The organism is Niastella populi, from assembly GCF_002078015.1.
Lineage (GTDB): Bacteria > Bacteroidota > Bacteroidia > Chitinophagales > Chitinophagaceae > Niastella > Niastella populi.
Genome location: NZ_LWBP01000214.1, coordinates 1 through 57,671 on the forward strand (window position 1 = coordinate 1; position 57,671 = coordinate 57,671).

Annotated in this window: 52 protein-coding genes; 18 read left to right on the forward strand and 34 right to left on the reverse strand. The window is 44.7% G+C overall.

Annotated features, from left to right (window positions below; genetic code table 11):
* Together A4R26_RS27470 and A4R26_RS35200 are read left to right on the forward strand one after the other, a co-directional pair.
* The coding region (locus tag A4R26_RS27470) for a hypothetical protein (protein WP_207625834.1) at positions 1–720 on the forward strand (720 nt) is incomplete at its 5' end.
* A gap of 109 nt (positions 721–829) precedes the next feature.
* Positions 830–1,006, forward strand: a complete 177-nt coding sequence (locus tag A4R26_RS35200) for a hypothetical protein (RefSeq protein ID WP_165760433.1) — start codon at positions 830–832, stop codon at positions 1,004–1,006.
* Between the two features lie 114 nt (positions 1,007–1,120).
* Here the strand turns inward: A4R26_RS35200 and A4R26_RS27475 are convergent, their stop codons facing one another.
* Together A4R26_RS27475 and A4R26_RS27480 are read right to left on the reverse strand one after the other, a co-directional pair.
* The gene (locus tag A4R26_RS27475) at positions 1,121–1,627 is read right to left on the reverse strand and encodes a cupin domain-containing protein (protein ID WP_081169743.1); all 507 of its coding nucleotides are present in this window, start codon (positions 1,625–1,627) and stop codon (positions 1,121–1,123) included.
* A gap of 133 nt (positions 1,628–1,760) precedes the next feature.
* Complete coding sequence (locus A4R26_RS27480) at positions 1,761–2,765, reverse strand: hypothetical protein (protein WP_081169744.1); 1,005 nt, start codon at positions 2,763–2,765, stop codon at positions 1,761–1,763.
* A gap of 115 nt (positions 2,766–2,880) precedes the next feature.
* Between A4R26_RS27480 and A4R26_RS27485 the strand changes: the two genes are divergently transcribed.
* The 3 genes from A4R26_RS27485 (at position 2,881) to A4R26_RS27495 (ending at position 5,351) form a co-directional block, all read left to right on the forward strand.
* Positions 2,881–3,219, forward strand: coding sequence for a hypothetical protein (locus A4R26_RS27485; protein WP_081169745.1), 339 nt, complete (start codon positions 2,881–2,883; stop codon positions 3,217–3,219).
* A gap of 146 nt (positions 3,220–3,365) precedes the next feature.
* The gene (locus tag A4R26_RS27490; RefSeq protein ID WP_081169746.1) at positions 3,366–3,854 is read left to right on the forward strand and encodes an FKBP-type peptidyl-prolyl cis-trans isomerase; all 489 of its coding nucleotides are present in this window, start codon (positions 3,366–3,368) and stop codon (positions 3,852–3,854) included.
* 69 nt (positions 3,855–3,923) lie between these two features.
* Entirely contained in the window at positions 3,924–5,351 is a 1,428-nt protein-coding gene (locus A4R26_RS27495) for an L-serine ammonia-lyase (protein ID WP_081169747.1), read from the forward strand.
* 177 nt (positions 5,352–5,528) lie between these two features.
* Here the strand turns inward: A4R26_RS27495 and mqnE are convergent, their stop codons facing one another.
* The 6 genes from mqnE to dnaE all read right to left on the reverse strand — a co-directional run bounded on the left by mqnE (position 5,529) and on the right by dnaE (position 15,232).
* The gene (mqnE, locus tag A4R26_RS27500; protein ID WP_081169748.1) at positions 5,529–6,698 is read right to left on the reverse strand and encodes an aminofutalosine synthase MqnE; all 1,170 of its coding nucleotides are present in this window, start codon (positions 6,696–6,698) and stop codon (positions 5,529–5,531) included.
* Positions 6,699–6,967: 269 nt separating this feature from the next.
* Entirely contained in the window at positions 6,968–8,263 is a 1,296-nt protein-coding gene (locus A4R26_RS27505; protein WP_081169749.1) for a NupC/NupG family nucleoside CNT transporter, read from the reverse strand.
* Between the two features lie 255 nt (positions 8,264–8,518).
* Positions 8,519–10,276, reverse strand: coding sequence for a carboxypeptidase-like regulatory domain-containing protein (locus A4R26_RS27510; protein ID WP_081169750.1), 1,758 nt, complete (start codon positions 10,274–10,276; stop codon positions 8,519–8,521).
* 154 nt (positions 10,277–10,430) lie between these two features.
* On the reverse strand, positions 10,431–10,847 hold the full coding sequence (gene trxA, locus A4R26_RS27515) for a thioredoxin (protein WP_081169751.1): 417 nt from the start codon (positions 10,845–10,847) through the stop codon (positions 10,431–10,433).
* Between the two features lie 159 nt (positions 10,848–11,006).
* A complete protein-coding gene (gene trxA / locus A4R26_RS27520; RefSeq protein WP_081169752.1) occupies positions 11,007–11,324 on the reverse strand; it encodes a thioredoxin in 318 nt (105 codons plus the stop codon).
* Positions 11,325–11,590: 266 nt separating this feature from the next.
* Positions 11,591–15,232: a DNA polymerase III subunit alpha gene (dnaE, locus tag A4R26_RS27525; RefSeq protein ID WP_081169753.1), complete on the reverse strand. Its 3,642-nt coding sequence runs from the start codon at positions 15,230–15,232 to the stop codon at positions 11,591–11,593.
* Between the two features lie 503 nt (positions 15,233–15,735).
* Here dnaE and A4R26_RS27530 point away from each other — a divergent pair.
* Positions 15,736–16,506, forward strand: coding sequence for a C40 family peptidase (locus tag A4R26_RS27530; RefSeq protein ID WP_165760434.1), 771 nt, complete (start codon positions 15,736–15,738; stop codon positions 16,504–16,506).
* 292 nt (positions 16,507–16,798) lie between these two features.
* Here the strand turns inward: A4R26_RS27530 and A4R26_RS27535 are convergent, their stop codons facing one another.
* From A4R26_RS27535 to A4R26_RS27545, 3 genes are all read right to left on the reverse strand, one after another.
* The gene (locus A4R26_RS27535) at positions 16,799–17,239 is read right to left on the reverse strand and encodes a sensor histidine kinase (RefSeq protein ID WP_081169755.1); all 441 of its coding nucleotides are present in this window, start codon (positions 17,237–17,239) and stop codon (positions 16,799–16,801) included.
* Positions 17,240–17,741: 502 nt separating this feature from the next.
* Positions 17,742–19,238, reverse strand: coding sequence for a lipopolysaccharide biosynthesis protein (locus tag A4R26_RS27540; RefSeq protein WP_081169756.1), 1,497 nt, complete (start codon positions 19,236–19,238; stop codon positions 17,742–17,744).
* A 181-nt stretch (positions 19,239–19,419) separates the two neighbouring features.
* Positions 19,420–21,123, reverse strand: coding sequence for a M1 family metallopeptidase (locus tag A4R26_RS27545; RefSeq protein ID WP_242675035.1), 1,704 nt, complete (start codon positions 21,121–21,123; stop codon positions 19,420–19,422).
* Between the two features lie 147 nt (positions 21,124–21,270).
* Here A4R26_RS27545 and A4R26_RS27550 point away from each other — a divergent pair, with 147 nt between their 5' ends.
* Positions 21,271–22,896, forward strand: a complete 1,626-nt coding sequence (locus A4R26_RS27550; protein ID WP_081169757.1) for an ABC transporter substrate-binding protein — start codon at positions 21,271–21,273, stop codon at positions 22,894–22,896.
* A 153-nt stretch (positions 22,897–23,049) separates the two neighbouring features.
* On the opposite strand, the gene msrA is transcribed toward A4R26_RS27550, so the two are convergent.
* Together msrA and A4R26_RS27560 are read right to left on the reverse strand one after the other, a co-directional pair.
* Positions 23,050–23,736, reverse strand: coding sequence for a peptide-methionine (S)-S-oxide reductase MsrA (msrA, locus tag A4R26_RS27555; RefSeq protein WP_242675036.1), 687 nt, complete (start codon positions 23,734–23,736; stop codon positions 23,050–23,052).
* A gap of 303 nt (positions 23,737–24,039) precedes the next feature.
* Positions 24,040–24,903: a hypothetical protein gene (locus A4R26_RS27560; protein WP_081169758.1), complete on the reverse strand. Its 864-nt coding sequence runs from the start codon at positions 24,901–24,903 to the stop codon at positions 24,040–24,042.
* A 247-nt stretch (positions 24,904–25,150) separates the two neighbouring features.
* Between A4R26_RS27560 and A4R26_RS27565 the strand changes: the two genes are divergently transcribed.
* The 3 genes from A4R26_RS27565 to A4R26_RS27575 all read left to right on the forward strand — a co-directional run bounded on the left by A4R26_RS27565 (position 25,151) and on the right by A4R26_RS27575 (position 28,248).
* Positions 25,151–25,597 (forward strand): hypothetical protein, encoded by a 447-nt coding sequence (locus A4R26_RS27565; RefSeq protein WP_133054799.1) that lies wholly within the window; start codon positions 25,151–25,153, stop codon positions 25,595–25,597.
* Between the two features lie 122 nt (positions 25,598–25,719).
* Positions 25,720–27,831, forward strand: a complete 2,112-nt coding sequence (locus A4R26_RS27570; RefSeq protein WP_081169760.1) for an endonuclease MutS2 — start codon at positions 25,720–25,722, stop codon at positions 27,829–27,831.
* Between the two features lie 63 nt (positions 27,832–27,894).
* Positions 27,895–28,248 (forward strand): hypothetical protein, encoded by a 354-nt coding sequence (locus A4R26_RS27575; RefSeq protein ID WP_081169761.1) that lies wholly within the window; start codon positions 27,895–27,897, stop codon positions 28,246–28,248.
* 247 nt (positions 28,249–28,495) lie between these two features.
* Here A4R26_RS27575 and A4R26_RS27580 read toward each other — a convergent pair whose 3' ends face one another.
* The 11 genes from A4R26_RS27580 to A4R26_RS27630 all read right to left on the reverse strand — a co-directional run bounded on the left by A4R26_RS27580 (position 28,496) and on the right by A4R26_RS27630 (position 40,766).
* Entirely contained in the window at positions 28,496–28,933 is a 438-nt protein-coding gene (locus A4R26_RS27580) for a CBS domain-containing protein (protein WP_081169762.1), read from the reverse strand.
* Positions 28,934–29,288: 355 nt separating this feature from the next.
* Complete coding sequence (locus tag A4R26_RS27585; RefSeq protein ID WP_081169763.1) at positions 29,289–30,734, reverse strand: serine hydrolase domain-containing protein; 1,446 nt, start codon at positions 30,732–30,734, stop codon at positions 29,289–29,291.
* Positions 30,731–31,651: a GlxA family transcriptional regulator gene (locus A4R26_RS27590; RefSeq protein WP_081169764.1), complete on the reverse strand. Its 921-nt coding sequence runs from the start codon at positions 31,649–31,651 to the stop codon at positions 30,731–30,733. Before A4R26_RS27590 ends, A4R26_RS27585 begins: the two co-directional genes overlap by 4 nt.
* Positions 31,652–31,862: 211 nt before the next feature.
* Positions 31,863–33,299 (reverse strand): TolC family protein, encoded by a 1,437-nt coding sequence (locus tag A4R26_RS27595; RefSeq protein ID WP_081169765.1) that lies wholly within the window; start codon positions 33,297–33,299, stop codon positions 31,863–31,865.
* Entirely contained in the window at positions 33,296–34,645 is a 1,350-nt protein-coding gene (locus A4R26_RS27600; RefSeq protein ID WP_081169766.1) for an HlyD family secretion protein, read from the reverse strand. Before A4R26_RS27600 ends, A4R26_RS27595 begins: the two co-directional genes overlap by 4 nt.
* Positions 34,646–34,684: 39 nt before the next feature.
* Positions 34,685–36,340 carry a peptidase domain-containing ABC transporter gene (locus tag A4R26_RS27605; RefSeq protein WP_081169767.1) on the reverse strand — a complete coding sequence of 552 codons (1,656 nt, stop codon included), beginning with the start codon at positions 36,338–36,340 and terminating at the stop codon, positions 34,685–34,687.
* A gap of 182 nt (positions 36,341–36,522) precedes the next feature.
* Positions 36,523–38,067, reverse strand: a complete 1,545-nt coding sequence (locus A4R26_RS27610; RefSeq protein ID WP_133054800.1) for a SulP family inorganic anion transporter — start codon at positions 38,065–38,067, stop codon at positions 36,523–36,525.
* A gap of 165 nt (positions 38,068–38,232) precedes the next feature.
* Positions 38,233–38,841 carry a methyltransferase domain-containing protein gene (locus A4R26_RS27615; RefSeq protein WP_081169769.1) on the reverse strand — a complete coding sequence of 203 codons (609 nt, stop codon included), beginning with the start codon at positions 38,839–38,841 and terminating at the stop codon, positions 38,233–38,235.
* A gap of 34 nt (positions 38,842–38,875) precedes the next feature.
* Complete coding sequence (locus tag A4R26_RS27620) at positions 38,876–39,274, reverse strand: glycine cleavage system protein H (RefSeq protein WP_081169770.1); 399 nt, start codon at positions 39,272–39,274, stop codon at positions 38,876–38,878.
* Positions 39,275–39,295: 21 nt separating this feature from the next.
* Positions 39,296–39,811: a methyltransferase domain-containing protein gene (locus tag A4R26_RS27625; RefSeq protein ID WP_242675037.1), complete on the reverse strand. Its 516-nt coding sequence runs from the start codon at positions 39,809–39,811 to the stop codon at positions 39,296–39,298.
* A gap of 247 nt (positions 39,812–40,058) precedes the next feature.
* A complete protein-coding gene (locus A4R26_RS27630; protein WP_081169772.1) occupies positions 40,059–40,766 on the reverse strand; it encodes a Crp/Fnr family transcriptional regulator in 708 nt (235 codons plus the stop codon).
* Between the two features lie 84 nt (positions 40,767–40,850).
* Between A4R26_RS27630 and A4R26_RS27635 the strand changes: the two genes are divergently transcribed.
* From A4R26_RS27635 to A4R26_RS27645, 3 genes are all read left to right on the forward strand, one after another.
* Positions 40,851–41,186, forward strand: coding sequence for a hypothetical protein (locus tag A4R26_RS27635; protein WP_081169773.1), 336 nt, complete (start codon positions 40,851–40,853; stop codon positions 41,184–41,186).
* Positions 41,187–41,515: 329 nt separating this feature from the next.
* Positions 41,516–41,992, forward strand: coding sequence for an RNA polymerase sigma factor (locus A4R26_RS27640; protein WP_081169774.1), 477 nt, complete (start codon positions 41,516–41,518; stop codon positions 41,990–41,992).
* Positions 41,989–42,534 carry a hypothetical protein gene (locus A4R26_RS27645; RefSeq protein WP_081169775.1) on the forward strand — a complete coding sequence of 182 codons (546 nt, stop codon included), beginning with the start codon at positions 41,989–41,991 and terminating at the stop codon, positions 42,532–42,534. The genes A4R26_RS27640 and A4R26_RS27645 overlap by 4 nt, the downstream gene beginning before the upstream one ends.
* 92 nt (positions 42,535–42,626) lie before the next feature.
* Here the strand turns inward: A4R26_RS27645 and A4R26_RS27650 are convergent, their stop codons facing one another.
* A complete protein-coding gene (locus A4R26_RS27650) occupies positions 42,627–44,744 on the reverse strand; it encodes an Ig-like domain-containing protein (protein WP_081169776.1) in 2,118 nt (705 codons plus the stop codon).
* A gap of 244 nt (positions 44,745–44,988) precedes the next feature.
* Between A4R26_RS27650 and A4R26_RS27655 the strand changes: the two genes are divergently transcribed.
* Both A4R26_RS27655 and A4R26_RS27660 read left to right on the forward strand, forming a co-directional pair.
* Positions 44,989–45,246, forward strand: a complete 258-nt coding sequence (locus A4R26_RS27655) for a hypothetical protein (RefSeq protein WP_081169777.1) — start codon at positions 44,989–44,991, stop codon at positions 45,244–45,246.
* A 242-nt stretch (positions 45,247–45,488) separates the two neighbouring features.
* A complete protein-coding gene (locus A4R26_RS27660; RefSeq protein WP_081169778.1) occupies positions 45,489–46,277 on the forward strand; it encodes an ion transporter in 789 nt (262 codons plus the stop codon).
* A 247-nt stretch (positions 46,278–46,524) separates the two neighbouring features.
* Here the strand turns inward: A4R26_RS27660 and A4R26_RS27665 are convergent, their stop codons facing one another.
* From A4R26_RS27665 to A4R26_RS27705, 8 genes are all read right to left on the reverse strand, one after another.
* Positions 46,525–47,127, reverse strand: coding sequence for an HD domain-containing protein (locus A4R26_RS27665; RefSeq protein WP_081169779.1), 603 nt, complete (start codon positions 47,125–47,127; stop codon positions 46,525–46,527).
* Positions 47,128–47,697: 570 nt separating this feature from the next.
* Entirely contained in the window at positions 47,698–47,877 is a 180-nt protein-coding gene (locus A4R26_RS27675) for a hypothetical protein (protein ID WP_133054801.1), read from the reverse strand.
* A gap of 26 nt (positions 47,878–47,903) precedes the next feature.
* Positions 47,904–48,494: a hypothetical protein gene (locus A4R26_RS27680; protein WP_081169782.1), complete on the reverse strand. Its 591-nt coding sequence runs from the start codon at positions 48,492–48,494 to the stop codon at positions 47,904–47,906.
* A gap of 133 nt (positions 48,495–48,627) precedes the next feature.
* Positions 48,628–49,806, reverse strand: coding sequence for an Acg family FMN-binding oxidoreductase (locus tag A4R26_RS27685; protein WP_207625835.1), 1,179 nt, complete (start codon positions 49,804–49,806; stop codon positions 48,628–48,630).
* A gap of 36 nt (positions 49,807–49,842) precedes the next feature.
* Positions 49,843–50,109 (reverse strand): hypothetical protein, encoded by a 267-nt coding sequence (locus A4R26_RS35205; protein ID WP_165760435.1) that lies wholly within the window; start codon positions 50,107–50,109, stop codon positions 49,843–49,845.
* Between the two features lie 392 nt (positions 50,110–50,501).
* Positions 50,502–50,702 carry a helix-turn-helix transcriptional regulator gene (locus A4R26_RS27695; protein WP_081169784.1) on the reverse strand — a complete coding sequence of 67 codons (201 nt, stop codon included), beginning with the start codon at positions 50,700–50,702 and terminating at the stop codon, positions 50,502–50,504.
* Positions 50,702–51,115, reverse strand: a complete 414-nt coding sequence (locus tag A4R26_RS27700; RefSeq protein ID WP_081169785.1) for a hypothetical protein — start codon at positions 51,113–51,115, stop codon at positions 50,702–50,704. Before A4R26_RS27700 ends, A4R26_RS27695 begins: the two co-directional genes overlap by 1 nt.
* A 459-nt stretch (positions 51,116–51,574) precedes the next feature.
* Positions 51,575–52,639: a S41 family peptidase gene (locus A4R26_RS27705; RefSeq protein ID WP_081169786.1), complete on the reverse strand. Its 1,065-nt coding sequence runs from the start codon at positions 52,637–52,639 to the stop codon at positions 51,575–51,577.
* Positions 52,640–53,128: 489 nt separating this feature from the next.
* On the opposite strand from A4R26_RS27705, the gene A4R26_RS27710 reads away from it, so the two are divergent.
* On the forward strand, positions 53,129–55,390 hold the full coding sequence (locus tag A4R26_RS27710) for a WD40/YVTN/BNR-like repeat-containing protein (protein WP_081169787.1): 2,262 nt from the start codon (positions 53,129–53,131) through the stop codon (positions 55,388–55,390).
* Positions 55,366–55,833, forward strand: coding sequence for a hypothetical protein (locus A4R26_RS27715; RefSeq protein ID WP_081169788.1), 468 nt, complete (start codon positions 55,366–55,368; stop codon positions 55,831–55,833). Before A4R26_RS27710 ends, A4R26_RS27715 begins: the two co-directional genes overlap by 25 nt.
* Positions 55,834–56,270: 437 nt before the next feature.
* Here the strand turns inward: A4R26_RS27715 and A4R26_RS27720 are convergent, their stop codons facing one another.
* On the reverse strand, positions 56,271–57,092 hold the full coding sequence (locus A4R26_RS27720) for an alpha/beta fold hydrolase (RefSeq protein WP_081169789.1): 822 nt from the start codon (positions 57,090–57,092) through the stop codon (positions 56,271–56,273).
* 234 nt (positions 57,093–57,326) lie between these two features.
* Between A4R26_RS27720 and A4R26_RS27725 the strand changes: the two genes are divergently transcribed.
* Positions 57,327–57,506, forward strand: coding sequence for a hypothetical protein (locus tag A4R26_RS27725; protein ID WP_081169790.1), 180 nt, complete (start codon positions 57,327–57,329; stop codon positions 57,504–57,506).
* Positions 57,507–57,671: the final 165 nt, after the last annotated feature.

The window sequence follows — 57,671 nt, forward strand, 5'->3', positions numbered from 1 at the left end:
AGCATTCCTCCCGCGGGAGGAATGCTTTATTTTACAACCCGGGGTATAGGGGAGGTATACATACATATTTTGGGTATTATTCCCCTTTACTTTATATTGACAAGCATGAAAATTTGGTATTGTTTATTAGTATATTTTTTTGCCTCTGGATGCGTTGGCATAAATACAACCCGAAGATTGACGACGGACATAAAGCAGAATTTCACGAACCGTCTTGAAGGGAGGAGCACAGGTTTATTCAATAAGATAGAGATCAATGGATGTTATCGTTTAGCATTTCCATTGGTTTCAGGTTTCATAAATCTTTGGGTGCCATTTGCTGATTATTTTAACACCAGGGTCAGCAATATTATCCTTGACGCCGACAACTGGAAAATTTTGAATGTTATGGCTGGCGGATTTTATCAAATCCCAATCAATAACAAGTTAAATATCAAATCGCAAATACTGGCAGGTATCAGTAGTTCGAAAAAACCTGCATATAAAGTCACCTTAAAAGACTCGCAAAATGACCTTACTTATTTTGGAAATGATCTAAAAACTGTCTTTTGCTATCGTTTAGGAACTGAATTTAACTATTCATTATATAGAAGCATTTACTTGCTTGCTGATATAAATTATTTCAGTACCAGCGCGGCAAAAGCTTCGAATAGTAATGACATAAGCGCTTATCGTTATTCCTCGCTTAATATGTCAGCAGGAGTTGGGTTTGGGTTTTAACTAATCAACTTCCATAATAACGCCCGTCGCTTAGTGAATCATGAATAGATATTTTATATATTTTATTTAGGTTGACACGGGGAATGGGGGTTACCCGGTAACACCCTGGTTGTTTATTGCATTTGCCACTTTTTACCTGGTAAGTACTATTGTTAATGATGTTGGCAATTATATCAACGGCCTGGTACCCGTCATCAATTCATTGTTGGGATTGGCCGTTACGGCATTGGGTATTCCGGTGTACTATTATTATAAAAGAAAGAAATTACTAGCGTCTAAGTTTTAAGTTCTCAGTTCCGCACTTTTCGTTGTATTTGCTTGCGGGGTTCGGTCACTTCTCCCATGCCCGCCCCCAGCCAAACAACCCCCGCCAAAAAGCTGGTGAGAAAACTTATCTGAATCAGATCGTCAATTCTTTTATTAACGGGGCATGCGCAGGGTAGGCCGCGGTCAATTCATCCTGCCTGGCCAGTTCAAAATCGACAAAATCGAAACCGGGGGAAACGGTGCAGCCCACCAGGGCATATTCGCCGCCAGGCGCTAACCGCGCAGCAAACCAGTTGCCTGCGGTTATTACACATTGAAAGGTTTCATCATTATCGGCATCGCAGCCGAGGCGGTGTTCTATCATGCGGCCCTGTTGATCTATTTCATACACGATCAATGCATCGCCATAATAGAAATGCCATACTTCATCGCTTTTGATCTTATGAAAAGCCGAGAACTGGTGCTGTTGCAGTAAAAAATAAATGCTGGTGCAGAAGTTACGGTCGCCCGTAAAGGCAGAAGGAAGTGCCGCCACAGGCGCCATAACCGGCGAGCGGTAGATCTCCCTGAAAGCACCCCCTTCTATATGGGTAGCCAGTTGTAATTTGTTTATCCAATATGCTGCTGTTCGTTTACTCATACTTAACGCTTAATGCTGAACGCGAAACGCGGAACGCTATATCCTGAATTTCAGGCTTTCCGAAATTATTCGGAATGAACCTAAATCGGAGGGCGGCGTTGGGCCTTAAGCGTTTAGCGTTTAGCGGTATTTTTTATTCTATCGTCACCTTCTTATCTCTCGCACCCCAGTACCAAAAACGTAATGAATCTTTTATGCGGGTAGTATCGGCCGGTGTTCCGGGTAAAGAAATAACAATTTTGAATAATACGGAGTCGGCGGTTTCAAGCTGCACTTTTGGTTTCAGCCTGTTCAGCATATTCACCGCGGTTGTTTGTGACCGGGTTGTTTGAAGTACATATTTGTACATTTTTGAAGGACCGGCAGCAGCGGAAGTCGTTGTTGTGGTAGCCTGCGCAAAATCATTCCCGGTATCGGCTTTGGCCGCTTCATGAAGCAGAATACTGTCTTTATTTATAACGTTCTCCAATTGTTTTTTGGGATCGTTGATGTTCGACAGGTAGGAAGAAGCCTGCGGTTGTGTGTCCTCAGCATTGGCGGTTGACGCGGTAACCGTTTTAGGGTCGGTCTTCACTTTATTCGAAAACAAACTGTAGCCACCCCACACAATGATACCAACGCCCACGATCACCCCAATTACAATGGCCACGCGGCGGATCTGTGCGTTGCGGGCCTCATTGGGATCGTCATCGAAAACAGATTTCTTTTTAGGTTTATTTGCTGAATCGAGATGTTCTGCGTTCGTCAATGGCGGCGGCGGTTCAAGGCGTTGCACAACAGGATGGCCGGGTGTAAATTCATAAACGCTTTCGCGGTTCTTTTGTAAAGTGCCGATGCCTTCTATATGAAATGGCTTGCCGATATTCAGCATCAGTTTGCCGTCGGCAACAAATGTTTCAAGGTCCGATTCTGCCAGCGGCCTGATCTTACCGGTATGTTTCCTGATAAAATCGATCAGTTCTTCATCGGGACGGGCAATGTTTTTTTGTGCAAAATGAATGTGGTCAAGAAGATCGTTTGAATTTTTATCTATATTCTGAACGTCAACGGCGACATCGAGATAAAATGTGCCTATACCAGGTAAGTTCAGTCTCTTATTCTGGTAAAAATACTGTGCTACTAGAACCGAAATTTTCAAGAGATTAAGGATTTTTGGCGTAAGTTAAGTATTATTTATCGCTGCCACAATACACGAATACGGAAGTTATTACTTTTGCGGGAAGTTTATTCGATTGTGGATTAATTTATTATGCATGCTTACGGAATCAGAAAAGCGGTTTTTGGCGTACTGGGAAGCTAACCGGTTACGCGAAAAAAAGATCAATAAACAGTTGTTATTGGGCCTGCCCATAGGGCTGCTGTTTGCAGTTCCCGTATTAATTTTATTATTTTCAGGCCGGTTATGGTACCAGCGTGCCAGTATGGAGGCAAATAGCCAAAGCAGTCCGGTCGTACTAATTATTGCTATCATATGTATTGCTGTTTTTGTGGCTTTATTTTATAAACGCCATCAGTGGGACCAGCGGGAGCAGCATTATCTGGAATTGAAGGCTAAAGAGCAGGAAGAATCAACAATAAGCAATAGACAATAAGCAAAGGGAGATTCGCGATTAATAGGGAACCCTGAAAAGCGGCAATTCTTGCCAATTGCAAATTGCCGATTGCCAATTGGTTAAAGCAGCAAACATCTCTATATCATTGTCTTTTACCTGGCTAATCATAAACAAATCAATTTCTAATGAGAAATCTTGTTTGGGGTTTTCTGTGCTTTGTCCTTTTTTATAGCTGTAAAAAAGAATCGGGTTGCGGTTACGGCGACCATAACATTGTGGCTCCGGCGAACGAACAACAGGATGTAGAAACATATCTTACTTCTAATAATATTTATTCGGTGGGTAAAGACGCAAGCGGTTTGTATTACCAGGTCTTCGATCATGGTGAAGGCAACAGTAATCCCGGTCTTTGTTCGCAGGTAGAATTGACGTATACCGGCAAACTCACCAACGGAACCGTCTTTGAACAGAAAAGTACCGCATTTACACTGGGTTCCTCCATTGAAGGATTTCGAAAAGGGATTCCGCTTATTAAAAAAGGCGGACATATGAAACTGTATATTCCACCCGCACTGGCTTATGGTTCAAAAGAAATAAAGGATGAAAGCGGGAAGGTCATCATTCCGGCCAATTCCATTCTTGTCTTCGATATCTCGCTCACTTCGTTCTATTAACGCTTTAACAGCATTACGGTTAAACTAACATTTGTTATTTTCACCTACATTTGCCCAAAATGCAGCCCTTTGCCACACGAAGCAATTTCCGTATTCGACATATTTAAGATCGGTGTAGGTCCATCCAGCTCCCATACGCTTGGCCCCTGGCGGGCCGCCCTTTTATTTTTACAATCCCTTGAACAGAAGCACCAGTTGTTACAGGTAACCTCATTACAGGTGCTGTTGTATGGCTCGCTTGCCAAAACAGGCAAAGGGCATGGTACCGATGTGGCCGTGCTGATGGGTTTAAGCGGCGAAGATCCTGTAACCTGCGAGGTAGCACTTATCGATGAGAAAGTACAGCGCATCCGCACTACCAAAAAACTGTTGCTGCAGGGCAAACATGAAATAGATTTCGACCCGGCAACGGGTGTTGAGTTCCTGTTCACTGAATCATTACCCTATCATCCCAATGCATTAACATTCATGATCACCCTCGTTAACGGCGAACAGCATGCCGCCACCTATTACTCGGTGGGCGGTGGTTTTGTACAGCAGGAAGGCGAGCAGGGGGCGGCAACCGCTTCGGTGCAGTTGCCTTTTCCTGTTAACAATGCCGGCGACCTGTTGCACTGGTGCCGTAAAACGGGGTTAAGCATTAGTGAAGTGGTAATGGAAAATGAGCATAGCTGGCGCAGTGAGGAAGAAACCCGCAAGGGCGTTTTGAAAATATGGCAGGTGATGAAAGAATGTATGTACCGCGGATGCCATAGCCACGGAATGCTGCCCGGTGGCCTGCAGGTAAAAAGAAGGGCCGCAGACCTTAATAAAAAGCTATTGCAGGGCAAAACGTATGAGGATTATGATTCATGGATAAAGGCAATTCGCGCCGGTGGCAGCGATTTTAAATACATTCTGGACTGGGTGAGCTGTTTTGCGCTGGCCATTAATGAAGAAAATGCCTCTTTTGGCCGCGTGGTAACGGCGCCTACCAACGGCGCGGCCGGTGTAATTCCGGCAGTATTGCATTACCTGGTGGTGTTCTGCGACGGGTATAATGATGAAAAGATCCTGCAGTTCATGTTCACCGCTTCTGAAATAGGCAGCATATTCAAAAAAGGCGCTACTATTTCGGCTGCCATGGGCGGGTGCCAGGCTGAAATTGGCGTATCCTCTGCCATGGCCGCTGCCGGGCTTACAGAAGTACTGGGTGGCAGCCAGCGCCAGACGATGATGGCGGCGGAAATTGCCATGGAACATCATTTGGGATTAACCTGCGATCCCATTGGCGGACTGGTTCAAATTCCCTGTATTGAAAGAAATACCATGGGCGCCATAAAAGCCATTACCGCGTCGCAACTGGCGCAGCAAAGCACGCCCGATTTTGCCAAAGTATCGCTCGATAACGTTATAAAAACCATGTGGGATACGGCCATTGACATGAGCCATAAGTATAAAGAAACTGCCGAGGGCGGGTTGGCGGTGAATATACCGTTGAGTTTACCGGAATGTTAAATACAGCTGTAAGCAAATACAGAATACAGCTGCAAGCTTCAAGCTATAAGCTGTAAGCGAATACAGATACAGCTACAAGCTGCAAGCGAATACAGCTGCACGCTACAGGCGAAGACTGCCTTAAGCTTAGCTTACAGCTTTTGTATTTGCTTATAGCTTACGGTTTAAAGCTTATAGCTAATTCAATCCCGGTTTCACATCGATCTGCGCAACATCCAGGTCACTGTAATCGTGTAATACGTTGTACAAGGTATCGCGTTCAACGGGTTTTCTTTTTGCCTGTTTTATCAGGGTTACCAGTTGGGCAGTGCTCATAGCCGGGTTTTGTTCTTCTGAACCAGCCATGGAGTATATTTTGGTAGAATCGTCGATGGTGCCGTCGATATCATTCACCCCGAACGATAAAGTAAGTTGTGCATTATGACGTCCCAGCATTGGCCAGTAGGCTTTCAGGTGCGGGAAGTTATCCATATACAGGCGGGCAATGGCGTACATACGCATATCCTCGATAACACCCGATTCGGCCACGTCGCTCATGTCGTTCTGCTTATTGCGGAATTTAAGCGGAATGAATGTATTGAAACCGCCCGTTTTATCCTGCAACTGGCGCAGGCGTTCCATATGGTCTATGCGGTGTTGGTATGCTTCTATATGACCATACAGCATGGTGGCATTGCTATGCATGCCGAGGCTGTGCGCCGCTTCATGAATTTCGAGCCAGCCGTTGGCATCTACCTTATCGGCGCAGATCTTTTCCCTGATCTCAGGTGCAAAGATCTCGGCGCCGCCGCCGGGTAAAGAATCCAGTCCGGCCTCGTGCAGGTATTTCATGCCTTCGGCTGCGGTTTTCTTTGCTTTGCGGAACATATAATCCAGCTCAACGGGGGTAAAACCCTTGATATGCAGTTCGGGCCGGTGCGCTTTTATTTTGCGCAACAGATCGGCAAAGAACTCAAGGTTCAGTTTGGGGTGAACGCCGCCTACGATATGCACCTCGGTAACCGGTTTGCCATCATAGCTTTTCACGATGTTCAGCATTTGATCGGTGGTAAGTTCCCAGCCTTCCTCACGGTGCGCATACAGGCGCGAATAGGAGCAAAAGGCACAGGCGAACACACACACGTTGGTGGGCTCTATATGAAAATTTCTGTTGAAATACGTTGTATCACCATGCAGGCGCTCGCGTACAAAATTGGCCAGGGCGCCTACAAAGGGCAAACCGCCTTTTTCGAACAATAACAACCCGTCTTCAGGGGAAATACGTTGTTTGTTTACTATTTTTTCGCCGATAACACGAAGGGCGGGGTCTTTTTCTGCTGCTATAACCTGCTGAATGTTAGTACTCATTTGATAGGGATTTGCTTCCGTATGTAACAATAAAACGGGCACAAAGTTACGGGAAAACAGCTACAAGCCCCAAGCTGATAGCTGCAAGCAAATACAGAATACAGGGGAAAGCGGAAGGCCTAAAGCCTAAGGCAAATACAGAAGACAGCCGAAAGCTGATACAAAATACAGTCTAAGCAGGCATAGCGGAATGCCAATCGCAGCAGGTTGATGCGTAATCACGAGCAATGTATTTCATTATCACATTATCTAATTATCACATTATCAAATTACATTAAAGCCCCTGCTATCGTTCCGCACATCAAACATGCAATAGTACCGCCGATAAGCGCCTTAACGCCCAGTTCGGTAAGGTTGCGGCGCTGGTTGGGCGCCAGCTGGCTGATGCCGCCGATCTGAATGCCGATGGAAGCGAAATTGGCAAAACCACACAACGCATAGGTGGCTATCAGGATCGATTTGGGATCGGTTATTTGTCCGGATGATTTCATGCTGCCGAAAGAAATATAGGCAACAAATTCATTGAGGATGGTCTTCTCGCCCAGTAGCTGCCCTACCTGTACCATCTCCTGGCTTTTGACGCCAATAAGCCAGGCAACGGGGGAGAACACATAGCCGAGGATCATTTGCAGGGATAATGAATCGTAGCGGCCGTTGGTTACGCGGGCAATATCGTCATTGATACTGAACCAGTAACCAACCGATCCCAGGATCCAGTTGCACAAATACATTAAGGCGGTAAATACGATAAGCATAGCGCCTACGTTCACGGCCAGTTTAAGGCCGTCGGTTGTGCCCAGGGAAATAGCGTCGAGAAAGTTATCACCTATTTTTTCTTTAGGCACCTTCAGCTCCCTGATGAAGGTTTCGTTCTGGGGAAATAATATTTTAGAAACAACGATGGCGGCGGGGGCGCTCATGATGCTCTGGCTCAGCATATGCAATGCGAAATACTTTTGCTGCACGATATCGTTACCGCCGAGGAAACCAACATAGGCAGCCAGAACGCTGCCGGCGGTATTGGCCATGCCACCCACCATGATGCAAAGCATTTCGCTGCGGTTCATTTTATCGAGGAAGGGCCTGATCATCAGCGGCGCTTCCGTTTGACCGAGAAAAATATTGGCAGCCGTAGAAACGCTTTCAGGACCGGAGATACCCAATTTCTTCAGCATCCAGGCGAACACATACACTATTTTTTGCAGAATGCCGAGGTAGTATAACATGGCCGAAAGGGCGGCAAAGAAAATGATATTGGGCAACACCTGCACGGCAAACACATATGCCCAGCTGCCCGTAGGATCGGCCAGTTTACCAAAAATGAATTCTATACCCTTATGACCTATATTGATAAGCTCAACGAATTTATCGCTCACCCAGCCAAAAACGATCTTGATAAAGTTGACTTTCAAAACACCCAGCGCAAAACACAACTGGGCCACCACGCCAATGCCCACCAGTTTCCAGTTGATCGCCCGCCGGTTATTGCTCAGCAAAAAACACACGAAGATGAGGAAGAACATACCTAATGCACCGCGCGAAATGTTTTCAAGTACCGGGGTCATAATGATGTTTTGGTGTAGTTGAAATTTTTAAGGTATATAAATTTACAATGGTTCGTGTGTATTCCGCTACTGCAGAATATACGCGAACCATGGCCAGCTGTTAGGGTATGAGTAGCAATATAACGGAATAATTTTAATTCGCAATAATACAGCTTAATTATCAATGTAAATGGTGATCATAGGCATACAATGAAAAAGCGACCCTGTAACAGGATCGCTTTTGAGTATCGTTGAATGCTTTGCTTAATTGCAGGGTTATTGTTTTTGTGCCCTGAACGTCAGATTTAGTGGCGCGGTTGAAAAAGAGTCAGCCACTTTACCGGTTAAATTACCTGCCATGAACCCGCCGCTGCCGGCCGTCCATTCAGTAATGTTTACCGTGATGGCTCCTGAAGCCCTGTAATATTTCGAACCTTCAGTGATGTTAATTGAACTTAAAGGTGTACTGCCCGTTCCGGTGGCGGTAAAGGTGAAATAAACATCTTCATTCGCCTGGTTCTTGCGGGTAGCCCACACTGTATAGGTATTATTGCCCCCGTTTTTGTAGGCAAGAACAGAGTCGGCAGGATATGTATAATTTTTAGGCACGCCGTTTAAGGTGTAATTCACGAACTGGGTAAGTGAAGTTCCGCAGGCGCTTAACTGGCCGGCATTTACAGTGGCCGACGATACGGTTATTGACGATGAACTTCCGCCCTGGTTATTGCCGAGGTCATAGGCGATTACAGATGCGTTTACCGGTAAAACATTGTTACAACGGCTGATGGTTATACTGAAGTTGCCGTTGGTAACAGTTGCACGGTTAAACATACTATCGAGGTATACTTCAACATATCCATTGGTAACTGCGCCGGCTGAACAATTGATAACAGTGCCTGAAATGGTAACCGATCCTGTAGCCGGGTTAGTGATCGTTACAGTGCCCAGGTCGGCATCGGCATTGAAAGGACCGATATCTTTTGTGTACACAAGCGCATTGCATTTGTTGTAGATCTTCATCTGCAAGGCTTTGCCTTTGGGTACATAACCGCCTACCCGGCCGGTGGCATCGGTGTATCCTGAGCCATTGGCGTTAACGGCATCGCTGGTAACCTGAATAGTTACACGAGCCGATGAAAAAGGGTTGCCGTTCTGGTCTTTTACGATCGCTTTAAAATGAATGAAGTTGACCGGTACATCGCAGTTCCAGAAAGAAAAATGGCTTACCGTACCTACGTAGTTTGATCCCTGTTTGGTGGCCGTGCCTTCTTCGTTCCATAAACCGGTGCTATCGTTGAAGCTCCATAAAGGAATGGTATTGGGCGCCTGTGATAACATGGCTGGTGGAATGGGGAACGTGAGTGTGGCCGTTTTGCCTGCAGCCAGTTGTAACTTTTCGCCGTTGGCGCCGGTAAGCTCCACCGCCATCATGCCAAAAGATTGTAAACCGGTTTGGTCATTGCCGGTAGTGATGCCGCGCAATGTACCCGGCATAATTTCGTTGAAATTGGAAGCGGCAGGGTTCAACAGGAAGGTGCTTACCGAAACGGTTCCGGTATAAGCGCTGTTTCCTGCAGTGTTTACAAAACTGTTGCCTGTAAATACAATGCTGCCACCGCCCTGAACGGCAATATTACCGCCGCTGCTGCCATTCACCGTGCCCGATACCGTTCTTTTGATCAGTTGCAGCGAGATGTAATTTACCACGCCTTCGTTTACCACTATGGTGCGGCTGCCCTGGAAGAAACCGTCTTTTTCTACTTTGATAAAACCGGCATTTTTATCGAGGCTTGCGTTGTTGATGCTAAAGTTACCATTGATATCGGTAGTGGCTGTAAGCGATCCGGCTTTTACCACGGCGCCGCTTACCGGTTGTTGATTCTCATCGAGTATGCGGCCGGCAATGCTGGCGGTCACTATCTCTTTTTCATTGTTTGGCGTATCGGGGCCGTTGGTGGCCGATTTTTGACAACTGACAATAATGAGCAGGGCCAGTAAGACGGCTGAAAATCCAAAGGTGAGGACCTTTTTCATGGCGTGTAGGGGTTTAAATGTTTAAGGTATCAGAAAGGTAGCTAAACTTACGCAGATGTAAAAGCGGTGGTTGGGAGCGGCAGGCAAAATAAAAATGCCACGTCTTCGAAACGTGGCACTCTTACCGGTTGCAAATAACCTTTATGTGATAAGTTTATTTAAGCTGTTCTATCTTTTTAACCAGGTTTTTCCTGGGATGTGCGCCTATCAGCCTGTCAACCACTTTCCCGTTCTTGATGAACAGGATAGTAGGAATTGAAGTAATGTTATACTTCATGCAGGTGTTCGGGTTTTCATCAACGTTCAGTTTGCCGATGTTCACCTTTCCGTTGTACTCTTTGGCCAGGTCTTCCACAACGGGTCCTACAGCGCGGCAGGGGCCGCACCATTCTGCCCAGAAATCAACTACGGTAAGTTTGCCCGAATTCAGCGCTTTGCTCTGAAAGTTGGCATCGGTAAATTCTACCGTACCGCCTTTGACACTACGGTTATCGGGTGCTCTGAAGCCATCGATTATAAACAGGGTTACAGAGATAACCGCAAAATATAAAAGGCCTGATGCTGCTTTCATAAAGTATTAGTTGATTGTTATTCGGTTTGTAAGATATACAAAGATGATTATATACGCCAATCCGAATTGATAGTATGGTGTTAAAAAACAGCCATAAAAATGGTGGGCCGTCGGCCAACCGGCCAAACGACCCACCTCAGGATCTTTATATCTGGGACATTATATGTGCTGTTCGATCTTTTTTACGAAGTTGCTTTTAGGTTGCGCACCTACCAGCTTGTCTACCACTTTACCATCTTTTATGAAAAGGATGGCAGGGATAGAAGTAACACCGTAGTTGATTGATAACTGCGGGTTATGGTCAACGTTTACTTTACCTACGTTTATTTTACCATCGTATTCTTTTGCCAGGTCTTCAATTACCGGTCCGATCGCACGGCAGGGTCCACACCACTCAGCCCAAAAATCTACTACTGTTAATTTATCTGAGGAGAGGACCTTGTCCTGGAAATTTGTGTCTGTGAATTCTAAAGCCATAAAGTATATATTTTAAAAGTGTAAAGTTTATGAAAAAGTTTTAAGTTGTAAGTTTTAAGTTGTAAGTAGTTGAATTTTAAAGCTCATAATTAATAGTAACCCTCAAATTTTCTGAACTTAAAACTTAGAACTTAAAACGTACAACTAACTCGTCGAATTCTGTGCCATTCAAATTGCTTTACCATTCCTGTCAGTGCCGGCCCTGCTTTATGCTGTTCTCTTAAGCTTCCTTTAACAGAACCCGTTGAATTTATGGCGTTTAAGACCTATGCCGTGACAACCTGTACATCCATTTCGGGGTGGCTTTGTAAGAAAGCAGCCATTTCGTCATTCATTTGAAAACCTGCATCAACGGTTTGTAAACTCACTTTGCACATCGCCTTATAATCCTTTACGTTGAACTTCAGGATCGAACTTCCGGGGAAGGTTTTCAGGTTCTTTTCAAAGAAACCGATCATTTCCTCATTTACATGCCGGGCTTCAACATCTATAATAACCTGTTTGGTGAGGTTTTGTTTAATACCCTCCAACAAACTGATGCGTTCTATTTTAAACTCGAACTCGGTTTTGTTGAAACGGGGTTTGAACGAACCGGTTATAAACAGGTTTTTGCCTTTTTCGAGGTAATTGGTAAACCGCATATAGTCATCGCTCCACAACATAAACTCGCTTTTACCGCTGTAATCCTCAATCCAGAAGGAACCAAACTGGCGGCCGGTACGGGTTACGCGGTGCTGGGCATCCGTTACGAGCCCGGCAAGGCGGAAGCTGCGGCCGGGGTTAGGCTGCAGGGCGAGGGTATCTTTTATTTCATTGAACTCGGCCATGGTAGTTATACCATAGTGTTTTATCTCGAACCGGAAGTGATCGAGCGGGTGGCCGCTCATAAACATGCCGGTTACCTCTTTTTCGTAATTGAGTAATTCGGTCAGCGACCAATGCTCGCATGGCGGAATTTTGGGTGGCGGTATTTCCATTACCTCGGTAAGCCCGCCAAAAAGGGTATTGCTGGTATTCACGTTCTGCGCCTGGTAAACGTTCCCGAAACGCACGATCTTTTCAAGCCCTGTGCTGGTATCGTTTTGCGGCGTAAAGAAATACTGGGCGCGGTGCAGATCGGTAAAACAATCGAATCCCCCGGCGTATACCAGGCTTTCCAGTGTTTTCTTGTTCACCGTACGCTGGTTCACGCGTTTTATCATATCGAAGATCGACGTATAAGGCCCATTCTTTTCGCGTTCTTCGATCAGGCTTTCTACCGCAGCTTCACCCACACCTTTTAACCCGCCCAAACCAAAACGGATATCACCGTTTTTATTTACCGAGAAACCTTTTTTCGATTCATTTACATCGGGGCCAAGACACTTTATTCCCATGCGCTTACACTCTTCCATAAAGAAGGTGATCTTTTCTATGTTGCCGGCGTTGTTCAATACCGCTGCCATGTACTCGCTGGGGTAGTGGGCTTTGAGGTAAGCCGTTTGATAGGCCACATAGGCATAACAGGTAGAGTGCGATTTGTTGAAGGCGTATTGGGCGAACGCTTCCCAGTCGGTCCAGATCTTTTCAAGCTTTTCGACCGGGTGGCCTTTTTCTGAAGCGCCCTTTACGAACTGGGCCTTCATTTTATCGAGCACCGCCTTTTGCTTTTTACCCATCGCTTTACGCAGCACGTCGGCGTCTCCCTTACTAAAACCGGCCAGCTTTTGCGCCAGCAACATCACCTGCTCCTGGTATACGGTGATGCCGTACGACTCCTGCAGGTATTCTTCCATTTCGGGAAGGTCGTAGGTGATGGGCTCACGGCCGTGTTTACGATCGATAAAGTTGGGGATGTATGCGAGCGGACCGGGCCGGTACAGGGCGTTCATCGCAATAAGGTCGGCAAACTGGTCAGCCTTCAGATCGCGCAGGTATTTTTGCATACCCGGACTTTCGAACTGGAACGTACCAACGGTTTCGGCCTTCTGGTATAATTCGAATGTTTTCGGATCGTCGAGCGGTATGGTTTCAATGTCAAGTTCAACCCCATGGTTTTCCTTGATCATACGCAGGGCGTTCTTGATGATGGTAAGGGTTTTCAAACCCAGGAAGTCCATCTTGATTACCCCGGCGTCCTCGATGATGCTGCCTTCGAACTGCGTAACCCACAAGCTCGAGTCCTTGGCGGTACTTACGGGTATCAGATCGGTAAGGTCGCGGGGGGCAATGATGATACCTGCCGCGTGGATGCCGGTGTTGCGTACGGAACCTTCCAGCCTTTCTGCCTCATGCAATACGGTTGCGGTAAGCCCCTGGCCGTTGTATATTTCACGCAGTTTTTTAATTACTTCTATTTCATCGGGGCCAATGCCTTCTTTTTCTTCGAGCGATTTCTCTCCATCTTTGGCTGTAAGGGGCGCATGCAGTACACGGCCCAGTTCAATGCCTGGTTTTTCAGGAACCATTTTAGCCAGGGCGTTCGATTCAACCAGGGGCAGGTCGAGCACCCGGGCCACATCCTTGATACTGCTTTTGGCGGCCATGGTGCCATAGGTAATGATCTGCGCCACCTGGTTGGTGCCATATTTCTCCACTACATAATCGATCACTTTCTGACGGCCTTCATCATCGAAGTCGGTATCGATATCCGGCATCGACTTACGGTCGGGGTTCAGAAAGCGCTCGAACAGCAGGTTGTATTTAATGGGGTCTATGTTGGTAATGCCAATGCAATAAGCCACCGCGCTGCCCGCCGCCGATCCACGGCCCGGGCCAATGAATACGCCCCGTTCGCGACCGGCTTTAATAAAGTCGCCCACAATAAGGAAGTAACCGGCAAAACCCATGGTCTTGATGGTGAACAACTCAAAGTCGAGCCGCTCCTGAATTTCGGGCGTTATATCTACATAACGTTCTTTGGCGCCTTCGTAGGTAATGTGCTTCAGGTATTCCCACTGGTTCAGGTTACTGTCTTCAGTGATCTGGAACTCCTTTGGTAAAGGGAAGGCCGGCAGCAGGATATCTTTTTTCAGGTTCAGCAGTTCAACCCGGTCAACGATCATATTGGTGTTATCGATCGATTCGGGAATATCGCTGAACAGCTTCTTCATTTCCTCCTGCGTTTTAAAATAAAACTGGTCGTTTGGAAATTTGAAGCGGCGGTCTTTTATTGCGGTATCGTCATTTACAAAGTCATCGAAACCGGGCGTGCTTTTCTTTTCACCGGTGTTTATACATAACAGGATGTCGTGGGCATTGTAATCGTCCTGATCGGTATAATGGCTGTCGTTGGTAGCGATAACCGGTACGTTGTACTTTTTGGAGAACTTCAACAGCACCTGGTTAATGATCTCCTGTTCTTTCAGGTTGTGCCGTTGTATTTCGATGAAGTAATCTTCACCGAACATATCGAGCCACCATTTGAATTCCTGTTCGGCTTTTTCTTCCCCGTCGTGCAGAATGGTTTGCGGCACATAGGCGCCTATGCAGCAGGTGGTGGCAATAAGCCCTTCCTTATATTGTTCAATTAGTTTTTTATCAATACGGGGGTATTTGCTGTACATACCCTCTATATAACCCAAACTGGTAAGTTTTACCAGGTTCTGGTAACCGGTTTTATTTTTTGCCAGCAGTACCTGGTGATAGCGTTCGTCCTTTACTTCTTTTGAGAACACTTTACGGGTCCGGTCTTCCACCACATAAAACTCGCAACCTACAATGGGTTTTACCTTCAGGCTGCCATCTTCATTTTTGTGTTTATAGGCTTCGGCAACGAATTCAAAGGCGCCAAACATATTACCGTGGTCGGTAATGGCAAGGGCGGGCATACCGTCTTTGACGGCTTTTTTATACAATGACGGAATAGCTGCGGCGCCATCGAGCAACGAAAACTGTGTATGAACGTGAAGATGAGAGAATTTGCACATTTGTTCTTCTAATGAATATGTTTTTAGTTGATTCTTTGCTGGTGTTAGTTGAATGAAGTAAGTTGACGGGTTAACAGGTTAACAAGGGGCCTTCTTACTTCGGTTTCTTAAAAATCGTGGTTTTGCCTTATTCTCTTAATCGCCTCATTTCCAATATTAAACTTCATCCAGTAAAAACACGAAATTGTGGTATAAAGTTCTTTAATCAATAGTGAACGGGATAAAATTTTATAAACAGCATCTGAATAAAAATAATTGCTGCCGAATGCAGAACGCCGAATGCTAAAGGCCCGAAGTGCCGGCTTGCAGCCATTTCGAATGTCAGGAGGCTGCGTTATGCGTTTTGCGTTAAGCGTTTAGCCTTCGTCCTAATTGCATTTTAATGTTTTACTGGCAATGTATTTGCTACTTTTGGTGCCAAGCTGGCTGCGCTTCGATAAAGCAAGGCAATAGTCAGGGTCAAAATGGCGTTGACGGAGCAGCTAATTAAATTTTCCAGACCTGTGAAGTATCTGATTATCATTATATCCGTCCTGCTTACGCATGCTTTTCCGGCTGCGGCGCATTATCCGTTCAACCCTGCGGGGCCGGCGGGTGACACTGCTGTTTACCCGGTAAACGGTCCCGAATTCCTTGACCATATTGTGGCCGGGGCCAATGAAGACGATGACCTTACGCAGGACAAAAAGAAAAAAGGCTCCAAAAGCACTACCGCCTCCGGCACCAAATCGAAAAGAGTAACCAGTCCCACCCAGAAGCTGGCAGCCCTCACTCCCGATGAGGAGAACATGATCAAGGACCTTTCACACAAAAAAAGCACAAAAGCCATAGGGATAGAATATAGTGCGCCTTTACAGTTCAAATATGCCATTTTGCTCGATATGCCGGTAGAGACGATCAATGACGGCAAGTTGCTGGAACTGATCGAAAGCTGGTATGGCACCAAATACAAATATGGTGGTGAAACCAGGCAGGGAGTCGATTGCAGTGGCTTTTCCAAAGCGTTCATGAGCTCCTACTATAATATCACGCTTACAAGAAATTCGGCCGACCAGTACAAGCAATGCTCAACGAAGGTTAAAAAGAAAAAATTAAAGCAGGGCGATCTGGTTTTCTTCAAAACCCGCGGCTCAAAAGGCGGTATTACCCATGTGGGCGTTTATCTCTGCAATAATAAGTTTGTGCATGCCGCTACCAGCAGTGGGGTAATGATCAGCGACCTCGATGAGGATTATTACAAGACCAGGTTTTATGGGGCGGGGAGAGTTAAATAGTTCACAGTTCATAGTTCACAGTTCACAGCTCATAGTTCACAGTTCATAGTTCATAGTCCTTATGTTCGGGACTTAAATGTTATTACAGCCTCGCTTTTTGCCTGCGGCCATAAACGAGAAAAACCTGTTACGGGTAACAGGTTTTTGTTCGAGTTTTTCAGTTATTGAGTTATGGAAAGTTTAAATAAAATCAGGCCTTACAGGGTGAATGAATTCACGCGGGCATCGGATCTATATTACAAATTACACTTTAATATTTCACGTTTCAGGACAGCATTTCAACGGTGAGTTATTATGCAGCTACTGAGAGCGTGATCACCGTTCCTTCGTGCTTTTGGTTATAAATATTGATAGTGCCGCCCATACTGCGGGCTGCGGCCAGCACTTCAGAAAAACCATGGGCTACGGTGCTGTAAAAATTGGCTCCATTATTCTTTACGCGAACCTCAACGCCGGTGGTATGTTTCACGGCTTCTATTCTGATGCAAACGGCATTTGAACTGGAGATGGCGTTGTTCAACAGGTTGCCTACGATAAAGGCCAGTACCTGTTCATCGGTATGCAGCTGAAATGAATCGTCTACATCGTTAATGATAAAACTTTTTTTGGCAACGGCCAGCGGGCAAAAACTCTGCATGAGCCGGCTTACAAGTTTGTGAAGTGATACAGGAGTTGGATTACTGTGTGTGCTGACTACCGGCGCGGGGTTGAGTGTGGATGACAAGCTTTTCATAAATGGACTATTAAATGATGAACGAAAAAGGAATTGAGAACAGTGTTCAAAGGGATACGAACTAAAAACGGAGTTGACGCTACGGACCTTATGCTTTCAAAGGGTATTTTCTGTTTTCATCTGGTACTTCTCAGGATCGTCTGCATTGCTTGCTGTAATGCTGAAACAAAGTAACGATGCTAAACATGCTTCAGCATCAACAGAGATCTTGTTATCATAAAAAATATACTAAAGCATAAATAGCCACTAAATGTTTTCCTGTAAAAACCAACTGTTTTTAAACGTAAGCGGTTACAACAATCGATTGCGTTAAATGAGTTTTTTACACTTATTTGGGTGTAATTGACGTTTATTGTTAAAGCTTTGTGAATGAGTGCGGGTTACAGGGAGAAAATCATCGCGTTGCTAAAAAAGTTTTGCGAATGAGTGTTAGCTGAAAGTTGACAAAGTTGATAGGGTTATCGGGTTTATACTAAATGGCAGAGCTTGCATATTATTCAGCTTATGCCGGCCGAAGGCGCTTCCTGACCGACTCGAGTACCGGCAATACATCGGGCGAAATTTTCAAAAACAATACACCTGCTGCAAACAATGCAATGAACGCTGTACTGCGCAGAACGATCCAGCCAAAGCCCAGAAAACTGTTGAAAGCAAAATAGCAAATGCCAAAACATACAATTGCCAGCAGCAAAGCATACACCGATTTTACCGTAAACGGCTGCATTTTGAATTTACGCAACAGGAAAAAGTACCGGATGCCATTGTAAACTATTATGGCAAATAAGTTGGCAATGGCGGGCCCTATTACTCCAAGATATACGGTAAGAAAATAATTCAGGGGCAGTGTAAGCGCCAGCAAAATAATACCGCTTACAAAATCCACTTTCCAGTAAATGCTGGTTCCAATAATCTGTGAATTTACGCCGGTGCCCATGTCAACGATCTTTGTGATGCCAATGTACAGGAAAATGATACGTGCATCGAGATAGCCGGGTTTTAAATGAAACGTGAGCACACCGTCGGTAAAGTTCAGCAGGATCAGTGCAAACATGGCAAGCGCAAATAATAACTGGTTAATGCTGCTGCGCTGGTAAATACGATTGATTTTGTCGTAATCTTTGTCTTTCCATGCCTGCGACAGCGGCGGAATGGTAGTCGAAACAATGGCCCTTTGGGGGGCATTCACCAGGCTCGACATGTTTTGCGCCAATGTATACAAACCCACGTTTGCCATACCGCTGGCTACTACGGCCCCAATTACCAGCGTATCGAACACTTGTGCAAGATTGAATACCAGTGAGCCGCCCCAGATAAACAGCGCTACACTGGCTATTTTTTTAAAGAATTTTTTAGTAACCCGGCTTATTGAAAAAGTAATGTGCAATTGACGGGTTGCCATTAAATAGATCAGCAATGCAAGTGCAATGGCAATATAGGTGAACGCATACAGTTTGATGAAGAGGTTAAAATCTTTAATAACCTTCAGGAAAAAAAGAACAATAAGAATAGTGGCTAACAGCCGGAATAATATTTCCTTCAGGAAATTGGTGAGCACCGATTTGCGCAACTGCCAGGCGAATGCTTCCAGAATGGAATAAATGGAAAGGCCGAATCCAAACGGAAACAGCCAGTAATAATAGTAGATGAGCTCGGGCGAATTGGCACTATACTTTCTGATGACAAAATCTTTGAACACGAAACCAATGATCATCACAAAAGCGAACATGCAAATGCTGACTACCAGCGCCAGCGTGATCATGTCGTTTTTCTTTGGGGGCAGATTATCGTTATAGTAAGGATAGAATTTATAGATATAAAATGTTAAGCCTACATTCGAAACGGAGAACATCAGGTTGGCGAAAGCCACAAATGCACCCTGCACCAGTCCGTATTCCGCCTCGGCAAATCCTCTTGCATACAGGTAAGTATTCAGCAGGCCCACCGCAAATCCTATATACACCAAAATGGAAGAAATAATACTTTGCCTTCTTATACTCATTTTTGATACTTAGGTTTTAGCTCACTACTAATTGCAGCCTGCACGTTTAATGCTTAACGCTGAAGGCTTAACGCTTAACGCACCCCCGCAATGGACGCTTCCCGAATAAACTCAGCGTACTCAAAGTCAGGGTAAGCCTTCAGCCTTTAGGGTTCTGCGTTCAGCTTTCGGCGTTCCGCATTTAGCCTTCTTTCAGCTTTTTAGTGGTGATATAAAAATTCTTATCCACGCTGAAGCTGCCCGTATTGCTGTTGCCCGAAATTATGGTCCAGTCTTCCTGCGCCCTGATCCATTTCTCCTCATTGCCCAGTTTTACTTTTACCGGCATCCCAAACCCTTTTACACAATTGGTGAAACGGAACCGCAGGTCTTTTCCTTTCAGACTGTATTCCAGTACCGGTATCTGTGTGGTGCGAAGGTATTGATCAAAAACCTTTGAAAGATCGATGCCCGCCTGGCGGCTAATATATTTTTCCACTTCTTTTGAGGTAACTGTCTGGTGGTAGAAAGTTTTGTTCAGTCCGCGTAAGATATTGCGGAAGACAGAATCGTTGTTGATGATCTGCCTTACGAGGTGCAACAGGTTGCCGCCTTTGGGGTACATATCGCCGCTGCCTTCCTGGTTCACCCCATACGCACCGATGATAGGAATATCGTTCTTTATACCGCTACGGGTGCCAATGCAATAGGCATTACCGGCTTCAACGCCATATTCGCAGGTAGTGAACAGGGTTTCCGAATAGTTGGTAAAGCCTTCATGCACCCACATATCGGCAATATCGTTCGTTGTGATGTTGTTGGCAAACCATTCGTGCCCGCTTTCATGCACAATAATAAAATCCCATTTGTTGCCCCAGCCGGTTTCCGACAGATCGCGGCCCAGGTAACCGTTCTGAAAACCGTTGCCGTAAGCTACCGCGCTCTGGTGCTCCATGCCGAGGTGCGGCGCTTCAACCAGTTTGTAGCCGTCTTCATAAAAAGGGTAGGGACCGAACCAGTATTCAAAACACTTCAGCATGGGCGCTACCTGGGTAAATTGCTTTTTGGCTTTTTCAAGGTCGTAATCGAGCACCCAGTAATCGCAATCGAGTTTGCCATTTTCGCCCGCATAGTCTTCATGCCATGTTACGTATTTGCCAATGTAAGGGACGATATTGTAATTATTGATAGGGTTCTTTACTTCCCAGGTATAGGTGGCAGTGCCGTTGTTATTGGCGGTTTTATGCTGAAGCCGGCCATTGCCAACGGCAACAAGTGAATCGGGAACGGTGATGCTCAGGCTGGCGCCGTTATCGGGCTCATCGCTCTGGTGATCTTTACAGGGATACCAAACGCTGGCGCCCAGCCCCTGGCAGGCTACGCTCATCCAGGGGCGGCCCTGTTTGTCCTTACTCCAGATCCAGCCGCCATCCCAGGGGGCGCGAACGGCCTCCCGCGGTTTGCCATGGTAATTTACTTCAAGGGTTTGTATACTTTTAACGGGCAGCGAAGGCATGGTAACGAACCAGGCATTTCCATCCCGCTGAAAGGCGAGTTGTTGGCTACTGCCGGATTGTGCCGCCAGCGAAACCGCGGTTATGACCAAAGGCTCCTGCAGATCGATCTGCAGTTTATCGCCTGCTTTCAGAATGGAGATGGTAATGCGGGTGGTTCCCTGAATTGATTTTTCCCTGTAATCAGGTGTCACCTGAACATCGTACCGCAATACGTTCCACCAGGCCCGTTCAGGCGTAATGGTTCCCCGCAGGGTATCCTGGTGTGTAAACTGTTTTTTACTGCTTAACGGTTGTGCAGCGCAGGAAGACGCCACGAAAATGAGAAATGAGAAATGAAAAATAAGAAATGAAAAAGTCTGGGATATGCGGCGATCTTTTACTTTAATCACTCTGATAAATTTTAAATTTAGCAAAACTTGTCCCGATATTTGTCGGGATCGGCAAATCCAGACAAATGGGGGCTCTGAAAATTGCCCGCCATCTGGCTGTTACGGCCTCCGCGGTTTATACGGTAGGGCATTACTAATTTGCACATTATGAATGGTAAAGTTATATTTTTTGCGGTCTTTTCCGGCGCTATTTTGTTCAGTGCCTGCGGCAGCCGTACAAACGGTAATAAGCAGGTGTTCCACTATAATGAAACTACAGGAATTGCCACCCTCGACCCGGCTTTTGCCAAGAACCAGAGCATCATCTGGGCGGTGCATCAGTTGTACAATACGCTGGTAGAAACCAACGACGCCCTGCAGATCGTTCCTTCCCTCGCATACAGCTGGGATGTATCGGCCGACCGAAAAGTATATACGTTCCATTTGCGGCCCGGGGTGTTTTTTCACGATAACGATGCTTTTCCCCAGGGTAAGGGCCGCCGCCTCACGGCCTTTGACGTGGAATACAGCTTTAACCGCATCATCGACCCGGCCACGGCCAGCAGCGGCGCCTGGATCTTCAATGACCGCGTGAACGATGACCATGGTTTTAAGGCATTGGACGATTCTACCTTTCAATTGACGTTAAAAGTGCCTTTTGCGCCCATTTTAGGGCTGCTGAGCATGCAATATTGCTCTATAGTGCCCAAAGAAGTGATCGCAAAGTACGGGGCCGATTTTCGCAGCCACCCCTGCGGAACGGGGCCCTTTCAATTCAGGGCCTGGGAAGAAGGGCAGGCAATGATACTGCAGAAAAACGAGCACTATTTCGAGCGCGACAGCGTGGGTAAGCCCCTGCCGTATCTCGATGGGCTCAAGATCACCTTTTACGACAGCAAGGCCACGGAATTCCTGTTGTTCCAGCAGGGTAAACTCGATTTCATAAACGATATCGACCCTTCTTTCAAGGATGAGATCCTTACCAAAAAAGGCGAGTTGCGGAAAGACTGGCAGGGTAAGATCATTTTATCGAAACACAGTTATCTCAATACCGAATACCTTGGCATATTGATGGAAAAAGATAACCCGTTGGTGGTCAATTCGCCCCTGCGCATAAAACAGGTAAGACAGGCCATCAACCACGGGTTCGACCGCCGCAAGATGATCATGTACCTGTACAATTCGAAAGGCATGCCGGCTGAAAGCGGGTTTATTCCGGCCGGGTTGCCTTCCTTCGATTCAGGTGTTGTAAAGGGATATAAGTATGACCCGGCCAAAGCACGGGAGTTATTGCGGCTGGCCGGTTTTCCCGATGGCGAAGGATTACCTGAAATAAAACTGCTTACCATTCCCATTTACAGTGATATAGCCAGTTTTATTGCCCGCCAGCTCGAAGAGGTGGGAATAAAGCTACAGGTGGAAGTGATACCGAAAAGTTTGTTGCTTGAGCATACCGCTAAGTCGGAAGCATTGTTTTTCAGGGGAAGCTGGATAGCCGATTTTCCGGAAGCGGAAAACTACCTGAGCGTGTTCTACGGCGATAATCCGGCCCCGCCTAATTATACCCGTTACAACAATCCGCAATTCGATGCCCTGTACAACCAGGCAATGGTAACCGAAAACGACAGCGTGCGGTATAAATTATATCAGCAAATGGACCAGATGGTGATCGACGATGCGCCGGTTGTACCACTGTGGTACGATGAGGTGATTCGTTTAGTACAACCGAATGTACAGGGATTCCATCCTAACGGACTTAATTTGCTCGAATTGAGGCGAACGTATTTTAAGTAAAAGTTTGTGGTTTGTGGTTTGTTGTTGCTTCGCGCCAGGGCACTCAAAACAAATTTCAAACATCCTCTGCCGCATTCGACCGGTTAAAATGTAGTCATGAGTTTCGAATTAAAGAACCATAAACAACAAACCATAAACCACAAACTGTATAATTTAATGTTTCAGTTTGTCTTTAAAGACTTTCTTAAACTTTTCAACTTTCGGCCTGATCACTATATTACAATATGGTTGTGAGCCGTTCTGATTGTAATAATCCTGGTGATAGTTTTCAGCCACATAGAATTTTGAGAAAGGAGATATCTCCGTTACTATGGGGTTGTTAAAGGCGCCGCTTTTATCGAGTTCCCCCTTATATTTTTCGGCTTTTTCTTTTTGCTCGTTATTGTGGTAAAAGACCACGCTGCGGTATTGCGGGCCTACATCATTGCCCTGGCGGTTGAGTGTGGTAGGGTCATGTGTTTGCCAGAATACTTCCAGTAACTCATCAAAGGTGATCTTTTTGGGATCGTACACTACCTGTATCACTTCGGCATGACCTGTTGTGCCGGTACATACTTCTTTATAGGAAGGATTGTTTACATGCCCGCCGCTATAACCCGACGTAGCTGAATACACCCCATCCAGTTGCTGAAAGATGGCCTCGGTACACCAGAAACAACCGGTACCAAAGGTAGCGGTATCGGTAGGGGTGTTTACAGAACCATTTGTGTTTGTTGTCATATCCTTATTTATATTCTTTTTAGCATTTTGTTTTTGTGCGCAGGAGAAAAGGGTAGCCATTGTCACCAGCACACCGGTAAATACCAGCTTCACTCCATGTTGTTTTAACAGATGTATCATTGTATTGTTTTTAAAAGAACACACTATATACGCCGGGTGTGCTGCGCGGGATGTTAACGATTAGCTAATTTGATAATTAGCTGATGTGCTAATTGAATGCAATTTAGTGAATGCTTAGGCGTAAGCAATGGTTATGCGGGGGCAACGCTGATGCCTGAAAATAAGAAACTGCATTCGCCGGGCGAACGCAGTTTAAACTATACCTGGGATATTCAAAATTAATTAGCTAATCTGTCCATGCGATAATGTGCTAATGAAATACGGGAATACAATTAGCGAATTAGCAAATTAGCTAATTGGCTTTTACCTTCTCCTACGACGAACCGTTGTGGTAGTGCGTGTATATTTTCTGCCATGCCGGCCCTGAACGGTAGTTGTTTTGCGGGTAACGCGGTAATTGTTAACGGCTACATGATGGCGGGTTCTTACCGTTACCGAGGTTACGCGCATCGGTTTGTAAATGCGGGGGGCCACTACCACCCGGCGGGTGGTAACTACTGCATAATGCGGGCGATAGCGGAAGCGCAGCGGGCGGTAAACGGTATAGGGCATCGGGCGCCAGGGACGGTACCAAACCGGGCGGGCGCGCCAGGTGAAAGGTGAAACCCAAACTACGTAGGCTGGCGCATATACATAACGAACGCAGGGCCAGCCCCAAACGTTTACCACGATCCCATTTACGGCGAATTCGGCATCCGGCCCGGCGCCAGCGCTGAACCTGTTTACATTGTACGCATTACCCTGGTTATCCTCAGGTTCTACAATGATCTCTTCGCCAAAAATATCTTCATCACCTGCAATATCGATAACGGCGTTTTCAGAGCCGGTTTTTTCCAGTTCAATAACGGCAATATCCTGGCTTTCATTCTCTGACACCAACGCCTGCAAAACAAAGATCTGCACATCGTTCTCGCGTTTGCTTACCACTTTAATATAGTCGGTATGGCCGTCTTCGTTGAGGTCGAGGTTATTTACTTTACTATCTTCTGTATTGAGCAGTTTTTCAAACTCTTCCGGCGAACCTGCTTTTTTGAACAGGTCGAGGGCGCCCTGCAGGCTGAAATTATCGCCGGGTAAAGCGGCAGAGTCGGGGGTCTGGTGCTGGGCCTGTACTTTTAAAGTACTGATGGTTAAAAGCATAAGCACTCCGGGTAAAAGATACTTCATACTGATTCAATTGATTTGTTTTTTCAGACAGGTTAAGGGAAAGAAGGTTTAAAACGGGTAAACAGGTAATTATGATATATCATATTTCGTAAATATATTAACTGTTGTTGCCGGCCGGGCACAGTCAATTATTGATTCATCCCCTTTTTCTTCTACCTGATCTTCCGGGTTAGTTTTTATTGCAGGAAACCAACGGCGGGGCTGCAATAAAAAATTGCATTGGCGCGTTCGGATAGCGTTGTTTTATATGAAAAAAGTCGAAAATCTCCTTTTCTGGCCTGTACTGGTATTGATCTTCTGCAGTATCTCAAAGTATGGCGATACACCTACCGATATTCACTGGAACGATACCTTCTATGTAATAAAGAACTCAATTATTACGGGCTGCTTTTTAGCATGGCTGCTTGTGGTAATTATGGTGTTTAAGGTTATCAGGCGGCGGCATCAAACGATACATACAAAGTTTGCGATTGCTTATATGGTGCTTACTATCCTGCTATTCGGTATTTCATGGGCAAGCGGGTTTTTGGGCGGCGGCTCTGCGGCCGGGTATTCAGATAGCCAGCTCGACAAACTGATGTTTTACGACCAGGTGCGGGTGATCACCGCCTCAGGGTTCCTGGTAACCCAGGTTATTTTTCTGGGATATTTTGTTGTTCAGCTATTGAAAAAGCCTGCGCATTACAATATGTGAGGCGCGGAAAATCAACAGGTTGAATTTTATTTTGCGACCCGGGGAAAGGGAGTAACCACAAACAATAAACCACAAACCACAAACTTTCTTTTTACCTTTGCCGGTTCGAGAGGAATTATTATATGAAGTTTTTCCCTGAATCGGCGTTATCACAGCTGGAGTTTGATAAAGTAAAGACATTGCTGGAAGAGCATTGTAAAACGGAGTATGCGAAAAGTAAAGCGCTTGATCTGCGTATTCATACCCGCAAAGAGTTTATTGAACTGGAGTTACAGCAAAGCCACGAATACAAATTACTGATAGAGCACAGCATGTATTTCCCTAACGACCACGTGCTCAATTTATCAAAAGAATTACGGTTACTCGCTATTCCCGGCGGTGTGCTCACTGGTGAACAGTTTATGCAGGTGCGTAAACTGGCGGAGAGCATGCAGAACATTTTCCGCTGGTTCGATAATGACCGGCGGCTGGCATATCCCGCACTGGTAAAAGTGATCGGTGACACTTATTATGAAAAAGTGATCATGGAGCTCATCGATGATGTGTTGCTTGAAAATGGCGAAGTGAAGGACAGTGCATCGGAGGACCTGGCACGTATTCGCGCCACCCTGTACCGGCGCCGTACAGAGTTGCGCCGCATGTTCGATAAGATCGTTCAGAAATTGAGCAAAGCAGGTTACACCGCCGATATCGACGAAGCCTTTCTGAACGGCCGTCGCGTTGTGGCGATCGTAGCAGAGCAAAAGCGCCAGGTAAAAGGTATTTTACATGGCGAAAGCGATACCCGCCGCACTTCGTTCATAGAACCGGAAGAAACGATCGAGCTCAACAACGAGATCTTTTCACTGGAAAATGAAGAGCGCCGCGAAGTATACCGCATTCTGCAGCAACTGACCGCCCGCCTGGCCATGTATGCCCCATTGCTGAAAACCTGGCACGGGATGCTGGGTGAATTTGACTTTATACGGGCAAAGGCCAAACTGGCGCTTGATATGAATGGCGCTTATCCTTTGATCAACGATAAAGCGCATGTGCATCTGGTACAGGCTTATCATCCGTTGTTGTACCTGTACAACCAGAAATCGAAAAAGCCAACCATACCAACCGATCTCACGCTCGATGAAAAACGGCGCATCCTGGTTATTTCCGGCCCCAATGCGGGTGGTAAAACCGTTACCATGAAAACGGTTGGTTTGTTGCAGTTGATGATCCAGAGCGGTTTGCTGGTACCGGCGCACCCCACATCGGTATTTGGTATTTTTAAACAGCTCATGATCCATATCGGCGATACGCAAAGCATCGAGTTTGACCTGAGCACCTACAGTTCGCACTTATTGCACATGAAACATTTTATGGAAAATGCGAATGGGAAATCCCTGTTCTTTATCGATGAGCTGGGCAGCGGCAGCGACCCTCATTTGGGCGGCGCATTTGCCGAGGTGATCATGGAGGAGCTGGGCCATAAACATGCCATGGGCATTGTTACCACGCACTACCTGAACCTTAAAGTGATGGCCAACAAAACGCCGGGTATCATCAATGGGGCCATGCAGTTCGATGAAAGGAACCTGATGCCGCTATATAAGCTTACTATTGGAAAACCGGGTAGCTCGTATACCTTTTCCATTGCCGAGCGCATAGGGCTCGAGGCCAGGTTGATAAACCGCGCCCGCGCCCTTGTAGATGAAGACCATTTCAAGCTCGATAAACTGTTGAACCGCACCGAGCAGGACCTGCGTGAAATTGAAAAGAAGGAAAAAGAACTGGCAAAGCTGATAAAAGAGAATGAGAAACTGCATAAGGAAATGCAGCAGACCATCAACCAGGAACGGCACCGCCAGCAGGTAGAGTTGCTGAAGCATCAGAACCGCATAACCGAAGACCGCATCGCTTACCTGAAAGATATGGAGCGCAAGCTGAAACAGCTGGTGTTCGACTGGAAGAAAGCCGAGGCGCAGGAAGATAAGAAAGAGCTGTTAAAGCAAATGCAGGCCCTGTTGTTCAAACAGCACCAGAAACAGAGTACCGAAAAAGTGAAAAAGAAACTGAACTCAAAATATGATGAAGTAGGCGGTGAAGTGCAGGTGGGCGATAAAGTACTGATGAAAAAGAACCACCAGGTAGGCGAGGTAAAAGAGCTGCGGGGAAAGAAAGCGGTGGTGCAACTGGGGCTTATGCCTATTACCGTATCGGTAGATGACCTGGTTGTGGTAACGGAGAAAGCGGAAGAGTAATTAGCTAATTAGCTAATGTGATAATGTGATAATGTGATAATGGAATACAAATAAAAATAAGCCATGCGTAATTTCATTGTGGGTTTAATGTTGCTTGGGGCGGCGGCCTGCGGTTATCAGCCTGCTAAAGATACCGTAGTGGAAGTACCGGTATCGGACAGCACTGCTCCTGATGAAGACAGTACTTATTTATCTGTAACCATACTGGATAGTACGTTTAAGTTAAAGGTGCAGGACAGGGCCGCCACTGTAAGGGATGCGGCAGGGGTGAATGCATTTATTGCAGCGAACAGGGCCATGATCGATTCAGACCGCATAACGATCCATACCGGCAATGTGCCATTTGAGAAATATAAACCGGTAATTGAGGTAATGTCGAAGCATGGATACAGAAAATTCAGGATGGCGAGGAATTAAGACGAGTTATTAAGTTATTGAGTTATTGAGTTATTGAGTTATTAAGTTATTGAGTTATTGAGTTATTGAGTTATTAGGTTGCTGCCTTGTCAACCCCGACTTCATCGGGGGCAGGCTTTGTTAACCCGTCAACTCGCCATCAGCGTTTCACAAATAATCACAAATATCAATTAAATAGCAAGCCCCGTTTAACCTAACGGGGCTTTACATTTGCAGTGTCTTCTCAAAAAGGAATAGCCCGCCGGCTTTATAAGCTGGAGTGCAGGTAATCTTTTAACTGGCTGATTGTTTCCTGTTGCGACAGGATGGTTTCTTTAACCACATCATTGATGGAAAGAATGCCTGTTACCTGGTTATCGTCGAACACGGGCAGGTAACGAATGTTTTTGTCTGACATTAACTGCATGCAATAGTCAATAGTATCGTTGGGAGTAACCCGCGGCAGATCGGAGCTCATGATCTCCGTTACCTTGGTGTCGGTAGACGATTTTCCAAGAAGAACAACCTTGCGCGAGTAATCACGTTCAGTAACAATGCCCAGGTAGTGGCCATCTTCCAGAACCATCACGGAACCGATATTTTGATCGGCCATGATGCGCAGTGCTTCCAATACGGTGGTATTGGTTGTAACAGTAGTAATATGGCTTCCTTTACGAAGCAGAACATCGGCCACTTTTTTAGTCATACAGCAATGTTTTGGTGAACAATCATTTATCGGAAATTACAAAAAATGGTATGGAAAACCAAGGCTGGACGGGCTTTTTATGGCAAAAGCGGGAATTTTTCTGTTTAAATAACCGCAGCCGGGGGAAATATTGACGAATATCAGATAGGAGATCGTACCGCTTTAAAATAATGCGTTAACCCGGAAAGGCGATAATATCCTGCAAAATGCGTATTCATCCCTGATTTCCAGAATATTGGCAGGCGGGGACAATATTACGGCAGTATGGTGAACCACATGCTGCGGGCTGAATGCGTTTTGAGGACTGACAATAAAAAAGAGGCGGTTTCTTCAAATCTAGAGACTCTTCTTTATTTTATTCAGCCCTGGCTTTTAGCGATATGTTACGCTTGTTGGTTATATCCCGGGCATTGAAATCAACACTATCGTTATCAAAAATGAAAGTAAATTTGTACAGGTTGATGCCGGTGAGGCTATTGTATTCAACATGAAGTTTTTCTTTTACCCAACAACTCCTGAGTGCAACGGGTAAACCAAACAGATGTTCACGGGAGATCACATACCGGTTACCCATTCCCATCGCCAGTTTTTGTTTGCCGCCATCTTCCATGTCAAGAATTAGATAGTGATCTTTACTGCCCTTTTCGAACCGGAAAGCAGTTATCTCAAGGCCATTTTTTTCCAGGCGGAAGGTTTTATTGAGCATACCCGTTGAAAAATTGTTTTCAGGGCTGCTACCGGTGTCAGGCAACCGGATCTGCTTTACCTGCTGCAGTAATTCGGTATAGTGGTTCTCTTCCGGCTTATAGGCTGCTATGGCATTCATTACCAGGTTGTCCATTTCGCCGGCATCAAATCCGCCGCCTGTTGTTACGATAACCACATTTTTGTCTTTCAGCACGAACAACCGCTGCCCGCCTCTTCCCATAGCCTGTATTTCATGTGGGTTCTCACTGTCGAGCCACCAGCCATACCCATACGATTCTGTTTTGTGTACATAATATAAGGGTTGGATCTTTTGTATCCAACTTGCAGGAACAACCTGTTTCCCTTGCCATTTTCCTTCCCGCAATAACAAAGAACCGATCTTAGCCAGATCATAAGGACGCATATAGAGATCGCCCCAGCCATGATTGACGCCTTTTTTGTTTTTGTCCCAGTATGTTGTATTAAACTGAAGTACATCGAACAGGTATTTCCTTGCGAAATCGTGGCAGTTCATTTTCGTGGCCCTTTGCAGGATCTCTGCAAGCAGGTAGAAATTGCCGCTGCAATAAGAAAATTTTTCGCCTGGTTTTGATGAGAAGGGAAGACCGAGCATAAACCCTGCCCAGTCTGCCTGGTCCTGCATATGCTCCAGTTCTTTTTCTCCATTGGCCCAACTGCATTGGAAGCCCGATGCCATATTCACCAGGTCTTTTATGGTCAGGAGTTTGAGCGTGCTGTCTTTTACAGGATGTTCCGGAAAGTAATTGATTACCGTATCATGCTCACTCCCGATAAATCCTTTGTCGATAGCAATGCCGGTCAGGAGCGACACAACACTTTTGGTAACCGACGCCAGATCATGTGCATACTGTTGCCGGTAAGGATAAAAAGCGGCATCGAGCACCACATGGTTGTTCCTGATGATTAAAAGGCTATGGATATTTGTGCCGGCCTGTTGCAGATCCCTGATACCACTTGATAGTGACAGCGAGCTCATTCCCTGTGATTCAGGTGTAGCTATTTTCCAGGGAATTTGCTGACCGTAACAATTCACGACACTAATTAGAAGGAGCAGGTGCAAATGTTTTTTCATTGGTCTGTATTTTTTAAGATTCGCTGAAGCTGCCTGGCGGTTTTGAATCCGCAGCGGGAAGCAATATATTCAATGGTGAAATCAGGGTTATTGAGCATGGTTTTCGCCAGTTCTAGTCTCAATAACGTCAGGTATTCGAGTATGGTAGTACCGGTCTTTTCCTTAAATACCCGGCTCAGGTTTCTCGGGCTCATGGCAACCATTTTCGCCAGGTTGTCAATGGAGTTTTCTTCTGCGAGATGTTCAATAAGATAGTCCTGTACCGTATGTATGTTTGGATTAATATGGTTGCGGTAATCGAGGTAAACACTTTGCTGTGAATGGTGCTGGCTTCTGCGGTGGTACACAACCAGCCCACGGGCTACCTTATGTGTAAACAGGGCGCCCTTCAACTCTTCGAGGATAGCCAGCGAAAGGTCGATGCCGGCGCTGATGCCTGCGCTGGTATATACGTTGTTGCTTTTTTTATACAGAATATCAGTTAGTACTTTTGCTTCCGGGAAAGTTTGCTGAAGCGTTTCTATTCTTCTCCAATGCGTAGTGCACTCGGTGTTTTTCAGCAGGCCCGCATAACCTAAGGCAAAGGCGCCGTTACAAACCGCGCAAATAAAAGTGCCTTCACCGGAACATTGTTTCAGCCAGTTAAAGAATGCATGCTGCGTTTTGAAAGCACTGCTGCTGACATATTGAAAATCCATGCCAGGCACAAACAGATAGTCCCCGTTCAACAGGTTAGCTTCACTGAAGTGGCTGACTTTACCAAACGGAAGCCCTGAGGAACTTACGCTGGTTTCTTCCAAACAATAAAATTCAAGCTCCACTTCGAAGCCATAGTACCTTGCTTCGGTAAATACCTGCACGGGCCCGGCCAGGTCAAGTATTTCAACAAATGGAGGTACTATAAACGCTATTTTCATAAAACAGGCTTGTTACAACAAAAATACCAACGTTTGAGGGGAACTGGCAGACACCGGGGCGTCAGAAACGGACATAATGGGCGCAGGCTGCATAACCGGAAAATAAAAAGGCCCCGGGGCGGGGCCATATAATATCAGTTAGCGGAAAATTCCATTTTCATGTAAGCGTTGAATGTTTACACGTTTCACAGGTAGTCAGATGTATACCGTGTTACTGTGCTGCCATCATCCCGGCCGACCATTGTATGCCGTAAGCGGCTTTACGATACTTCACCTGCAGTTCTACCACTTTCTGTTGCATTTCAAGGGTTTTATTTTCCCTGGCATTGATCAGAAAGAGGGAACTTTCACCCTGCTGTAACTTCAACTCTTCATTACGCAAAAGGAAGTCATAGGCTTTATTCATTTCGCGGGCCGCCTGCAGCTGCCCCTGCAGCTGAATGGCCTCATTGTAATATTTTCTTATTTTATTCTGCAGGTCCCATAATTTATTATCCAGTTCCAGGTTGTTATCCCTGATCTTCAACAATACATTCCTGTATTCGCCCCGGTTCTGGCGCCATAGCAACGGCACTTTTACATTGACACCCAGCTTATAATTATTTTCAAGATAATATGATGACATGCCCTTGAACTGGTAATAGTCTTTGCTAAGCAGATTGGCCTGGAGGGTAACAGCAGGCAGAAAGTTCTGTAATTTAAGTTTGCGTTCGGTTTCCAGTGCGCTGACTTTGTAACGGGTTATCTGCAGCGCCGGGTGCGCGGAAATAGTTTGTGCCAAAAGGGCGCTTGTATCGGGTAACATTATAGGGCCTGTGAACCGGAGGGTATCTGGTATATAGTCATCCGGAAGCAGGTAGGGTTCTTCGCCTGCCGTCCAGAGGTAAGCAGACAATTCCAGCTTTTTCCTGGTCAGCTCGAGCATGGCCTCATTCTGCAACAATCGCATGTTTTGTAACTGGGCCCAGGCTTCAATTGTATCGGCCATGGCGCGGTCGCCGTTCATAAAGGCGATGTTTACAAGGCGCGCCCTTTTTGCTGCAACGTTCACGTTGCCTGAATAGATCTGGTAGGTATACCATGCGCCGGTCCATTCCCAATAAGCGGTGTAAGCATTGAACAACAGGTCGTTGATCGTTGCAAGCCGTTCCTGTTCGCTTTGCCGCAGGTATATTTTTGCCTGTTGAAGCGTGGTGCGCTTCCTGTCGGTCAATAGCCCGTTCAACAGCGGTATTTCCATACCCAGGTAACTGGCCACCCCTCTGGTACGCTCGGGACTTATGTACTGCCCGCTGCTTTTTTCGTACCCACCTTTAATACTAACGCCAATGCCGGTGGGAAGTTTGATCTCAGGGTTGGTGTACCGGTAATAGTTAGTTCCATCGAGCGTTTTTGCAGCAGAAGCCGCATCAATCACCGGGTCGAAAGCGCCCCGGGCGGTCAGCAGGTCTGCTTTCGCCTTTTCGGTAAGCAGATCAGCCTGTTTTGCCACCGGGTGATATTGCTTTACCTGTTGGGCAAACGCTTCAACCGTTAACAGGTATTTATGCTGCGCCCGGCTTTTCAAACAGGCTGCCGGTAATATTATGAGTGACAGGGTGGTGCATAAAAAGCGCCGCACGCCAATGCCGAATGTTGTGTTGATCATTTTTTTTCCTTTTGCCGGGTTTCCTGCAGTTGATAATATTCAGGGGGAAAGCCATTTATATTTCGCCATAGCTCGTAATAAACCGGCACATCTTTCAATAACATGATGCCTTCAGCGCCGGTGCCTATGCGCAACTGCGCCGGCCATTTACTATCCGCCGCATCTTCAACTACCAGCACACGAAACCTGCCATTGGCGCTTACGGAATTTTCAACAGCTATTACCCGACCGCCGAATGTACCGTAACTGCCGCCGGGCCAACCGCTGAACACGATGGCGGGGAAGCCGTCAAAAACGAATCTCACCTTTTGTCCCTGGCTGATCAGCGAGAGGTCCATCGGCTTTACAAAAAGTTCAATTGCATACTGGATCTTATCGGGAACGATCTCCACGATCATATCGCCTTCTTTCAGGAATTCGCCTATACCGGCTTTCCTGGCTTTAATAACCTGGCCGCTTTGGGGAGCCACGATATAATATAATTTGCTGCGGGCATCGTAGTTGGCCAGTTGGTTCTGCAGTTTCGACAGCTCGGCTTCCGAACCGGCGGCGTCGGACAGGGAGGAATACCGGTCGCCCCGCACTTTGGCAATTTTATCGGCATACTCCTGCAGGGAGGCCTGCTGCTCGATGCGCAGGTTGGTAAGCTCCTGGCGGCTTTGTTGCAATTTATTGTCGGCGCTGTTCAATTTTGCAAGGCCATTCTGATAGTTTATTTTCCTTTTTTCCAGCTCTGTGAGGGATATAGCGCCGCTGTCGTACATAATGCGGGCTGCATCGATCTGCCGTTGATATGCCTGCAATTCATTGCTTACCGCTACGAGGTCGGCCTCCTCCGTGCTGATCTTCAATTGCTGTTGGGCAATCTTGTTCTCAATTGATCTCAGCTTCAGTTCGCGTGCCTGTTCAAGGGCCTTTGATTGCATTGAAGTGGCCGATGCTTTGTTCCTGTAGCCGTCAATGCTTTGTTGTTTTGCCGTTATCTGGTCCTTTGTCCGCTGCAATAGTTGCGGATCGAAATACTCTACTTTAACTTCACCCAATTGTAGAAGGGTGTCGCCGGCGTTAACAAAATCGCCTTCCTTCACATGCCATTTGGCAATACTGCCGGCAATAACCGTATTCACCTGTTGCGGACGTTGCTCCTGGCGCAGCGTGGTTACGGTTCCTTTGGCCCTGATGTTCTGCGTCCATGGTAAAAAGAGTACAGCGATCAGTACCAACAGCATACCCCAAAGCCATTTACTGATATGGCTCCTTCGGTTATACAGGTATATCTTTGAAAAGCATCCGGGGCTGTTCGATGTCGCCGTTTTTTCAAAATCTGTGTATAGGTACCGGTCCATATATAGCTGATTTTATATTGTCGATCATGCATTTGTTAGTTAACTTAATTTGCCTAGCGTTACCACCCGGTTGCAGTAAGTTCCGAGTTCCTGATCCTTTGATGCGATCAGTATGGTGGCGGCAATCTCTTTGCTGATATACCTGATCACTGCGGTTTTATTGTCGGGTGAAAGATGTGCGAACGGTTCTTCCAGTAAAAGCATACGTTGATTGGCCGCAAGCGCTCTTATCAGCAGTATATTTTTACGAACATTCTCCGGCAGTTTATTCCCCACGGGTTGCAGTAGTGTATCATAACCTTTCGAAGAAGCTTTTACAAAGGCGGTAAGACCGGTTATCTGGCAGAGTTGGTTGATCTCTTCCATACCAATGGCAGGATTGCCCATGGTAAGGTTATCCCATAGCGTGCCATGAAAAATATCCTGGCTGCCCAGCAGGATACCGGTATGTTTACGAAGGCTGGCCACCTCGTAATTTCCGATGGGGACATTGTTCAGTAAAATATTGCCGGTGTAGTTCTTAAATGCGCCGGTAAGCAGGCGCAGCACGGTAGACTTGCCTGTACCCGATTCGCCCCTGATCTGCACCATTTGACCAGGTTCAATTGCAAAGCTGATGTCGTTCAATACCGGCCTGTTATTGCCATAGGCAAACGTCACGTTCTTAAATTCCACGGCCACGCCTTCCTTCAGGTCATCCAGTTGCAGGCTGCCGCTTTGTTCCGTTTCCGCATCGGCAATAACGCTCAGTTTTTCCACTGAAACAATTGCGTCGTAAACAACGTCGAGGTTAGTGATCAGTTTTTCGATGGATATAATGATGGCGATGATGACGATATCGGCGGCAATGAACTGGCCCACGTTGATCTGTTGATTTACCAGCAGGTATGCGCCGATTATAAGCATTGCGGTAGTGATAAGCACTTTAAACGAGATCAGGCTCCAGAACTGGGTTAACAGAACCCCGAAATAACTTGTGCGGTACCCGAGGTAATCACTCACCAACACATCGGTTCTGTTGAGGTGAAAGGAGGTACCTTTTGAATATTTGAATGTTTTGATCGATCGGGCGATCTCCTGTAACCAGGCGGCTACGGCGTATTTGTAAGTGCTGGCCTTATACGCGGCCTGCAGGCCCCGGCCTGAGGATGCCAGGATGATAGTAAGCACAATGGCGATCAACACCAGGCCGAATGCAATAAACACCGGATGATAAAAAGACAATAAGAGTAGCCCAAGCAATATCTGGATAACCGCAGCCGGCAGTTCCAGCATCAGTTTGTCGATGCCCTTCTGCAGCGTAATACTGTCGAAATAACGGTTAACCAGCTCAGGCAGATATTCATTGTCAAGAGGTTCGATATTCAGTTTGGGCAGTCGGTCGGCATATTCAAGCGAATAGCGAACAAAAAGTTTCTGCTTAACTTTTTCAATGATCTGCAGTTGCCTCACCTGTAACAGGCCGTTGATGAATACGCCAAAAACAACCATGCCGATCAATACGACAATAGATGTGGAAATGGTACCGGCCATAACAAAGCTGATTATCGACTGAATGCCCAGTGGAAGGGAGAGCTGCACAAGTCCCGCCAAAAGGGCGAACAGGCAGGCTGTGGCAAAATCTTTCCGGTCGCGGAACAGAATGCTGTTGAGCTTAACCAGTGACGGTAACAGAGAAATGGATTGGTGTGCCATGGCTTGTTGTGGCTTAATAGGTTTGGATGTAAATGTATACTAAAACTATCAGTTATGATAGTAATACTATCATAAAAAGATGTAAAAGTATTATTAATTAAAGTATTGATACCGGCCTGGCTGCCTGCCGGCGAAAATGTTCTTTTGAATTGGGCGAAACAGAAAGGGGGGAGGGGGCCTTATCAGGCATGCAGTGAATGGGCAACTTCTACTGCCTTAATTCCAATGAGATGTAATTCAATATGCCTGTCTTTTGCTTTTGTCGTAAACTCGCTTATCGTTTCCAATATGTCGTAGTCTATAAAATTACAGTTGCTTCCATCGATCGTGAGGGCCGTATAAGGAGAAACTTCATCCAGCGTTTTTTTAAGTTTTACTTTATTTAAGAACGTAACGTTGCTGTTTAATTTTATCAGTTCAGTTTCTATTCCGTGTATCACCGTGCGGGTGATCCTGTATTCCGCTCTGAAATTATTTTGTATTATAAAATAAATGGAAAACAGGAGGCCTATACTCACTCCGATCAAAAGGTCGGTTGCCAGGATCACAATGATAGTCAATACGAAGGGCAGGAATTGTTTCCAGCCCAGGCTAAACATGTTTTTGTAAAGTTTTGGTTTTGTTAAGTTATATCCCGTAACCAACAGGATGGCCGAAAGAGATGCGAACGGGATCAGGTTGAGGATGAATGGGATCAGCAATACAGCCAGAAGTAATAACACTCCATGTGTAATGGCAGCCGTTTTGGTACGCGCGCCGGCGTCTACATTGGCCGCACCCCGCACAACAACGGCTGTTAAGGGTATTGCACCCAGCAGGCCGCAGGTAATATTGCCGATGCCCTGTGCAATCAGTTCCCGGTTCACCGGTGTTATGCGGTTATGTTTGTCGAGCTTGTCCACCGCTTCTATACACAACAGCGTTTCCAGGGAAGCCAGTAATCCGATAACCACGCCGTCTTTCCAGATCTGCGTGTTGGAGAAGAGCTGATCAAACGCCGGAAATGAGATGTTTGAAAATAAGCCGGCAGGGATATTGACAAGTTGGTCTGGTTTAAGCGTTAACACGCTGTTTGTGTTAATAAATATAACTGAGAACACGATGCCCGTGGCTACTACAAATAATGGCGCGGGAGTGTTAGCCAGCTTTTTAGCAAAAGGCCGTTGCAGCAGCACGAGGAGGGCCAGCGAAAAAAGCGTAATGATTAAAGAGCCTTTACTTATATGCTGAGTTAAGGCCTGATATTTTTTTGGTGAGAACAGATCATGCAGGCCGCTCGTCCAGAAATCAGGTTGATCATACCCGATTGACAAAGGGAGCTGTTTTGCAATTAACATTATGCCAATGGCTGCCAGCATTCCTTTAATTACTGCGGAAGGAAAATAATTGGCGATGCTTCCCAGTTTTAGCAAACCAAGTAGCAGTTGAAACGCTCCTGCAATAATTACCGCCAACAGGAAAACATGGTAGTTACCTAGTGTAATGATTGAGCCGGCTACTACGGTTGTTAACCCGGCTGCCGGTCCTGATACGGCCAAAGGCGAGGCGCTGATGGATGCTACCATGATGCCGCCGATGATGCCCGATAAAAGGCCTGCATATAAAGGCGCCCCCGATGCCAGGGCGATGCCGAGGCATAACGGTAATGCAACCAGGAATACAGCCAGCCCTGCTGCAAGATCATGCCGCAGCCACATGATGCGATAATATTTAAATGTTCGTTTCAATATTCAGTCTGCTTTAGTAAGAGATATCGATGCTTCATGTTCGCCAGTGGATCAAAAAAGTTTGGAGGGCTGTATCCATTCGATATTGGGCCAGAGGAGGCTTAACCAGCCAGCCCTTCCAAACTATAGGGCGGAAACGCTATTTGTATAGGGAACGGAAAAAAATCACATTTTTATCCAGCATTTCAACAGGTCATTGAAATGCATTTCAGCCATCTGGTAAGATGGTGGAATCTCATCGCCCCAACTGCAATAAGTGACAACTCTTGTTCCCCGCGGCATTTTTTCAAGTTGGTTATACAGGTAAATACTGTAATAGTTATAGAGTTCATTTGAATACACTATTTCATTATCTATCTTTTCGGTACCAACGAGATTTTCAAAAAATGCGTTATAGAAATAAAAATGATCATAGTCTTTTAAATCGAGTTGGGTAAAGTTCCTATGGATAAACTGAACATTGGGAAGTCCCAATCTTTTTCGGGCGATTTCCGCATGTTCTATCAGGCTTTTTCGTTGCTCAACACCGGTAAACAAAATGGATGGTTTGTAAAAAGCACCGGCCAGACAAAATTTGCCGGCCCCGCTGCCTATGTCGAGGATTTTCACTTTGTCATTTACCCCCAGGTAAGAAACGGCTTTTTGAGTAATGTGTAATGGCGACCAATGCATCCGCGCCAGTGATCTTATTGATTCAGGGTATAACTGGTGTAAGGTAGCATCGGCACTAAACCAGTTTTCCAGATCAGGCATTGATTTTGCTGAGGGCTTCATGGTGTGTGATGGATGTTTTATTGTTTCAGTTCTTCTATCGATGATTGTTTCGCATTTTATACTCATCTAACGTCAGCAGGCCTGATTTATCATTTAAGCTGCCTGGTACCACCAGGGCGATCCAGCCGTTGGTTTCAGGTTGTTGAAGTAAGATGTTTTTTTCTTCTGTCAGCAACAGGTCGTTTATACTGATGATCTTACCGTTCACTGGCATATGAACCAACACATGGTAATCGTCGAATTGAATACTGCCGATAATTTCGCCCTGCTTTATCTGCGCTGATATTTCCTCAAATTCTATCTTGTGAATTTCTTTAAACCCCGAAAGCTTAAACCGGCATACACCAATGTAGGCTACCGAACCCTGGAAGTCTATCCACTCATGATCGTTGGTATAGTATAAGTTTCTCTTTATTAAATTTTGGGTTTCCATAGCTGCTGAGTCATGTGAGTGTTATAATTTTATCCAGAACTGTAACAGATCGCCTGCCTGCGAATCAACTAAATGATATTCCGGAGGAATTTTAATGTTCAGGCAATGGAAAGTAGCAGCCCTGGTTCCTGAGGGCATTGCTGAAAGTTTTTTATACAATTGCTTATGATAATAATTATATAGGAAAGTGGAGTGCTTTACCTTGTCATCTATTTTATCACGGTCCATCAGGTTTTCATAAAAGGAATTGAAGAAATAAAAATGGTCATATTGGCCGAAGTCCAGTTCGGTTATATTGCCATGTATAAAATGTACATTTTTCAGTCCCAGTTTATTTCTTGCATTTTCTCCATGGGTTATAAGATGTTCCCGTTGTTCAACTCCGAAAAAAGAAGCGTAGGGTTTATAATAAGCACCGGCGAGGCAAAATTTGCCAACACCGCTGCCAATATCCAGGACTTTAACGCCGGGATGTGTAACCAGAAAGGGAGTTACCATTTGAATAATATGCAACGGTGTCCAATGTCTGTTAGCCAAAGATTGAATAGAGTCAGGAAATAATCTGTTTAATGTTGAATCTGTACGAAACCACTTATGTATCGGGTCCGAGGCGGTATTTGCTGATTGCATCGGTGCAAAGTTACCAGGTTGGTTAATCGGTAACTGTTAACCTTGTCACTTAAAAAAGTGACATTTGTCAATTTTAGTGAGAACGATCTTTCCGGCTGGCCGGTTATATAATGGGGGAGAGCGCGGGTGAAAGACCATCTGTCGGGCTGAACGGTTATTTATAATTGGCTATTTTAATCAGCTGTTTAACGTCATGAACGATGATCTTCCGGCCCTTTGTTTCAACTATGCCTGCTTCTTTGAATTCGGTAAGTATGCGCACAGCCCGCTCACGAACCGTTCCAACCAGGCTGGCCAGGTCGTCACGGCTGATATTTATTTCGACCGGCATCCCCGGTTGAAAATTCTGTTTATACTTTTCCCGAAGCACAATTAATTGTAAGGCCAGTCTTTCCCTTACCGATTTTTGAGCAAAAACCGACAGGCTGTTAGCCAATACGGCAAATTCATGGCTTAGGGTCTTAAGTAACCGTTTACTTAAGACGGATGATTGTTGTATTGTAAGTAGAAAATCTTCTTTTGGTATAAAGGCAATTTTGCTTTTTTCCAATGCTGAAGCCGAATCGGGATACCGGTCTTCTGAAAGAATTGCATGATAACCTATCAATTCTCCCTTGTTGGCAACATAAATGATATGTTCTTTTCCGTCTTTGTCTACTTTATATTTCTTTACCTTTCCATCAATGATATAAAAAATACCGGAAGGGTAGGCTGCTTCCCTGAAAATGATCTCTCCTTTTGAATATTCCTGTTCAGTTTTATTTGCTGTCAGTAATTCAAAATCTTCGGCAGGCAGATCCTTTAAAATAGATTCGCTTTTAAAATCCCACTTATCAATAGGAAATATGCCATGTAAACTCATGAGTAGCTGCAAATTTACTTTTAATTTTCCTATTGGCCCCGCAAATATAACAGGTATGTAAAGCAGGCTGCGACCAAACGTTGCATGCAGAATTACATATTTAAGGATATAGATATACACAACAGCGCTATAAATATAGGTTTGCGGTCAAAGCCCTATCTTGTGCCAATGGAAGAAAGTTTTGAGATACCGGTAACTTACAAGAATAAAGAATTCATTTTCACAGCTGTATTGCAGCGCTCTGGTTATTCTTACCGTATTGTTGTCAACCTGGAAGAAATATCGATCTGTTTTGAACCGGATGAAGAACGAAACTTCAGGGTAGTGATGATGCCCGGCCAGCCCGAACGAGCCATGGATCGTATTGACAAAGCATTGGTGGCGGTGTTGCACGACCGGTTAGTCGAACTTCTGCGTTGAAAATTATCGGGTCATTCCAAATATTATTCCATTGAATGTATGCGTACAACAATTGCAAAATGGCGACATATCAGCTGCTTTCAGGTTTGGGTTTACAATTTGTAAAATCCCGTTATTATCAACAAATAAACCGGAAGTCGATCGCATTAAAATTCAATTGTTTAGCTTTCGTTGGCAACTTTTAATGTTTTATCCTTCTTAATTATTAAGCCTGCCTGTAAGTTTTTGATCAATTGCGCAACAAACCGGAGGAGCAGTACATTATGCACCGGATAATGATTACTTTTTGTGGAAAAAGAACAGGTGCATTTTTTCAACAAAAAATAATTATGGACCAGTCGCAGTTTTTAGCGTTGATTGCTGAGCACCAGGGGATCATTCTTAAAATTTGCAGAATATACAGGAACACAAAGGAAGACCGCGATGACCTGTTTCAGGAAATCGTATTCCAGCTTTGGAAGTCTGCCCCTTCTTTTGAAGGCCGGGCAAAATTCAGTACATGGATGTACCGGATAGCGCTTAGCACCGCAATTGCTACTTACCGTAAAAAGAAACCTGCAATTCATTACACAGCTGTGTTGCCTTATGCACAGGAGGAGCAGGTAGACAACGGAGAACAAAGAGAACGATTGTATGAGGCGCTTGCCAGGTTGAATGACGCCGACAAAGCGCTCATTACCCTATACCTTGAAGATCTAAGCTACCAGGAGATCGCAGCTATAACCGGATTAAGCGAAAACAATGTAGGCGTAAAACTCAACAGGATAAAAAATAAAATACAACAACTTTTAAATATCAAAAAATGAATGATGATCTGTTAAAATCGGCATGGCAGGGTATGGTTGGCGAACCCAAAAGTGATGCAACCATAAAAAATATGATGCAGGAAAGGGCGCACCCTTTGCTCAGGCGTATCCGCATACAACTGATCATAGAAATAGCAGCTTTCACGGTATTCCTTATTGTTTATTACGATTTCTTTGATGGAGACCGGAAACCGTTGTATGCAAACGTCATATTGGTAATGGGCCTTCTGTTTGTTATAACGCATAATTTGATTGGTTATATCGTAAACAGGAGATCGGTAACCGGCAATACCATTAAACAATCGCTTGCCAGGCATGTTGCCAGGATAAAAAATTTCGCCATCGTGTCAGTTAGTACCCGTGTGCTGGCGGCAGCCTGTTTACTGCTCTTCTTTACCAGCACAGTTACATTAACTGAAAACAAACGCTGGATACTGGCAGTCATTATATTGATCTTTATTATCCAAATTGCTTTATTGTTAAGAATATGGATAAAAAGGATCGATGCGCTAAAAGGCACTGTCAATGATTTCAATGAGTGATTTAACCGGGAGGCCGTTACATACAAAATAAAAACTGCTACCATCGGGGATAGTAGCAGTTTTTAATATTTTATGATTGTATTAAAGAGCGCCTATTGCACTATAAACTTTTCAGTGGTACTTCCCGTTTGCTTAATAATTTTCATAAAATACATTCCTTTCCTAAGATTGATTGTTTCAATTTGGCGGAAGGTATCAGTTACGTCCGTCCACTCCTGCAGTAACTGACCGAATGAATTGTAAAGCCGCCCGGTATAGCGTTCCTGAGAGGTTGATGCGCCGGCAAAAAGTGTTACAGGCTCGCCTGCCGTTACTTGTGTTGGCCGTACTGTGGATGATACATTTTTTTCAAAGTTAACGGTGCGAACCTGGCTATACTTGAAACGGCCATCATTGTCGATAATTTTTAAACGGTAGACTCCCGTTTTGATTCGATCTCCTGCATTTGCATCCGTATAATAATAAGTACCGGATGTACCATTGTTTACAGGAACGGTGCCAACGGTTGTATAAGAGACAGGCGACAGGGAAGAACGTTCTATTTCAAACCTGTTCACATTGTCCTGATCGGCTGTTTTCCACGTTAATTGCGCATTTCCCTTATGGGCAATGGCCGTAAACGAAAGAAGCTCCAGCGGTAAAGTGGCATTTGGAAATACAAGCAGGTACAGCGTCGCATTGGTACAGGCAGCAGGTGAACCATTATCGCAGGTCTGGTAAGTATAATTTATCGGGCCATTAAAACCACTAACCGGAGCAAAAGTATAATTACCATTCGATAAAAGCGTCAACGTGCCTTTGCCGGGTGTGGTGGTGGTTTGTGCGGTAATAGTCTGGGTATTGTTTTCCGGGTCGCTGTCGTTGTCTTTTATATTACCCGATACGTTTGTATTTAGCGGAGTACTGTTATAATCATCTGCAGCCAGTGTTGAATTTGTGGTGGCAGCAGGAATAATTGTAATTATCTGATAAGCGGTTGCACATTGCGGTGTGGGCGACTTCGTATCGCACACCTGGTAGGTTAGTGTATCATAACCCGTATAGCCAGTGGTGGGGGTATAAGTGATGGCGCCGGTGCTGCTGTTCACACTTGTAGTGCCGTGAAGCGGCGCTGCTGTAACAGCCACCGAAGCAGGATTCAGCGTAACGGAAGTATTATTACCCGCTTTGTCGTTTGCCAAAGTATTTAACGTAACGGCTGTATTGATGGGAGTTGCAGCCAGATCCGTATTGGCAAAAGGTTTATTGGTAAAACCGGCTGCATCGCTTACCGTTATGGTTAAATTTATATTTGCACAGTCAGGGTTCACAACGCTGCCCGGGCACATAGGTACTGTAAATCTGAAAATGCCTGCAACCGCAGAGGTAAAGGTATAAGTACCGTCGGAGTTAATAGTGGGTACCGCCGGGCCGGGATTGCCGGGAAGTGCGGTTGCAGTTCCATAGGTTGTTCCGGTCGGTTGTGTATCGTTGGTACCTACATTTCCGGATACGGAAGTGTTCACAAAGGTGGCGTTGATATCCGGTCTTACTTTTATGCAGCGTGTGTATGAAACAGAAGTGAATCCCAGGGTAACGGTGCTGGTTGAATTAATCGATTTACCGCTGGTCATCACAATTCTTGTTACCGGGCCGGGGATCGTTAATGTAATACGGTTGGTGGTAACTCCCGTACCGCCGGCGGTGTTGGTGCCGGTAATAGTATTGCCGCCAGAAATCGTAATACTGCCTCCATTCCCGGGGTCGGCAACATTATCGCTGAAGTTAGCTGCGCTTATAGTGATCGGAGTAGCATCATTAAATGCGGTGATCCTTAGTTGATCATTATTATTGAGACCTGCGCAACGCAAACTGAAGTTGGTAACCGCCTCGGCAAATTGAAAGGTATAGGTGGCAAAGTTGGCTGGGGTGGTACTTGGGGCATTGGTCGGCTGCACAAAAATATAGTTCCCAACAGTAGGGTCGTTTTGGATCTGCACACCTGCCGACCAGGTGGCTGTACCGGATACGGTAGCCGAAAATGTAAACATTCCACTGCTTAAATTGGAGATAGTTGCCGCTGCAGTTGAATTGGAATTAAAATTTGAATTCAAGGCGTAACCCGGTGTATTGATCGTGGTCGTTGATCTTACCGTTGCAGATATACATTGAGCGAATAGGGTATGACTAAAGCAAATAAAGAATCCCAGCAAAGGGTACAGTTTTTTCATGCGTAAAAGATTTTCGCTAAAGTACAATATAAGGGCAAATACTTAGCCTTTAAAAATTACAATACACATAAATTTCCGGATCAATTTCTTATAAAGTTTAATTTTTTAATGGTGTTTGGGTATAGAAGAAAACACGCATATGATATAAACGTAATGGGTGCCCTAAAACAGCGGCTATACCTCCTGTTTATCGCCATTGTAATGAAGGTGCCCGGGGAAAAGCTATTGTCTCGTTTATCATTTTATGAGGGGTGATATAACAAAGAACTACGAACTGATAAAAAATGAATTGCTTTCACCGGGTATTCCGAAATCAATTACCAAAACCAACGCTCTGCTTATTGAAAGATGGAGCGATGGATGGGGACTAAGTTGGGAAGGAAAGACCCGAATGATAAAACATCTTTCTACCGGCATTTATCTGATGAAGGGTCCGGCGCTACAGCAGGTGTACAATTCATACAGGGCCGTAACAACCATTAAATTGTATGACCTAGATTAAAGCTGGAAATATGGGCAAAAAGTAAGAAAAGCGGGCTGCAGGTTACAGCTTTTGGACGGGTATGACTACTATGAGTAATATTGTTATTTTATAATATGTATCTGCTCGTTCCTGATCGACTACCACGGCCAAACCCAACACCATATATACATTTTTCCTTGCATACAATTATCAGGCCATTCAGGGCCTGAGAATGAATCAGTGGCAAGCGTTTTTATGAAGAAGAATGAAACTGACAGCAGATGAATCATAAATTATCCGGAGAAAGGAAAAGACTGCTAACTTCCTTCGATAGACTGCTCGAAGGGCCGATGATATTCCTGGGATTTGTATGGCTGCTCTTGCTGATCGTCGAACTGGTTTGGAGGCTGAATCGTCAACTTGAACTGCTGAGCCTTGTTATATGGATCATTTTTATCTTCGATTTCCTGGTAAAGTTTGTTTTAGCTCCGGAAAAACTGCGTTTCCTGCGAGCGAATTGGCTTACAGCGGTTTCGCTTATCGTTCCGGCCCTGCGCGTTTTTAAAGTGTTCAGGATTTTCAATATGCTACGCGGATTAAGGGGAATACGGCTTTTGCGCCTCGTTTCATCACTCAACCGCAGCATGAAAAGCCTGGCATCAACAATGCGTAGAAGGGGCTTTTTCTATGTGTTCCTGCTAACACTGGTGGCCACTTTTGCGGGCGCCGCAGGCATGTATGCCATCGAGCGACCAAACCAGGGTTTTGAAAACTATGGAATGGCCTTGTGGTGGACAGCCATGCGGATCACCACGGCGGGTAGTGATTACTGGCCGCAGACAGCTGAGGGCCGCAGCCTGGCGTTTCTGCTTGCTGTATTCGGTTATGCGGTGTTCGGATACGTTACCGCTACGCTTGCGACCTTCTTTATAGGGCGCGATGCCGAAGAAAAGAATGCGCCCGTGGCAGGTTCAAAAGAGATCGCAGCGCTAAAGCGGGAAATCACTGATCTTAAGAGACTGATCATGGAGTTAAGGGACGGAAGTAAAGAAACGAGGAACAAAGGCTAAGAACACATCATTTGCAGTTATTTTACTTCGCTGGTTCGACAGCCTTCGCTATGAGTTGATGAACCTTAAAAGGTGTATGCCGAATACTCTATAGTTTGTTAATTTTTGATAAAAATGAAGTTAATAAGTCAAGTGTCGAAGGATACCAAGATACCTATTGCAACAATCCGGTCCTATGAAAGATCTGGTTTCATCCTTTCCATTTTACTAAGTTCACGAACAGCCGAAAAATGGCGCCCCACCGTTATCATTTTTTTTTCTGCATTTTCTTTTTAAGCAATGCGATATTTTTTTCCTTTCCTTCAGTGAGAAGATTTCGGCAATAATCTGTAAAATAGAGATGTGATTGCAGGAAATGTAACGACTGTTTGACAGGGTTATCTATTTGAGTATTGGTATATAATTTCCGCTCCTGCCATACTAGTGCATCGAGGTGTTCAAAATCGGTCGTTCCCAGGTGATAGGTATCTGCGTCACACAGTATTTGCTCAACCAGGCTAACTGGTTTAACCGGCATTTTCGTTGCCATTATACATTTGCCTGCCTCATACTGCAAATGCGCTTCAACATTATATTTATCTAAAAATAATCGCATTACGTCAACACTGGTTTCTTCGTGTCTCTCCACTTCACCCAATAAATAACCTGTATCATGAAACCAGGCCGCAGTTTGTAATACAAATCTTTCCTGATCGTTTAATTGGTAATGATCTGCTATCTCAGAAACATGCCGAACCACAGCTTGTGTATGCTCAAGGTTATGGTATACAAGGTGGGGGTTGCCATGGTTGTAAAATAATTTTTCTACATGCAAAGGCATCTCAGTGATAATATTTACAGGGTAGTCCATCGCTTTTTTCGCTATTTAAAAATGTTCAATTCCTCATTATAAACCATAACCTTGTATGCCCAAATTTTTAAAACACTCTTTTCGGGTCTTTATTTACAGATCTGTTTCAGCCCGGAGTTCCTCTTTGTGTTTTCAATCAGCGTGATAGTTTTTTCCTATATTATCAAAACCCAGGTAGCTTATGATAATGGTGATATTTTCGGCTAAAGTATTTTTTTGTTGGCCCCGCATACTTTATTATATACAAAACGTCTTACTTTATATATTAAAGCAGCCTTTACATCTAGGTAAATAAATCGCACACTAAGAATTAAGTGAAAGAAGCTGGATTGTAAAAACAAATTTTTACTGAGTGAAAACTTATGTAGCGCCATCTGAAGGTGATCGCTTAACGGCCTTCTGTTTCGGCGCACACGTTGCTAAAGCCACACAGCGCTGGATAGGGCAAGCTGTTTACCCGACAGGGCGACACAATGAAGAAAAATGGAAACTTACAGAAAAGGAAAGAGTAGGCACAATAGACATTATTGAAGCTGGTAAGGTACTCCGTAATTAGACCGATGTTCGTTTTTACGTGTCTACCTTTTTGGCTTTTAAATTACCGCCAATGATCACCGGAACGTCCGGATACATCATTTCACATTCAAAATCGCCTCCTGCAAATAACCGGCGGCCCTCCACGTTGGAAGCATGTCCCTGAACCGTGAGATTACCTGTTACCATAAGTGAACGGATCTTTAAACAGCGCATACGGGAAATTTTGCAGGTAAGCTTTCTCATATCGGAGTAGGATACGGGTTAGCATAAATTTTAAATAAAAGATTGCTATTGTTCCAATTCAGGTCATCATAACGGCTAATTGCATTTTCTGTCTTAGAATAAGAATCAAAGAATTTCTTTGTTACACGTTTTGTTTTGGGCATTTTCGAGGTTGGCGATACAGAGTCGTTAACAGAAATAATCTGCTGAGTAATGTCTTCATAGGTGTCACCCAGCCTTCGAATATAAAATTGGTCAGGAGCTGTCCTGGCTTTTAGCGATTTGTCAAATTGATCAATCTTCTCTTTTAGATCTTTATAAATTTCGGGAGAGATATAGTTACCGTTTTTATAGTTTTCAATTAATTTGTTCGCGTTCTTATGAAGTTTGTTTAAAGCGTGCTTCAACGTTTCCAAACGCTCCTGTCGCAATTTTACCGTGTCCTGGGAAAACAGCTTTGTGCTTGAACTGAGAAATAAAGAGCAGAACAGTAAATTTTTAAAGCCAGTAATCATAAGCCGGGTAAAGTTGGTGTGGCTTTTCATGTGAATGTTATTAAACAATTGAACTAAAATCATGCATACATCAAATGCATCTATCCGTTTCATATTATTTCGATTGATCAGTTGATTTAGTTTGGTTTTTTAAAAAAGACAACTTTTTCGACCGCTTCATCATCATCCAGGCAGCAAAAATATTACAATGCCGATAATTCCAGCTATTATCATTTCGGACCGATTCTTATACTCTTAGAAACCATTTAACCGGCCTTCTTAATGAAACCGGGTCAGGGTAGTTTTTTACATATCCCGTCCTCAATAGAAACTGTATCTTTCCGTTTATACCGGTTGATTGATTGACGGGGTCAGTTGCCGGGCTCTCTTCGAGGATTTGCGTCATGGGATGAAGACCGATCCCCTTATCCCGGACTTTCAGGAAAAGCCGTTGCATGAGTTTACCGGTTTCAATAAGGTCAGCGACAGCATTATCATTACTTGTAATAATAATCCATCCGCCGGAATGCGACACTTGTTCTTTAACTCTATCAATTCCCTTTTCACGAAAACTATTTTTCAATGCACTTGATTTTCTAAAGAAGTTGCGGACAACCCAGCCTGTCATTCCTTCCATTTCCATGCCCGCAGTGGTAAGTCCGTCGCGATAACTCTGAGCGTCCTTACTTGAAAAACGTATCCATTCAGCCAGTTCTTTCTGTGCATCATCCCGGTAAGCCTGTATTCTATTGGCCTCGATGGTTTGTTCATTGAGCCATCGATATTCTTTTGATGTATTGGGAAAATAAAAAAAATGGAGGTCATCAGCCAACAAATACGCAAGGTCAGCTTTTCTCAGGGCTGCATCAAAGTACCCGTTTCGAAGCGTTCTGCGGCGCTTGATCCTTGAAATATCATAACCGGGAACTGATCCCGTTTTTATAAGTCTTACTTCTGCAATATTTTCATCCTCATTCGTAGCAGCTATAACATTCCAGCGGCAGACATAACCCCAATGGGAAGCTGCATACTCCAGATTTTGCATGAATGCACCTATGGATAAAATTGTTTCCCGATGTGAGGGATCTACAGCAGGCAGCCACTTCCTTTTATCATTGCCGATAATCCAATGATAAGGTTCAATGTATTTTACAAACCATGGCTGAGTATTGTGGCCGCTTGGAGCAAGAGAGGCGAGGTAAAGTATTTCATGTTCATCAGGGCGAGGAGTAATATCGCTTACAGGCTCGTCCTTTACATCGCTGCGGATAAAATTTCTCTTGTCGCTGAGTAAATAAAAAATACCTCCGGCTGCGAGAATAGTTCCACCCGTTATCTTAAAAAATTTTCTTCTATTCATTTCTGTGTTGTTCTGTATGTGGCTATGATAGAATAATTGCATTCGCAATAGTTCCAAACTTTGCATCCTGCCAGGTTTTAAAAATAGGATACTGAGAAATGACTATAGCGAATACGGCAGGAATCCACCACCATCCTTTTTCAAAGTAGAGCGTAACGGCCAGGTGGCAATAAATCCTACCATTTCTGCTATATGCCTGCTGAACCAACCACAGATAAACTGTTTATCCGACATAAAATTGCGGATTGTGCAGCACAGTGGTCCAGCTTGCCCTACAACGCTATCTGTATCCCACGCTTTTTCATTTCTCCAGCCAACTTTCCTGAAATCTTCCTGCATCCGCAATGCTTTTGGTGTTCCAGGTGCCATTCAATTCTTTGTTCAATAGTAGGGTTTTTTGGCATAAGATGGGCTTTATGCCAGACAGCATTGAGTTTGGGAGGCTTCGATTTCATAAATACTTTCTTCAAATATTTATTATAAGTCCCTATCTGGAAATGACGCTCGTCACAAGGAGAAATGAGAGTGGGCAGCCTGAATTTTTACGATCCGTTTAATATGGATATCATATCCGGCGACAGTGTTGCGGTTATATCGCTTGCAAATTTCAGCTTTATCGGGACTATCCTTCGCCATTTATCTTCGATCTTCTTTACGAGGAATTTTCCAGCCCAATACATTCCTTATGAGTCAGTAAACAAAAGTACAGCACTCGCAAAGGAGTCCGTTGAATGATCTGGCTGGCCTGATTCCGTTGCTATTCAATCATCCTTTTCTAATTTAAAAATCTCGTTGACAGTTGTTTTAAAAACCTCAGAAATTTTTATCGCAAGAACAGTTGACGGAACATACCTTTCTGCTTCAATAGAGTTTATTGTTTGACGAGAGACACTTACTTTATCTGCTAATTCCTGTTGTGTTATATTCAGCTTTGCCCGTTCGACTTTTAATGTATTTTTCATTACCTGCCCCGTTTTTGGAAATAATACATCATCAAATAGAAAAAGAGCATACTCATGACAACTTGTCGACCAGTTATATTTGCAATAGGATTTTTGAAAAGCAAATCAATAAAAGGTACGATAATAACGCAGAGCACTGCCGATGTGAAAGTCAAGGCCATTGCTTTTAATCTTATAAAGACGGTCATTTCATCTTCAATCTTATCTTTTGACCATGCGACAAATAGCAATCCTAAAATGAATGCATTTAAAGTAAAGACATGGAATAGTTCTTTTTGAGATTGAATCATTTCTACACTCATTGCCTTAATTATGATAGCAGGCACAAATGCCGAAATCATTACGACCAGACCAACTTTTTTAAAATACTCAGGTAGCAAGAAAGGTTCTTTTTTGCATTTTTTGCTTTCCATTTTGACAAGTTTATTTTTCTTAAAGACAAATATACTTTACATTTTGAAGCAACCAAAAAAATTATGGAGGCTTAAAGAAAACAGGGAGAATAAAAGGGCAGTAAAAACAGGTATGTCTAAAAAGCAAAAAAACTGCGGATCATTGATCTTGCTGGTTTTATTACTTTAAGTTTATCATTTAACTGACGGTTGCGTGCACTGCTCCGCCGGATCTGTTTTAGATATCTGTATGGTAGATCCTTGCACATTAAAAGATGTTATACAAACAAAAGCAATCGGGTATCGGTAGCTTATTTTTAACTGTCAGGCAGAAGTTGACAAAAATTGCTAAATTCTCAAACGGCAAGTTAAAAAGATATATAAGCCGGTGATGAGGATCGGGTTCGAACAAATGTACAATTTGATAAAAATACCTTTCATGGAAAGTTGTGCGGTCGTCAGCAAAACTTCAGTCTTACTTTACTGTGCTTTATCTGCATAAACCAGTGCCTCATCAATTCCGTTTAAATAGTTTTTTACCGAATAAGTAATGGATACATCTGGCTTAAGTGGCCCATCATGCCCTTTCCAGTTTTCCCAATACCTGGTAGAATAGCCAATGATAATTTTGGTATGAGGTAACCTGAAGCCCCTTACTTCCCCATAATGATTCACACTGCCGCTGGTTGATTCGCCTACCAATGTGGCATTGGTGCCCCGTTTAAGTTCAATTGCATTCATTATAGCCGATGAGAAGGTTTGCTTGCCAATTAGAACGATCAATTTTCCTTTGCTGTTCAAATAACTTTGCCTGATGCGTTCGATAAAGGGATTTAAAATAGCAGAATTACCGCCACTATTGTAACGCAGGTCAACCACGAGGTGCTGCGGTTTTTGTTTATCAATCACAGTAAAAAGTTCATCATTAAATGCGGAGAACGGATGAGCATCCTGTTCCTTGCACTTATTGTAGTTAAAATAAAGGGTGCCGCTTCCCGAATTATATGCGTACCAGTAATATTTCTCCCTCTGTTGAGAAAGCGGCCTGTTTTTTATAACTACCAGGGGAAGGTTATCGGCGTTTGTACCAGCTACAGACTTGATGACACGTTTAATAGTTTTGCCATCGGGGGAGGTTAAATCAAAAGTGGTTTCGTTTGTACTGTGCGTGATCTGCAAGCCTTTTAAAATAACCGGGTTACTAATAAAATGCAGCAACCCCGCATCAAAATAGGATGGGTTCTTACTTTGAATGATTTCTTTGAAAAGGCTGGTTACTTCAGTGATGGTATGATCGTTTATGCCGGTTAGCCGATATTGTAGAATATCAGTATTATTTGTGTCAGTTGCAGTCACGAATATCCCTTCCGTGAATTTATTAAACCTGATGGGTATCACTTTGGTAAAGACGGGTTCTATGTGTGTATGCTCATCGCCAATGGCAACCGTAAGTTTAAAAAGTTCAGCTATAAATTGCTCATCATCTGGAGTAGTTAACCGGGATTGGATTGCAGTGATGGTTTTATCAAAATCTACTTTATTCATCTTCGCAAACAGGTTAATATGCCTTTTGGAAGCGTGTCTTTTAAATATTGTAAGTCTTCAAGATAATCGGCCCTGGATAATTGCTGAGAAAAGCCTAAGGTGCTGTGAAGCAGGGTCAAAACAAGGATAACTGTAGTTTTCATCATATACCTATAAAAGATATTGCCAGTCGTTAAATGTTGCATGGCTGATACTTTGAGTCAAACAAAAAGTACGAACGTCGGTTTTCACTGAGGGCACAATGTACGTCATTTTTAGTGCAGTAAAAGCGCTGCACCGTTGCACAAACATGGATGCAAAGTAGTATAAATGCCGGCGGCTACGCTTGCGCAGCGAACCGAACGCTTTAGTGTACCTGAGTAACCCGGCAATGCCCCAACGCTAAATTGGCCTTATATTTGAGATTCATATACCCTAATTTAATTAGAACCAGGTTCTCCGGCTCCGTTCTGGCTTTGGTTGAGGCAAATACTTTAAAAGTACTTGCATATGACTAGAATACACTCAATCAAACGCTTTCTGCTTCCCGTCTTTTTAACCATTACAGCAAATACATGGGCTCAGTCTTATAATTGGCAAAACGTAAAGATCGGGGGCGGAGGTTTCGTCACCGGCCTCGTTTTTAATCCCTCTCAAAGCAATTTATTATATGCGCGTACAGATGTAGGTGGCGCTTACCGCTGGGATGCAGCTACCGGTAAATGGATACCCCTGACAGATTTCATGGGACAGGATGAGGAAACCTATTCAGGAGTATTAAGTATAGCTACCGATCCCGGTGACGTGAACAGGGTATATATGGCCGCCGGATTGTATACAGCTTCCTGGGCCGGTAATGGTGCAGTGTTTTCATCAACTGATAAAGGGAGTACATGGACGAGGCACGATCTCACCATTAAACTGGGTGGTAATGAAGACGGCCGGAATAGCGGCGAGCGGCTGGTAGTCGATCCAAATTCAGGTAACATGCTGTTCCTTGGGTCCAGTAAAGATGGTTTATGGAGTAGTATCAACTATGGCAGCACCTGGAGCAAGGTAAATAGTTTTCCTGTATCCACATTCAGCGGGGCAGGGGTATCGTTTGTGCTTTTTGACAAAAGCACAGGGACAGCCGGTAATGCAACACAAACCATTTATGTAGGTATAATGCAAACAGGTACCAACCTGTATAAAAGTACAAATGGAGGTGTAACCTGGACTGCTGTGCCTGGTCAGCCCACTACGCTTATGCCTTTGCAGGGTGTACTGGCATCAGATGGTAATATGTACATCACGTATGCTGACAATCCGGGGCCAAATAATATAACAACGGGTACCGTATACAAACTTAATACACCAACTAATTTATGGACGCAACTGCCTCTTCCGGCAGGCCAGGGAGGTTTTTCAGGAGTAAGCGTCGATGCCTCCAATGCCAACACTATATTGGTCAGTACCTTAGATCGCTGGTGGCCGCGAGATGAAATATACCGTAGTACCGACGGCGGTAATACCTGGACGGCCCTGCTCACCACAGCTACCTGGGATCAGTCTTCGGCCCCTTATACCTCCGGTTATACAGCGCACTGGATCGGAGATGTTGAAATTGACCCTTTTGATAATACAAAGGCATGGTTTGTTACCGGTTATGGCGTATATCGTACAAACAATATTACCGCTGTACCGGTTACATGGACGTTTCAGAACAATGGGCTGGAACAACTGGTAGCCCTGTCACTTGCAAGTCCCGCATCGGGCGTACCGTTGTTAAGCGCCGTTGGCGACCATGACGGTTTCAGACATATAGATCTGGCTATCTCTCCGGTGGCCGGAAAGTATAATCCATCTTATGGCACCAACGGTAGTATTGATGTAGGGCAAAGTAATTCAGATTATGTAGCTAGAACTCACTACAACAGCGGTGTTAATTTCGGCGCTTATTCAACAAACCAGGGTCTCAGCTGGACAAGTTTCGGCAGCTATCCGGCAGGTACGAACGGGCCGGGAAGTATCGCTTTATCCGCCAATGCAGCAACAATGCTGTGGTCGCCCAATGGAGCAGCGGCAGTTTATTACTCAACCAACAATGGCACTACGTGGACGGCTGCTACCGGCATCAGCAATGGCGAGGCTATTACAGGTGATAAGGTAAACAGTAATAAATTTTACGGGTATAATGCTACAACGGGCGTCTTCCATGTAAGCACCAATGCAGGCATATCATTCTCCAATGGCGCAACCGGCCTGCCAACATTGCAAAGCTGGGAGTTGTGGATGGCACAGGCAAGCGCTGTTTTTGGTGTTGAAGGAGATGTTTGGATTACCAGCGGATATAACGGTTTGTATCACTCGGTGAACAGCGGCGCTTCATTTACAAAAATAAGTGGTGTGGATGCAGCCTATAAAGTGGCATTTGGCAAAGCAGCAACTGGCGCTACCTATCCCGCCATTTATATACAGGGTAGAATTGCAGGTACGTACGGCTTTTATCGCTCCATCGATGGTGGAAGTACTTGGGCCCGCATCAATGATGCCAGTCATAACTATTTAGGTGTTCGTTCCTTTACAGCTGATCCTAAAACATTTGGCCGTGTTTATATAGGCACCAGCGGCCGCGGTATCATCTACGGTGATGATCCCGTTGCATTACCTGTGTTATTTTCTTCTGTTAGTGTTACAACGAGAACCGCAATCAATACCACATATGCTGATATAAAATGGAATACTTCCTATGAAAACAATGTCGCTTGGTTTGCTGTAAAAAAAGCATAGAGGGGGGTGAATGGAAGGAATTAGGCCGGGTTAACAGTAACCTGCTTCATTCGTATATGTACAGCGATGATATTACTACATTAAACGGGTCGGTATTTTACCGGATCAAAGAAGTGGCTTATGATAATACATTTAAATATAGTTCTGCTGTTTCATTGCGCCGTACCGCAGTAAGCTATACCAAAGTGAGTATAAGCCCTAATCCGCCTGCAGGCAATGTAATAAAAATAACTATTAGCAGCCCTGCGACCCAATCTATAGTCATCCGATTACTGGATGTAACCGGGCGAATTATCCATTCAAGTTCCCTTATTGGCATTTCAAATGGAAATAATGTTATTGAATTGCCTCCCATCCCGTCTGTTAAAGGAAGTATAGGTTTTATTGAAGTGTTGAATGCAGCACAAAACAAACGAATAGAGGTGATCAAACTTGTTTTTTAAAAGCAGGGCGTTGAGTTTCTGAAAAACGATCGCTTCGTGATATAATTTATTTAGTTGCGCATCTGTAGTGAACCAGTGATTGGAAATTGGTGCCGTTGGCCTTTTCCATTTTCTGCTCATTCAATGGTTTGAAAATTACGCCAAACCAGAGACTCTCAGAATTAGTTAACGAAGAGGATTTTTTAGTAAGCAGATGCTTTGGCTGTTGATAGAATGTGTAATAGCCATGATTTTTTCTTTATTGTATTGGAAGTTTACCAGCCAATGAGAACCGGGTGTTCTCCAAACATAGCTCTCCCTGATAACTTTTGACAGCGCATTTCGCCAGCAATGTTTTTGTTGGTGGAAATGCGCCCGCACAGTCATCGATTGAGACTTTAAGATGTAAGTTCCGGAATGTTTATAGTCCGAAACTTACAATCGGTTTTAGTAATTATCTATTGCTGTATGAATTCCAATATATCTTTGTTGATAGTTTCTGCCTCTGTTGTAGGCATTCCATGTGAATATCCTGGATAAGTGATCAGTTTACCCTTCTTAAGCAATGTTGCTGCTTTTAAAGCCGTGGTTTTATACGGGACGATCTGATCGTCTTCGCCATGCAGAATCAAAACCGGAATGTCTATATTTTTCAGGTCTTCTGTAAAATTGGTTTCAGAGAAAGCTTTAACACAGTCGTAATGGGCTTTAATACCCCCCATCATTCCTTGTCTCCACCAATTGTCCTGAATGCCTTTTTTAACGTTTGCACCTTCACGGTTATAGCCATAAAAGGGGTAAGTAAGGTCTTGATAAAACTGCTGTCTGTTATGTGCCGTATTCTTTCTGATGTCATCAAAAACAGCTAACGGCACACCGTCGGGGTTGTTTTCATCTGCTATCATATAAGGTGTTACAGCGCTTACCAATACGGCTTTTGCTGCTTTCCCTTTACCGAATTTATTTATATAGCGAACCACTTCACCACCGCCTGTTGAGTGTCCTACATGTATAACATTTTCCAATTTGAGATACGCAACCAGTTGGGCGACATCTGATGCGTAGGTATCCATTTCGTTTCCCTGATAAGTTTGAGTAGAACGCCCATGTCCTCTTCTGTCATGTGCAATTACTCTAAATCCTTTTTCAAGGAAGAAAAACAGTTGAGCATCCCAGTCATCGCTGCTAAGTGGCCATCCATGGTGAAACATAATAGGCTGTCCTGTTCCCCAGTCTTTGTAAAAGATCTCTGTACCGTCTTTTAATTTTAATGTGTTCATGATGTTTGATTTAAATTTACCTGTTAAGTTAGGTTGTTTTTGATTTTAAATTATTCCTGCCAATTTATTCCCTCCCGAAACTGTCGGCAAGATGTCGCGTGCAGAGATGAAAGTGTCCGCAGATCCGGATCGTGCTGCCGGCCGGGTAAGGGGATACTCGCCTGGACCAGTTAGTATTGTCATTTTTTACCATATGGTAAATGTTTTCCCTGAAATTATTGTGATCTTTATTACATGCAAGAGCTCCTTGATTATTTACAGCAATTCGATACCCTGAATGAACAGCAGGCGGAACTCGTGACCAGCAAAGCCAACCTCCTCGAACTTCCGAAAGAGACCTACTTTTCCGAAGCAGGCAAAATGCCTAAGCAGATCGGCTTCAGCACAATAGAAAATCAACTCCAACGGCAATAGCGGTTTTGTTGCAGCAAAGGATATAGACGTAGTACATGGCAAACTATGTTTGATTCACAAAATGCTACTATGCCTTTATTTGTTTAGCGGACTGCGTCCGTGCACCGACGCTGAAGCTCTGGCGTAAGCGTCCGAAGCTCGCCGGGAAATCAGTGGGTTCGTGAT

Bases quoted from the DNA above. Each gene is read 5' to 3' on its own strand.
- A4R26_RS27475 (WP_081169743.1), bottom strand. From the start codon at position 1,627: ATGAGTAAACGAACAGCAGCATATTGGATAAACAAATTACAACTGGCT.
- A4R26_RS27485 (WP_081169745.1), top strand. From the start codon at position 2,881: ATGCTTACGGAATCAGAAAAGCGGTTTTTGGCGTACTGGGAAGCTAAC.
- A4R26_RS27490 (WP_081169746.1), top strand. From the start codon at position 3,366: ATGAGAAATCTTGTTTGGGGTTTTCTGTGCTTTGTCCTTTTTTATAGC.
- mqnE (WP_081169748.1), bottom strand. From the start codon at position 6,698: ATGAGTACTAACATTCAGCAGGTTATAGCAGCAGAAAAAGACCCCGCC.
- A4R26_RS27505 (WP_081169749.1), bottom strand. From the start codon at position 8,263: ATGACCCCGGTACTTGAAAACATTTCGCGCGGTGCATTAGGTATGTTC.
- A4R26_RS27510 (WP_081169750.1), bottom strand. From the start codon at position 10,276: ATGAAAAAGGTCCTCACCTTTGGATTTTCAGCCGTCTTACTGGCCCTG.
- trxA (WP_081169751.1), bottom strand. From the start codon at position 10,847: ATGAAAGCAGCATCAGGCCTTTTATATTTTGCGGTTATCTCTGTAACC.
- trxA (WP_081169752.1), bottom strand. From the start codon at position 11,324: ATGGCTTTAGAATTCACAGACACAAATTTCCAGGACAAGGTCCTCTCC.
- dnaE (WP_081169753.1), bottom strand. From the start codon at position 15,232: ATGTGCAAATTCTCTCATCTTCACGTTCATACACAGTTTTCGTTGCTC.
- A4R26_RS27535 (WP_081169755.1), bottom strand. From the start codon at position 17,239: ATGAAAAGCTTGTCATCCACACTCAACCCCGCGCCGGTAGTCAGCACA.
- A4R26_RS27540 (WP_081169756.1), bottom strand. From the start codon at position 19,238: ATGAGTATAAGAAGGCAAAGTATTATTTCTTCCATTTTGGTGTATATA.
- A4R26_RS27550 (WP_081169757.1), top strand. From the start codon at position 21,271: ATGAATGGTAAAGTTATATTTTTTGCGGTCTTTTCCGGCGCTATTTTG.
- msrA (WP_242675036.1), bottom strand. From the start codon at position 23,736: ATGATACATCTGTTAAAACAACATGGAGTGAAGCTGGTATTTACCGGT.
- A4R26_RS27560 (WP_081169758.1), bottom strand. From the start codon at position 24,903: ATGAAGTATCTTTTACCCGGAGTGCTTATGCTTTTAACCATCAGTACT.
- A4R26_RS27565 (WP_133054799.1), top strand. From the start codon at position 25,151: ATGAAAAAAGTCGAAAATCTCCTTTTCTGGCCTGTACTGGTATTGATC.
- A4R26_RS27570 (WP_081169760.1), top strand. From the start codon at position 25,720: ATGAAGTTTTTCCCTGAATCGGCGTTATCACAGCTGGAGTTTGATAAA.
- A4R26_RS27575 (WP_081169761.1), top strand. From the start codon at position 27,895: ATGCGTAATTTCATTGTGGGTTTAATGTTGCTTGGGGCGGCGGCCTGC.
- A4R26_RS27580 (WP_081169762.1), bottom strand. From the start codon at position 28,933: ATGACTAAAAAAGTGGCCGATGTTCTGCTTCGTAAAGGAAGCCATATT.
- A4R26_RS27585 (WP_081169763.1), bottom strand. From the start codon at position 30,734: ATGAAAAAACATTTGCACCTGCTCCTTCTAATTAGTGTCGTGAATTGT.
- A4R26_RS27590 (WP_081169764.1), bottom strand. From the start codon at position 31,651: ATGAAAATAGCGTTTATAGTACCTCCATTTGTTGAAATACTTGACCTG.
- A4R26_RS27595 (WP_081169765.1), bottom strand. From the start codon at position 33,299: ATGATCAACACAACATTCGGCATTGGCGTGCGGCGCTTTTTATGCACC.
- A4R26_RS27600 (WP_081169766.1), bottom strand. From the start codon at position 34,645: ATGGACCGGTACCTATACACAGATTTTGAAAAAACGGCGACATCGAAC.
- A4R26_RS27605 (WP_081169767.1), bottom strand. From the start codon at position 36,340: ATGGCACACCAATCCATTTCTCTGTTACCGTCACTGGTTAAGCTCAAC.
- A4R26_RS27615 (WP_081169769.1), bottom strand. From the start codon at position 38,841: ATGAAGCCCTCAGCAAAATCAATGCCTGATCTGGAAAACTGGTTTAGT.
- A4R26_RS27620 (WP_081169770.1), bottom strand. From the start codon at position 39,274: ATGGAAACCCAAAATTTAATAAAGAGAAACTTATACTATACCAACGAT.
- A4R26_RS27630 (WP_081169772.1), bottom strand. From the start codon at position 40,766: ATGAGTTTACATGGCATATTTCCTATTGATAAGTGGGATTTTAAAAGC.
- A4R26_RS27635 (WP_081169773.1), top strand. From the start codon at position 40,851: ATGCAGAATTACATATTTAAGGATATAGATATACACAACAGCGCTATA.
- A4R26_RS27640 (WP_081169774.1), top strand. From the start codon at position 41,516: ATGGACCAGTCGCAGTTTTTAGCGTTGATTGCTGAGCACCAGGGGATC.
- A4R26_RS27645 (WP_081169775.1), top strand. From the start codon at position 41,989: ATGAATGATGATCTGTTAAAATCGGCATGGCAGGGTATGGTTGGCGAA.
- A4R26_RS27650 (WP_081169776.1), bottom strand. From the start codon at position 44,744: ATGAAAAAACTGTACCCTTTGCTGGGATTCTTTATTTGCTTTAGTCAT.
- A4R26_RS27655 (WP_081169777.1), top strand. From the start codon at position 44,989: ATGAGGGGTGATATAACAAAGAACTACGAACTGATAAAAAATGAATTG.
- A4R26_RS27660 (WP_081169778.1), top strand. From the start codon at position 45,489: ATGAATCATAAATTATCCGGAGAAAGGAAAAGACTGCTAACTTCCTTC.
- A4R26_RS27665 (WP_081169779.1), bottom strand. From the start codon at position 47,127: ATGGACTACCCTGTAAATATTATCACTGAGATGCCTTTGCATGTAGAA.
- A4R26_RS27675 (WP_133054801.1), bottom strand. From the start codon at position 47,877: ATGCGCTGTTTAAAGATCCGTTCACTTATGGTAACAGGTAATCTCACG.
- A4R26_RS27680 (WP_081169782.1), bottom strand. From the start codon at position 48,494: ATGAAACGGATAGATGCATTTGATGTATGCATGATTTTAGTTCAATTG.
- A4R26_RS27685 (WP_207625835.1), bottom strand. From the start codon at position 49,806: ATGCAAAGTTTGGAACTATTGCGAATGCAATTATTCTATCATAGCCAC.
- A4R26_RS35205 (WP_165760435.1), bottom strand. From the start codon at position 50,109: ATGGCACCTGGAACACCAAAAGCATTGCGGATGCAGGAAGATTTCAGG.
- A4R26_RS27695 (WP_081169784.1), bottom strand. From the start codon at position 50,702: ATGAAAAATACATTAAAAGTCGAACGGGCAAAGCTGAATATAACACAA.
- A4R26_RS27700 (WP_081169785.1), bottom strand. From the start codon at position 51,115: ATGGAAAGCAAAAAATGCAAAAAAGAACCTTTCTTGCTACCTGAGTAT.
- A4R26_RS27705 (WP_081169786.1), bottom strand. From the start codon at position 52,639: ATGAATAAAGTAGATTTTGATAAAACCATCACTGCAATCCAATCCCGG.
- A4R26_RS27710 (WP_081169787.1), top strand. From the start codon at position 53,129: ATGACTAGAATACACTCAATCAAACGCTTTCTGCTTCCCGTCTTTTTA.
- A4R26_RS27720 (WP_081169789.1), bottom strand. From the start codon at position 57,092: ATGAACACATTAAAATTAAAAGACGGTACAGAGATCTTTTACAAAGAC.
- A4R26_RS27725 (WP_081169790.1), top strand. From the start codon at position 57,327: ATGCAAGAGCTCCTTGATTATTTACAGCAATTCGATACCCTGAATGAA.